Source organism: Pseudomonas sp. 86_A, from assembly GCF_017491705.1.
GTDB lineage: Bacteria > Pseudomonadota > Gammaproteobacteria > Pseudomonadales > Pseudomonadaceae > Aquipseudomonas > Aquipseudomonas koreensis.
Genome location: NZ_JAFGYS010000005.1, coordinates 1 through 56201 on the forward strand (window position 1 = coordinate 1; position 56201 = coordinate 56201).

Below are 56201 nucleotides of genomic sequence, written 5' to 3' on the forward strand. Positions count from 1 at the left end.
AAGTGAAACGATGCATCGCCGATGGTAGTGTGGGGTTTCCCCATGTGAGAGTAGGTCATCGTCAAGATTAAATTCCGAAACCCCAATTGCGAAAGCAGTTGGGGTTTTGTTTTGCCCGCAGGAAAGTGGGTTGCTTGATTTCTATGCAATCGCCCGGCTCATGGCTATTATTCGGGCCTCATTGTGAGGCGAGACCTGCATGCTGACGTTGTTGAATCTCTTGAAGGATGGTCGATTCCATTCTGGCCAGGCTCTGGGGCTTGCCCTGGGTATCAGTCGAAGCGCTGTATGGAAGCAGCTTCAGCATCTTGAGGCTGAGCTCGGGTTGTCCATTAATAAGGTCCGGGGCCGAGGCTATCAACTGGCCGCGCCCTTGACATTGCTCGATCCTCTCAGCATTGGCGCGATGGCCCCGGTTTGGCCGATGACGGTCTTTGATTCCATTGACTCCACTAATGCAGAGGCGTTGCGCGCGATCAATCAAGGTCGAGCGGCGCCGTTCCTGGTATTGGCAGAGCGACAAATTTCCGGTCGAGGGCGCAGGGGGCGCAAGTGGGTAAGCCCCTTTGCAGAAAATCTCTACTACAGCCTGGTTCTGCGTATTGATGGTGGCATGCGCCAGCTTGAGGGGCTGAGTCTTGTGGTTGGTCTGGCGGTCATGCATGCCCTGCGAAAGCTGGGAGTATCAGGCGCTGGATTGAAGTGGCCCAACGACGTATTGGTCGGAAACAAGAAAATTGCCGGTATTCTTCTGGAGCTCGTAGGGGATCCTGCTGATGTTTGTCACGTGGTGCTGGGTATAGGCGTTAACGTGAACATGCAGGTTGCTGATGAGGTCGATCAGCAATGGACTTCCATTCGGCTCGAGACGGGTAAAGGCTGCGATCGCAACGTATTGGTAGCAGAACTAAGCGAGCAGTTGCGCAGCTACATCCAGCGCCATCAGGTCGATGGCTTTTCGGCGCTCCAGGAGGAGTGGGAAAAGGATCATATGTGGCAAGGTCGGCCGGTTTCGTTGATTGCCGGCGCTAATCATATAGAGGGCGTAGTGCTCGGTATCGATGGACAGGGTGCGCTGCGCTTGAAGGTGGATGGCGTGGAGAAAGTATTTAGTGGCGGTGAGCTGAGCCTGAGGTTGCGTGATGATTCTTGAGCTCGACTGCGGGAACAGCTTTATCAAATGGCGGGTTTTGAACACGGCAGCCGGAGGGCTTTTCGCGGAGGGGGTTGTCGACTCTGATCAGTCTCTGGTGGATAGCCTTCTTGCGTTTGATGGTCTTTCGCTACGAAATTGCCGCTTGGTCAGTGTCAGGACTGGTGAAGAAACTGCGGCATTGACGCAAATTCTCGAACAGACGTTCGGCGTATCGGTGGTGTGTGCCAAGCCAGCAAGTGAAATGTCTGGCGTGCGGAATGGCTATGACGACTATGAGCGTTTAGGTCTTGATCGTTGGCTGGCAATGTTGGGTGGTTTTCACTTGGCCGCGGGCGCATGCCTGATTCTGGATTTCGGCACTGCCGTAACGGCGGACTTTATCGATGCCAATGGGGAGCACCTGGGAGGGTTCATCTGTCCGGGGTTGCCATTGATGCGTAATCAATTGCGCACGCACACTCGCAATATCCGATACGGAGATTTGGCGGCCGAGCGGGCTCTGACGAGTTATGCCCCGGGGCGCAGTACTGTTGAGGCAGTGGAGCGTGGGTGTTCGTTGATGTTGAGAGGTTTTGTCCTGACCCAGATGGAATTGGCTCGTTCCTATTGGGGAGAGGGCTTTACCGTCTTCATTACAGGCGGCGATTCCGGGTTGGTTGCAGATGTCGTCCCTGGTGCCCGTATCGTCCCTGATCTGGTTTTTGTGGGGTTGGCCATGGCGTGTCCTTTATCTTGAGGTTTGTATGCGTTGGTTGTTCCTGCTGCTTGTTGTTCTCAATGTGTTCTATTACGTCTGGCATCAGCAGGAAGCGCCCTTGCGTGCAAAAGATGTCACGCCTCTCAGCATGTACCGTGGATCTCAGCAAGACATTCGCCTGCTGAGTGAGGCCAGTGGCGATCCTCGAGAAGGGCGGGGGGCTCAACGCCCGGGGCAGGATTGTCTGTTCTTGGGTGGTCTGACTCGAGAGGAGAGTGTTTCTGCGTTGCAGCAGCGGCTGTTGGCCATGAATGTGAAGGCTCACGCACAGCAAAAGGATCTTCCAGAGCCCGGTTACTGGTTGCGCATTTCGCCCGAAAGCCAGCGTTTATTGGGGGATGCGCAGTTGCAGAACCTTTCCAACGAATTCAATGAGTTAAAACATAAAATAATGCTGTGTGAAGGGGTTGCACCGTTGGAATAGTTTGCATAGAATGGCGCCCGCTCCACAGCGAACACCTAAACAGGTTGTCAAAGCGGAGCAGTGTCAACGCAGCTAACCTCAGGTTTTTAATGAGAAAATGCTTGACAGAAGGTCGGCATAGTATAGAATGCCGGCTCGCTTAGGAGGGGTTCCCGAGCGGCCAAAGGGATCAGACTGTAAATCTGACGTCTACGACTTCGAAGGTTCGAATCCTTCCCCCTCCACCATTTTAGCGTGAGCTGCAAGCTCCGCGGGTATAGTTTAGTGGTAGAACCTCAGCCTTCCAAGCTGATGATGCGGGTTCGATTCCCGCTACCCGCTCCAAGTTTGCAGGTTGTGCAAAGTTTTACGCTCTTGTAGCTCAGTTGGTAGAGCACACCCTTGGTAAGGGTGAGGTCAGCGGTTCAAATCCGCTCAAGAGCTCCATATAACAAGGCAGATATGAAAATATCTGCCTTTGTTTTAATGGTAGATATTGTTCGTCTAATTCTTCTGTTGAGGGTGTTATCGATGGCTAAGGAAAAATTTGATCGTTCCCTGCCCCACGTCAACGTAGGGACCATTGGTCACGTTGACCACGGTAAAACCACTCTGACCGCTGCTCTGACTCGCGTCTGCTCCGAAGTTTTCGGTTCGGCCGTAGTTGAATTCGACAAGATCGACAGTGCTCCAGAAGAAAAAGCTCGCGGTATCACCATCAACACCGCTCACGTTGAGTACAACTCGCTGATCCGTCACTACGCTCACGTTGACTGCCCAGGTCACGCTGACTATGTGAAGAACATGATCACCGGTGCTGCTCAGATGGACGGCGCTATCCTGGTTTGCTCGGCCGCTGATGGTCCGATGCCACAAACCCGTGAGCACATCCTGCTGTCCCGTCAGGTAGGCGTTCCGTACATCGTGGTTTTCCTGAACAAGGCTGACCTGGTGGACGACGCAGAGCTGCTGGAACTGGTTGAGATGGAAGTTCGCGACCTGCTGTCCACCTATGACTTCCCAGGCGACGACACTCCGATCATCATCGGTTCGGCTCGTATGGCGCTGGAAGGCAAAGACGACAACGAGATGGGCACTACTGCCGTCAAGAAGCTGGTTGAAACTCTGGACAGCTACATCCCAGAACCAGTTCGTATGATCGACAAGCCATTCCTGATGCCAATCGAAGACGTATTCTCGATCTCGGGTCGCGGTACTGTTGTGACTGGTCGTATCGAGCGCGGTATCGTTCGCGTTCAAGATCCGCTGGAAATCGTTGGTCTGCGTGACACTACTGTCACCACCTGCACCGGTGTTGAAATGTTCCGCAAACTGCTCGACGAAGGTCGTGCTGGCGAGAACTGCGGCGTTCTGCTGCGTGGTACCAAGCGTGACGACGTTGAGCGTGGTCAGGTTCTGGTTAAGCCGGGTTCGGTTAAGCCGCACACCAAGTTTACCGCAGAAGTTTACGTTCTGAGCAAGGAAGAAGGCGGTCGTCACACTCCGTTCTTCAAAGGCTACCGTCCACAGTTCTACTTCCGTACAACTGACGTGACTGGTAACTGCGAGCTGCCAGAAGGCGTTGAAATGGTAATGCCAGGTGACAACATTCAGATGACTGTTACCCTGATCAAAACCATCGCGATGGAAGATGGTCTGCGTTTCGCTATTCGTGAAGGCGGTCGTACCGTCGGCGCTGGCGTCGTAGCTAAAATCATCGAATAATCGGTTGTAATGTATTTTTCAGGCCGGCATAATGGTCGGCCTGATTTTGTTTTAGGTCAGTAGCTCAATTGGCAGAGCGACGGTCTCCAAAACCGTAGGTTGGGGGTTCGATTCCCTCCTGACCTGCCAGATTCACTCGGTGTGTCTGGCTTTCTTTTCACAGGATCTTCATAGATGACTCCTAAAGCTGAAGCTCAAGGCTCTCGCTTCGATCTGCTCAAGTGGCTTGTAGTAGTCGCTTTGGTGGTTGTTGGCGTTGTTGGCAATCAGTATTACGCTGCTTCGCCGATCCTGTACCGCGTACTCGCTTTGCTTGTTATTGCTGCTGTAGCTGCCTTTGTAGGCCTGCAAACAGCGAAGGGCAAGTCTTTCTTTGTACTGGTTAAGGAAGCTCGCACCGAGATTCGTAAAGTCGTATGGCCAACTCGCCAAGAAACCACGCAGACCACGTTGATTGTTGTGGCTGTTGTTCTGGTTATGGCGTTGCTGTTGTGGGGTCTTGATTCCCTGCTCGGCTGGCTTGTTTCCTTGATTGTCGGCTAAGGGTGTCCCGTGGCTAAGCGTTGGTACGTTGTGCATGCTTACTCGGGTTACGAGAAGCATGTCATGCGCTCGCTGATTGAGCGCGTAAAGCTGGCTGGCATGGAAGATGGCTTCGGCGAAATTCTGGTTCCCACTGAAGAAGTGGTTGAAATGCGTAATGGCCAGAAACGCAAAAGCGAGCGCAAGTTCTTCCCAGGTTATGTGCTGGTACAGATGGATATGAACGAGGGTACTTGGCACTTGGTCAAGGATACTCCTCGGGTGATGGGCTTCATTGGCGGTACCGCCGACAAGCCTGCGCCAATTACCGATAAAGAGGCGGAAGCTATTCTGCGTCGTGTTGCTGATGGCAGCGACAAGCCGAAGCCGAAGACTCTGTTTGAGCCGGGTGAGATGGTTCGTGTTAATGACGGTCCATTCGCTGACTTTACCGGCACTGTCGAAGAAGTTAATTACGAAAAGAGTCGTGTCCAGGTGGCAGTTCTCATTTTCGGTCGCTCTACTCCGGTGGAGCTGGAGTTCAGTCAGGTCGAGAAGGTCTAACTGAGCAAGCATCCCAACCCCGCAGCCCTAGGCTGTGGGGTTTTGTCGTCACTGGGATAAACGCGCAAGTAACCGGGGAGCCTTTCGAGGCGTTAGAACCCGTAATTGGAGTGCCTCATGGCCAAGAAGATTACCGCTTACATCAAGCTGCAAGTGAAGGCCGCTCAGGCTAACCCAAGCCCACCTGTTGGTCCTGCTCTGGGTCAGCACGGCGTGAACATCATGGAATTCTGCAAGGCCTTCAACGCCCGTACTCAGGGTCTTGAAGCAGGTCTGCCGACTCCAGTGATCATCACTGTCTACAGCGACCGTAGCTTCACTTTCGAAACCAAATCCACCCCTGCTTCGGTTCTGCTGAAGAAGGCGGCCGGTCTGACCAGCGGTTCCGCTCGTCCGAACACCGTTAAGGTTGGCACTGTTACCCGTGCTCAGCTGGAAGAAATCGCGAAAACCAAAAACGCGGATCTGACTGCAGCTGATATGGATGCAGCCGTGCGTACTATCGCCGGTTCTGCTCGTAGCATGGGCCTTAACGTGGAGGGTGTGTAATGGCTAAGCTGACCAAGCGTCAAAAGGCTATCGCCGGCAAAATCGAAGCAGGCAAGGCCTACAACATTGTAGACGCCGCTGCTTTGCTGGCCGAGCTGTCGACTGTCAAGTTCAGCGAGTCGTTTGACGTTGCTGTAAACCTGGGCGTAGACCCGCGTAAATCCGACCAAGTCGTTCGTAGCGCTACTGTGCTGCCACACGGCACTGGCAAGACCGTTCGCGTTGCTGTCTTCACCCAGGGTCCAGCTGCTGAAGCCGCTCTGGCTGCCGGCGCTGACCGTGTAGGTATGGACGACCTGGCTGCCGAAATGAAAGGCGGCGACCTGAACTATGACGTAGTCATCGCATCCCCGGATGCCATGCGCGTTGTAGGTCAGTTGGGTCAGATCCTCGGTCCACGTGGCCTGATGCCTAACCCGAAAGTCGGCACCGTTACTCCAGACGTAGCCACCGCGGTTAAAAACGCCAAGGCTGGTCAGGTTCGTTATCGCACCGACAAAAACGGCATCATCCACACTTCCGTTGGCAAGATCGGCTTCGATGCCGTCAAGCTGAAGGAAAACGTTGAAGCCCTGATCGCTGATCTGAAGCGTATCAAGCCAGCTTCCTCGAAAGGTATCTACGTCAAGCGCGTTACCCTGAGCACCACTATGGGCCCAGGTCTGGTTATCGACCAGAGCTCGCTGGACGCGTAAGACAAGGTTGGCGCGATTATTCGCGCCAATTGAAAGATTGGGGTCCCTGCCTGGCGGGGGCTATCCAAGACCGTAGGCGGCGCAAGCCTTAAACCACAAGCCTACGCAGATGGTGCTCCCGGTTCCTTACCGAATCAGACACCAAAACGACATTCGGTTTCGACCGAGTGAAACGGTAACAAGCAGGAGTTAAACCCGTGGCAATTAATCTCGAAGACAAGAAGGCCATCGTCGCTGAAGTCAACGAGGCTGCCAAAGTCGCTCTGTCCGCTGTCGTGGTTGATGCCCGTGGCGTAACAGTAGGCGCAATGACCGGACTCCGTAAAGAGGCTCGTGAAGCTGGCGTTTACGTACGTGTTGTACGTAACACCCTGCTCAAGCGCGCTGTTGCTGACACTGAATACAGTGTTCTCAACGACGTGTTCACCGGCCCGACCCTGATTGCATTCTCGAACGAACATCCGGGCGCTGCTGCCCGTATCTTCAAAGAGTTTGCCAAGGGTCAGGATAAGTTCGAGATCAAGGCAGCTGCGTTCGAGGGCAAGTTCCTCGCAGCTAATCAGATCGACGTACTGGCAACTCTGCCGACCCGTGACGAAGCAATTTCTCAGCTGATGAGCGTGATTCAAGGCGCTACCAGCAAATTGGCTCGTACTCTGGCGGCAATTCGCGACCAGAAAGAAGCTGCTGCAGCCTAAGGCTCGTCAACTTCTCGCGTTTTTTGTTTATTTCGATGGTCGCGTAGGCCGTCCCCCAATTCAGGAATTGAGTCATGTCTCTGACTAACGAACAAATCATCGAAGCAATCGGCCAGAAATCCGTAGTGGAAATCGTTGAGCTGATCAAAGCGATGGAAGAAACCTTCGGTGTTACCGCTGCTGCCGCTTCGGCTGGTCCAGCTGCTGCTGCCGCTGTTGTTGAAGAGCAAACCGAGTTCAACGTTGTTCTGCTGGAAGCTGGCGAGAAGAAGGTTAACGTGATCAAGGCAGTTCGTGAACTGACCGGTCTGGGCCTGAAAGAAGCCAAAGAGAAAGTAGACGGCGCTCCTCAGGTTGTAGCTGAAGGCGTTTCGAAAGAAGCTGCTGAAGACGCTAAGAAGAAGCTGGAAGAAGCAGGCGCTAAAGTCGAACTGAAATAAGTATCGACTTTGCTCCTCCAGCCCGAGCGTCAAGCGACAGGCTGATGGCTGGTGGCTCTTGCCACCGGCCTTTTTCCGTTATTGGCAGCCGACTGGGTCGGTGCTGATAAAGGCGCTGTAACCACCCGATGCGGTGGCGCAAACCATGGGGTTTGCACGATTTTCTGGCTGCTCCCGTCGGGAGGGGCCAAACAAGCAGGTGACCAAGCTGGGGAACGCTGATGGCTTACTCATATACTGAGAAAAAACGTATCCGCAAGGACTTTAGCAAGTTGCCGGACGTCATGGATGTGCCGTACCTCCTGGCCATCCAGCTGGATTCGTATCGTGAATTCTTGCAAGCGGGAGCGACTAAAGATCAGTTCCGCGACGTGGGCCTGCATGCGGCCTTCAAATCCGTTTTCCCAATCATCAGCTACTCCGGCAATGCTGCGCTGGAGTACGTCGGTTATCGCCTGGGCGAACCGGCATTTGATGTCAAAGAATGCGTATTGCGCGGTGTAACTTTCGCCGTACCTTTGCGGGTAAAAGTGCGCCTGATCATTTTCGACAAAGAATCGTCGAACAAAGCGATCAAGGACATCAAAGAGCAAGAAGTCTACATGGGCGAAATCCCATTGATGACTGAGAACGGTACCTTCGTAATCAACGGTACCGAGCGTGTAATCGTTTCCCAGCTGCACCGTTCCCCGGGCGTGTTCTTCGACCACGACCGCGGCAAGACGCATAGCTCCGGCAAACTGCTGTACTCCGCGCGCATCATTCCTTACCGCGGTTCGTGGCTGGACTTCGAGTTCGACCCGAAAGACTGCGTATTCGTGCGTATCGACCGTCGTCGCAAGCTGCCGGCCTCGGTACTGCTGCGCGCGCTCGGTTACACCACTGAAGAAGTGCTGGACGCGTTCTACACCACAAACGTTTTCCACCTGAGCGGCGAAACCCTCAGCCTGGAACTGGTGCCTTCGCGCCTGCGTGGTGAAATTGCAGTTCTGGATATTCAGGACGAGAAGGGCAAGGTCATCGTTGAAGCTGGTCGCCGTATTACCGCGCGCCACATCAACCAGATCGAAAAAGCCGGTATCAAGACCCTGGAAGTGCCGCTGGACTACGTCCTGGGTCGCACCACCGCCAAGGTCATCGTGCATCCGGCCACCGGCGAAATCCTGGCAGAGTGCAACACCGAGCTGTCGACCGAAGTCCTGGCGAAAATCGCCAAGGCTGGCGTTGTTCGCATCGAAACCCTGTACACCAACGATATCGACTGCGGTCCGTTCGTCTCCGATACGCTGAAGATCGACTCCACCAGCAACCAATTGGAAGCGCTGGTCGAGATCTATCGCATGATGCGTCCAGGCGAGCCGCCAACCAAAGACGCTGCCGAAACCCTGTTCAACAACCTGTTCTTCAGCCCTGAGCGCTATGACCTGTCTGCGGTCGGCCGGATGAAGTTCAACCGTCGTATCGGTCGTACCGAGATCGAAGGTTCGGGCGTGCTGTGCAAGGAAGACATCGTCGCGGTACTGAAGACTCTGGTCGACATCCGTAACGGTAAAGGCATCGTCGATGACATCGACCACCTGGGTAACCGTCGTGTTCGCTGCGTAGGCGAGATGGCCGAGAACCAGTTCCGCGTTGGTCTGGTGCGTGTTGAGCGTGCGGTCAAAGAGCGTCTGTCGATGGCTGAAAGCGAAGGCCTGATGCCGCAAGACCTGATCAACGCCAAGCCAGTGGCTGCGGCGGTGAAAGAGTTCTTCGGTTCCAGCCAGCTCTCGCAGTTCATGGACCAGAACAACCCGCTGTCTGAGATTACCCACAAGCGTCGTGTGTCTGCACTCGGCCCTGGTGGTCTGACTCGTGAGCGCGCAGGCTTTGAAGTCCGTGACGTACACCCGACTCACTACGGTCGTGTATGCCCGATTGAAACGCCGGAAGGTCCGAACATCGGTCTGATCAACTCCCTGGCTGCTTACGCTCGCACCAACCAGTACGGCTTCCTGGAAAGCCCGTACCGTGTTGTGAAAGAGGGTGTGGTCACCGACGAGATCGTGTTCCTGTCCGCCATTGAAGAAGCCGATCACGTGATCGCGCAGGCTTCGGCGACCATGAACGACCAGAAAGTCCTGATCGACGAACTGGTAGCCGTACGTCACCTGAACGAATTCACCGTCAAGGCGCCTGAAGAAGTCACCTTGATGGACGTTTCGCCGAAGCAGGTAGTTTCGGTTGCAGCGTCGCTGATTCCGTTCCTCGAGCACGACGACGCCAACCGTGCGTTGATGGGTTCGAACATGCAGCGTCAAGCTGTACCAACCCTGCGCGCTGACAAGCCGCTGGTAGGTACCGGCATGGAGCGTAACGTGGCTCGCGACTCCGGCGTTTGCGTCGTGGCTCGTCGTGGCGGCGTGATCGACTCCGTTGATGCCAGCCGTATCGTGGTTCGTGTTGCTGATGACGAAGTTGAACCCGGCGAAGCGGGTGTCGACATCTACAACCTGACCAAGTACACCCGCTCGAACCAGAACACCTGCATCAACCAGCGTCCGCTGGTGAGCAAGGGTGATCGCGTTCAGCGTAGCGACATCATGGCCGACGGCCCGTCCACCGACATGGGTGAACTGGCGCTGGGTCAGAACATGCGCATCGCGTTCATGGCATGGAACGGCTTCAACTTCGAAGACTCCATCTGCCTGTCCGAGCGTGTGGTTCAGGAAGATCGTTTCACCACGATCCACATTCAGGAACTGACCTGTGTGGCCCGTGACACCAAGCTTGGCCCAGAGGAAATCACTGCGGACATCCCTAACGTGGGTGAAGCTGCACTGAACAAGCTGGACGAAGCCGGTATCGTTTACGTAGGTGCTGAAGTAGGCGCAGGCGACATCCTGGTGGGTAAGGTCACTCCGAAAGGCGAGACCCAACTGACTCCGGAAGAAAAACTGCTGCGTGCGATCTTCGGTGAAAAAGCCAGCGACGTTAAAGACACCTCCCTGCGCGTGCCAACCGGCACCAAAGGTACTGTCATCGACGTACAGGTCTTCACCCGCGACGGCGTTGAGCGTGACGCTCGTGCTCTGTCGATCGAGAAGTCCCAGCTGGACGAGATCCGCAAGGATCTGAACGAAGAGTTCCGTATCGTTGAAGGCGCGACCTTCGAACGTCTGCGCTCCGCTCTGGTAGGCCACAAGGCTGAAGGCGGTGCCGGTCTGAAGAAAGGTCAGGACATCACCGACGAAGTTCTCGACGGTCTTGAGCATGGTCAGTGGTTCAAACTGCGCATGGCTGAAGATGCGCTGAACGAGCAGCTCGAGAAGGCTCAGGCTTACATCGTTGATCGTCGCCGTCTGCTGGACGACAAGTTCGAAGACAAGAAGCGCAAACTGCAGCAGGGCGATGACCTGGCTCCAGGCGTGCTGAAAATCGTCAAGGTTTACCTGGCAATCCGTCGTCGCATCCAGCCGGGCGACAAGATGGCCGGTCGTCACGGTAACAAAGGTGTGGTCTCCGTGATCATGCCGGTTGAAGACATGCCGCACGATGCCAATGGCACCCCGGTCGATGTTGTCCTCAACCCGCTGGGCGTACCTTCGCGTATGAACGTTGGTCAGATCCTTGAGACCCACCTGGGCCTCGCGGCCAAAGGTCTGGGCGAGAAGATCAACCGGATGGTCGAAGAGCAGCGTAAAGTCGCTGAACTGCGCACCTTCCTGGACGAGATCTACAACCAGATCGGCGGTCGTAACGAAGATCTGGACAGCTTCTCCGATCAGGAAATCCTGGATCTGGCGAAGAACCTGCGTGGCGGTGTTCCAATGGCCACCCCAGTGTTCGACGGTGCCAAGGAAAGCGAAATCAAGGCCATGCTGAAACTGGCAGACCTGCCGGAAAGCGGCCAGATGCAGCTGACTGATGGCCGTACCGGCAACAAGTTCGAGCGTCCAGTTACCGTTGGCTACATGTACATGCTGAAGCTGAACCACTTGGTAGACGACAAGATGCACGCCCGTTCTACCGGTTCGTACAGCCTGGTTACCCAGCAGCCGCTGGGTGGTAAGGCGCAGTTCGGTGGTCAGCGTTTCGGGGAGATGGAGGTCTGGGCACTGGAAGCATACGGTGCTGCTTACACTCTGCAAGAAATGCTCACAGTGAAGTCGGACGATGTGAACGGCCGTACCAAGATGTACAAAAACATCGTGGATGGCGATCACCGTATGGAGCCGGGCATGCCCGAGTCTTTCAACGTGTTGATCAAGGAAATTCGTTCCCTCGGCATCGATATCGATCTGGAAACCGAATAACACGTGACGCGATCGAGAGCGGGGCAGGATTGCCCGCTCTCTGCTCCGCCAGGAGGAAAGGCCTTGAAAGACCTACTGAATTTGCTGAAAAACCAGGGTCAAGTCGAAGAGTTCGACGCCATCCGTATCGGATTGGCCTCGCCTGAGATGATCCGCTCGTGGTCGTTCGGTGAAGTTAAAAAGCCGGAAACCATCAACTACCGTACGTTCAAACCTGAGCGTGACGGTCTGTTCTGCGCCAAGATCTTTGGCCCGGTAAAGGATTACGAGTGCCTGTGCGGTAAGTACAAGCGCTTGAAGCACCGTGGTGTGATCTGCGAGAAGTGCGGCGTTGAAGTTGCACTGGCCAAGGTTCGTCGTGAGCGCATGGCGCACATCGAACTGGCTTCGCCGGTTGCCCACATCTGGTTCCTGAAATCGCTGCCGTCCCGTATCGGCCTGCTGATGGACATGACCCTGCGTGATATCGAGCGCGTTCTCTACTTCGAGAGCTATGTCGTTATCGATCCAGGCATGACTACCCTTGAAAAAGGTCAGCTGCTGAACGACGAGCAGTACTTCGAAGCACTGGAAGAGTTCGGTGACGACTTCGACGCCCGCATGGGTGCTGAAGCTGTCCGTGAACTGCTGCACGCTATCGACCTGGAGCACGAGATTGGCCGTCTGCGCGAAGAAATTCCGCAAACCAACTCCGAAACCAAGATCAAGAAGCTGTCCAAGCGTCTGAAGTTGATGGAAGCCTTCCAGGGCTCCGGCAACCTGCCAGAGTGGATGGTGCTGACCGTTCTGCCGGTTCTGCCGCCAGATCTGCGTCCACTGGTCCCGCTGGACGGCGGTCGTTTCGCGACTTCCGACCTCAACGATCTGTATCGTCGAGTGATCAACCGTAACAACCGTTTGAAGCGCCTGCTGGATCTGTCCGCTCCGGACATCATCGTGCGCAACGAAAAGCGTATGTTGCAGGAAGCGGTCGATGCACTGCTCGACAACGGTCGTCGTGGCCGCGCTATCACTGGTTCGAACAAGCGTCCTCTGAAATCCCTGGCTGACATGATCAAGGGTAAGCAGGGTCGTTTCCGTCAGAACTTGCTCGGTAAGCGTGTTGACTACTCCGGTCGTTCGGTAATTACCGTAGGCCCGACCCTGCGTCTGCACCAGTGCGGTCTGCCGAAGAAGATGGCTCTCGAGCTGTTCAAACCGTTCATTTTCGGCAAGCTGGAAATGCGTGGTCTGGCGACCACCATCAAAGCGGCCAAGAAAATGGTCGAGCGCGAACTGCCAGAGGTTTGGGATGTTCTCGCTGAAGTGATTCGCGAACACCCGGTTCTTCTCAACCGTGCACCGACCCTTCACCGTCTGGGTATCCAGGCGTTTGAACCGGTACTGATCGAAGGTAAGGCTATTCAGCTGCACCCGCTGGTCTGCGCCGCGTACAACGCCGACTTCGACGGCGACCAAATGGCCGTGCACGTACCGCTGACGCTGGAAGCCCAGCTCGAAGCGCGAGCGTTGATGATGTCGACCAACAACATTCTGTCGCCAGCCAACGGTGAGCCGATCATCGTTCCGTCGCAGGACGTTGTATTGGGTCTGTACTACATGACCCGTGAAGCGATCAACGCCAAAGGCGAAGGTCGTGTATTCGCGGATCTGCAGGAAGTTGACCGTGTGTTCCGTGCCGGCGAAGCCGCACTGCACGCCAAGGTTAAAGTACGTATCAACGAAACCGTCAACGACCGTGACGGCAACAGCGTGAGCGGTACCCGTATCGTCGACACCACCGTCGGCCGTGCGCTGCTGTTCCAGGTTGTGCCAAAAGGTCTGTCGTACGACGTCGTCAACCTGCCGATGAAGAAAAAGGCGATCTCCAAGCTGATCAACCAGTGCTACCGCGTGGTTGGTCTGAAAGAGACCGTGATCTTCGCTGACCAGTTGATGTACACCGGTTTCGCTTACTCGACCATCTCCGGCGTTTCCATCGGTGTTAACGACTTCGTTATCCCGGACGAAAAAGCCCGCATCATCGGTGCAGCCACCGACGAAGTGAAAGAGATCGAGAGCCAGTACGCCTCCGGCCTGGTAACCCAGGGCGAGAAGTACAACAAAGTGATCGACCTTTGGTCGAAAGCGAACGACGAAGTTTCCAAGGCGATGATGGCCAACCTCTCGAAAGAGAAAGTCATCGACCGTCACGGCAACGAAGTCGACCAAGAGTCTTTCAACTCGATGTACATGATGGCCGACTCGGGTGCGCGGGGTTCCGCAGCACAGATTCGTCAGCTGGCCGGTATGCGTGGTCTGATGGCCAAGCCGGACGGTTCCATCATTGAAACGCCGATTACTGCGAACTTCCGTGAAGGTCTGAGCGTACTCCAGTACTTCATCTCGACTCACGGTGCTCGTAAAGGTCTGGCGGATACCGCGTTGAAAACTGCGAACTCCGGTTACCTGACTCGTCGTCTGGTAGACGTGGCGCAGGATCTGGTTGTAACCGAGATCGATTGCGGCACCGAACACGGTCTGTTGATGACTCCGCACATTGAAGGCGGTGACGTTGTAGAACCGTTGGGTGAGCGCGTATTGGGTCGTGTTATTGCCCGTGACGTATTCAAGCCAGGCACCGAGGACGTCATCGTTCCTGCCGGTACTCTGGTAGACGAGAAGTGGGTCGAGTTCATCGAGCTGAACAGCATCGACGAAGTGATCGTGCGTTCGCCGATCAGCTGCGAAACCCGCTACGGCATTTGCGCCAAGTGCTACGGCCGTGACCTGGCTCGTGGTCACCAGGTGAACATCGGTGAAGCGGTCGGCGTTATCGCTGCCCAGTCCATCGGTGAGCCGGGTACCCAGCTGACGATGCGTACGTTCCACATCGGTGGTGCGGCAAGCCGTACGTCCGCAGCCGACAGCGTTCAGGTGAAGAATGGCGGTACCGTCCGTCTGCACAACCTGAAGCACGTTGAGCGTGTGGATGGCCACCTGGTTGCTGTTTCCCGTTCCGGTGAGCTGGCAATCGCTGATGACTTCGGTCGTGAGCGTGAGCGTTACAAGCTGCCGTACGGTGCCGTGATTTCGGTTAAAGAAGGTGACAAGGTCGACGCTGGCGCAATCGTGGCCAAGTGGGATCCGCACACTCACCCGATCGTTACTGAAATGAAAGGTACCGTGACCTACGTGGGCATGGAAGAAGGCATCACGATCAAGCGTCAGACTGACGAATTGACCGGTATGACCAACATTGAAGTACTCGACGCGAAAGATCGTCCAGCTGCCGGCAAGGAAATTCGTCCTGCAGTGAAGATGGTCGACGACAACGGCAAGGATCTGTTGCTGCCAGGCACTGACGTTATCGCTCAGTACTTCCTGCCAGCCAACGCCCTGGTCGGTGTTGCGGACGGTGCGAAGATTGCGATCGGTGATGTTATCGCTCGTATCCCGCAAGAAACTTCGAAGACTCGTGACATCACCGGTGGTCTGCCGCGTGTTGCTGACTTGTTCGAAGCTCGTCGTCCGAAAGAAGCGTCGATTCTGGCTGAAGTCAGCGGCACCATCGCGTTCGGTAAAGAGACCAAAGGCAAGCGCCGTCTGGTTATCACCCCGAACGACGGTAGCGATCCGTACGAAGAGCTGATTCCGAAGTGGCGTCACCTGAACGTGTTCGAAGGCGAACAGGTAAACCGCGGCGAAGTTATCTCCGACGGTCCAAGCGATCCGCACGACATCCTGCGTCTGCTGGGTGTGAGCGCGCTGGCCAAGTACATCGTGAACGAGATCCAGGACGTTTATCGTCTGCAAGGCGTGAAGATCAACGACAAGCACATCGAGACCATCCTGCGTCAGATGCTGCGTAAAGTTGAGATCTCCGAGTCCGGCGATTCCAGCTTCATCAAGGGCGACCAGATGGAACTGACTCACGTACTGGTAGAGAACGAGCGTCTGAGCGCGGAAGACAAGTTTGTCTCCAAGTTCACTCGCGTTCTGCTGGGTATCACCAAGGCGTCGTTGTCCACCGAATCGTTCATCTCGGCGGCTTCCTTCCAGGAAACCACCCGCGTACTGACCGAAGCGGCAGTCACCGGCAAGCGCGATTACCTGCGCGGCCTGAAAGAAAACGTGGTCGTGGGTCGTCTGATCCCGGCCGGTACCGGTCTGGCTTATCACAGCGAGCGCAAGCGTCGCCGTGATGCTGACAAACCGTTGCGCGTAAGCGCCAGTGAAGTGGAAGCTGCACTGACCGAAGCGCTGAACTCGAGCGGTAACTGAGTTCTGCGGTAAATGAGCTGAGGCCCTGATCGCTCCGTTCGTCGAATCGAGACAAATTGTCAAGGTTCGACGGGCGGGGAGGTCGGGGCCTTGCCTTGACTGGGGACAAGATCCTCTTTAGACTCTTGATCCCCTAAATTTGGCGGGAATCCGTTCCTGCCATTTTGCTTTTCTTGCAAGACAATAGCGTCGCAAGACAACAGTGGAGCTAGTAGATGGCAACTATCAACCAGCTGGTACGTCAGCCGCGTAAGCGTATCGTCGAGAAATCCGACGTGCCTGCGCTGCAGAACTGCCCGCAACGTCGTGGCGTGTGCACCCGTGTGTACACCACCACGCCGAAAAAACCTAACTCGGCACTGCGTAAAGTATGCCGTGTGCGTCTGACCAACGGTTTCGAGGTTTCCTCGTACATCGGTGGTGAAGGCCACAACCTGCAAGAGCACAGCGTGGTACTGATCCGCGGCGGTCGTGTAAAAGACTTGCCAGGTGTTCGTTACCACACCGTTCGCGGCTCCTTGGATACTTCCGGCGTTAAAGGCCGTAACCAGGGTCGTTCGAAGTACGGTACCAAGCGTCCGAAGTAATCGGCCGTTTTGCAGATTTTCATTTTATTGAGTCGATAAGAGTAAGGTCGGGCACGCATCCACTGGATCTGTCCCGAGCTAACCTGAAGACCGCTTGAGGGCTTATCATGCCAAGACGTCGCGTAGCAGCAAAGCGTGAGATTCTGGACGATCCGAAATACGGAAGCCAGATCCTCGCCAAATTCATGAACCACGTTATGGAAAGCGGCAAGAAAGCCGTTGCCGAGCGTATCGTTTATGGTGCCCTGGAAACCGTGAAGGCTCGTAAGGCCGGCACCGATCCCCTGGAACTCTTCGAAAAAGCACTCGACGCCATCGCTCCGCTGGTCGAAGTGAAGTCGCGCCGCGTTGGTGGTGCTACTTACCAGGTTCCGGTCGAGGTTCGTCCTTCCCGCCGTAACGCTCTGGCAATGCGCTGGTTGGTAGACTTCGCCCGTAAGCGTGGCGAGAAGTCTATGGCTCTGCGCTTGGCTGGCGAGCTGCTGGATGCTGCTGAAGGTAAAGGTGCTGCTGTTAAGAAGCGTGAAGACGTGCACCGTATGGCCGAAGCTAACAAAGCTTTCTCGCACTACCGCTTCTAATTTTAGCTTCACTAATTTTGCGAGGGCTTTATGGCTCGTACTACTCCGATTAGCCGCTACCGTAACATCGGTATCGTCGCTCACGTGGATGCTGGTAAAACCACCACCACCGAGCGCGTCCTTTTTTACACCGGCAAAAGTCACAAAATGGGCGAGGTGCATGACGGCGCCGCGACCACAGACTGGATGGTGCAGGAGCAGGAGCGTGGTATTACCATTACTTCTGCTGCTATTACCGCCTTCTGGAAAGGTTCCGAGAAGCAGTACCCGCACGAACACCGCTTCAACGTCATCGATACCCCGGGCCACGTAGACTTCACCATTGAAGTTGAACGTTCCCTGCGCGTACTCGACGGCGCTGTCGTTGTGTTCTGTGGTACTTCGGGCGTTGAGCCGCAGTCGGAAACCGTATGGCGTCAAGCCAACAAATACGGCGTTCCACGTCTTGTTTACGTAAACAAGATGGACCGTGCTGGTGCCAACTTCCTGCGCGTGATCGGTCAGATCAAACAGCGTCTGGGTCACACTCCGGTGCCGATCCAGCTGGCTATCGGTTCGGAAGATAACTTCCAGGGCCAGATCGACCTGATCAACATGCAGGCGGTTTACTGGAACGACTCTGACAAAGGTATGGTCCCTGTTCGCAAGGACATTCCTGCTGAGCTCCAAGAGCTGGCCGAAGAGTGGCGCAACAACATGGTTGAAGCTGCTGCTGAAGCCAACGAAGAGCTGATGAACAAGTACCTGGAAGGCGAAGAGCTGTCGATCGAAGAGATCAAAGCTGCTTTGCGTCAGCGTACTATCGCCGGCGAAATCGTTCTGGCTGTTTGCGGCTCTTCGTTCAAGAACAAGGGCGTTCCCCTGGTTCTCGACGCCGTTATCGACTTCCTGCCTGCTCCTACCGATATTCCTGCGATCAAGGGTTCCAACCCTGATAACGAGGAAGAGGAAATGGAGCGTCACGCAAGTGATGACGAGCCGTTTGCTGCTCTGGCGTTCAAAATCGCTACCGACCCATTCGTGGGCACCTTGACCTTCGTCCGTGTTTACTCGGGCGTGTTGAACTCCGGCGACGGCGTGATCAACTCGGTTAAAGGCAAGAAAGAGCGCGTGGGTCGTATGGTGCAAATGCACGCAAACGCCCGCGAAGAGATCAAGGAAGTACGCGCTGGCGACATCGCGGCCCTGATCGGCATGAAGGACGTCACCACTGGTGAAACCCTCTGCAACGCTGACAAGCCAATCATCCTGGTTCGTATGGACTTCCCGGAGCCGGTTATTTCGGTTGCCGTTGAGCCTAAGACCAAAGATGACCAGGAAAAAATGGGTATCGCTCTGGGCAAGCTGGCTCAGGAAGACCCGTCTTTCCGCGTTAAAACTGATGAAGAGACTGGTCAAACGATCATCTCCGGCATGGGCGAGCTGCACCTGGACATCCTGGTTGACCGGATGCGCCGTGAGTTCAACGTCGAAGCCAACATCGGTAAGCCTCAGGTTTCCTATCGTGAGCGCATCACGAAGAACTGCGAAATCGAAGGCAAGTTCGTTCGCCAGTCCGGCGGTCGTGGCCAGTTCGGTCACTGCTGGATTCGTTTTGCTCCTGCTGACGAAGGTCAGGAAGGTCTGCAATTCGTGAACGAAGTCGTAGGTGGTGTGGTTCCTAAGGAATACATCCCGGCTATCCAGAAGGGTATCGAAGAGCAGATGAAGAACGGCGTTGTTGCCGGCTATCCGCTGATCGGCCTGAAGGCTACCGTGTTCGATGGTTCTTACCACGACGTCGACTCCAACGAGATGGCGTTCAAGGTGGCTGCTTCCATGGCGACCAAGCAACTGGCCCAAAAGGGCGGTGGTGAGTTGCTCGAGCCGATCATGGCGGTAGAGGTTGTTACGCCTGAAGACTATATGGGTGATGTAATGGGCGACCTTAACCGTCGTCGCGGCATGATCCAGGGTATGGAAGACACAGTGTCCGGCAAGGTTATCCGTGCCGAAGTTCCACTGGGTGAGATGTTCGGTTATGCGACCGACGTTCGTTCCATGTCTCAGGGTCGCGCAAGCTACTCTATGGAATTCAAAAAATACGATACGGCTCCGTCGCACATCGTCGAATCCGTAACCAAAAAACAAGGCTGATTCAGCCCCTTTAGGCTAGGAGTTAATTGTCGTGGCTAAAGAAAAATTTGATCGTTCCCTACCGCACGTCAACGTTGGCACCATCGGTCACGTTGACCATGGTAAAACCACTCTGACCGCTGCTCTGACTCGCGTCTGCTCCGAAGTTTTCGGTTCGGCCGTAGTTGAATTCGACAAGATCGACAGCGCTCCAGAAGAAAAAGCTCGCGGTATCACCATCAACACCGCTCACGTTGAGTACAACTCGCTGATCCGTCACTACGCTCACGTTGACTGCCCAGGTCACGCTGACTATGTGAAGAACATGATCACCGGTGCTGCTCAGATGGACGGCGCTATCCTGGTTTGCTCGGCCGCTGATGGTCCGATGCCACAAACCCGTGAGCACATCCTGCTGTCCCGTCAGGTAGGCGTTCCGTACATCGTGGTTTTCCTGAACAAGGCTGACCTGGTAGACGACGCAGAGCTGCTGGAACTGGTTGAGATGGAAGTTCGCGACCTGCTGTCCACCTATGACTTCCCAGGCGACGACACTCCGATCATCATCGGTTCGGCTCGTATGGCGCTGGAAGGCAAAGACGACAACGAGATGGGCACTACTGCCGTCAAGAAACTGGTTGAAACTCTGGACAGCTACATCCCAGAACCAGTTCGTATGATCGACAAGCCATTCCTGATGCCAATCGAAGACGTATTCTCGATCTCGGGTCGCGGTACTGTTGTGACTGGTCGTATCGAGCGCGGTATCGTTCGCGTTCAAGATCCGCTGGAAATCGTTGGTCTGCGTGACACTACTGTCACCACCTGCACCGGTGTTGAAATGTTCCGCAAACTGCTCGACGAAGGTCGTGCTGGCGAGAACTGCGGCGTTCTGCTGCGTGGTACCAAGCGTGACGACGTTGAGCGTGGTCAGGTTCTGGTTAAGCCGGGTTCGGTTAAGCCGCACACCAAGTTCACCGCAGAAGTTTACGTTCTGAGCAAGGAAGAAGGCGGTCGTCACACTCCGTTCTTCAAAGGCTACCGTCCACAGTTCTACTTCCGTACAACTGACGTGACTGGTAACTGCGAGCTGCCAGAAGGCGTTGAAATGGTAATGCCAGGTGACAACATTCAGATGACTGTTACCCTGATCAAAACCATCGCGATGGAAGATGGTCTGCGTTTCGCTATTCGTGAAGGCGGTCGTACCGTCGGCGCTGGCGTCGTAGCCAAAATCATCGAGTAAGTCTCTTTTATAGAGTCAGCTTGATGGATTGGAAAAGCCCCCGCTCAGCGGGGGCTTTTTTATTGGGTTGACACCTATCTGGGGCGTCTATAGAATTGCGCCTCCTTTTAACGGGCGTATTGCGCCCGGTGGGAATAGCAGCCGGAGTCTGAAATCCAATGCAAAATCAGCAAATCCGTATCAGGTTGAAGGCTTTTGACCATCGCCTGATCGACCAATCAACCCAGGAAATCGTGGAAACCGCGAAACGTACTGGTGCTCAAGTGCGTGGTCCAATTCCACTGCCTACCCGTAAAGAGCGGTTCACCGTTCTGGTTTCCCCGCACGTCAACAAAGACGCGCGTGACCAGTACGAAATCCGCACTCATAAGCGTGTTCTGGATATCGTCCAGCCAACGGATAAAACCGTTGATGCGCTTATGAAGCTTGATCTTGCGGCCGGTGTGGAAGTGCAGATCAGCCTCGGCTAAGACTCGGTCTTAGTCGTGTAACGCTCTGAAATGGGCGGCCATAGCGGGTGAAAGCCCCGTACACTCATGAGGTTTACAACATGACTATTGGTGTAGTCGGTCGTAAATGCGGTATGACCCGTATTTTCACCGAAGAAGGTGTCTCCATTCCGGTCACGGTCATTGAGATCGAGCCGAATCGCGTCACCCAGTTCAAAACTGAAGAGACCGATGGCTATCGTGCAGTGCAAGTCACTGTCGGCGAGCGTCGTGCTTCGCGTGTAACAGCAGCTCAAGCTGGCCACTTCGCTAAAGCGAACGTTGCCGCTGGTCGCACCACCATGGAATTCCGTCTTGAAGAAGGCGAGTACCAGGCTGGCGATCTGATCAACGCTGAAATCTTCGCCGCTGGTCAACTGGTTGATGTAACCGGTCAGTCCAAGGGTAAAGGCTTCCAGGGTACGATCAAGCGTTGGAATTTCCGCGGGCAAGATAACACCCACGGTAACTCCGTATCCCACCGCGTCCCAGGCTCTATCGGCCAGTGCCAGACTCCTGGTCGTGTATTCAAGGGCAAAAAAATGTCCGGTCATATGGGCGCTGAGCGCGTGACCGTGCAGTCCCTGGAAGTAGTGCGCGTGGACGCTGAACGCAATCTGTTGTTGGTCAAGGGTGCTGTTCCTGGCGCTACTGGCGGCAACCTGGTTGTACGTCCAGCAGCCAAGGCTCGCGGTTAAGGGGAAGCTGACATGCAATTAAATGTAAATGACGCTCAAGCGATCGAAGTTTCCGAACTGACATTTGGCGGCGAGTTCAACGAGACGCTGGTTCACCAAGCAGTCGTGGCCTACATGGCCGGCGGCCGTCAAGGTAGCAAGCAGCAAAAGACCCGTTCCGACGTTCGTGGTGGCGGTAAGCGCCCATGGCGTCAGAAAGGTACTGGCCGTGCTCGTGCCGGTACTATCCGTAGCCCAATCTGGCGTGGCGGCGGTACCACTTTCGCAGCTCGTCCACAGGATCACTCCCAAAAGCTGAACAAGAAGATGTATCGCGCAGCAATGCGTTCCATCCTTGCTGAGCTGGTGCGTACTGATCGTCTGGTCGTGGTTCAGGATTTCGCTGTTGAAACTCCGAAAACCAAAGATCTGCTGGGCAAACTGAACAACATGAGCCTGACCGACGTTTTGATCGTGTCGGACGCTGTTGATCAGAACCTGTACCTGGCTGCTCGTAACCTGCCACACGTAGATGTACGTGACGTGCAAGGTTCCGATCCAGTTAGTCTGATCGCATACGACAAGGTGTTGATCACCGTGTCGGCCGTGAAGAAATTCGAGGAGCTGCTGGGATGAACCAGGAACGCGTATTTAAAGTTCTGCTTGGCCCGCACGTTTCCGAGAAGGCTACGGTTCTGGCAGACAAGAAAGGCCAGTTCGTTTTCAAGGTTGCTACTGATGCAACCAAGCTGGAAATCAAGAAGGCCGTCGAAAGCCTGTTCAGCGTGAAAGTAGAGCGCGTCACTACCCTGAACGTTCTGGGTAAGAGCAAGCGCACTGCTCGCGGTCTGGGCAAGCGTAATGACTGGAAGAAGGCAGTTATCTCCCTTCAGCCAGGCCAAGATCTCGATTTCAGCAGCAGTGCTGAGTAAGGAAGGGGTGCATCATGGCAATCGTTAAATGCAAACCGACTTCCCCTGGCCGCCGTTTTGTGGTCAAGGTGGTCAACCAGGAGCTGCATAAAGGCGCTCCTCACGCACCGCTGCTCGAGAAAAAATCGAAGACTGGTGGTCGTAACAACAATGGCCGTATTACCACTCGTCACATCGGTGGTGGTCATAAGCAGCATTATCGTATGGTCGATTTCCGTCGCAACGACAAAGATGGCATCGTCGCCACTGTCGAGCGTATTGAATACGATCCAAACCGTACTGCTCACATCGCACTGCTCTGCTACGCAGACGGCGAGCGCCGCTACATCATCGCCCCTAAAGGCGTGAGTGCTGGCGACCAGCTGATCGCAGGCGCTCTGGCTCCAATCAAGCCAGGCAACGCTCTGCAACTGCGCAACATTCCAGTCGGTTCTACCGTACACGGCATCGAACTGAAGCCAGGTAAAGGCGCACAGATCGCTCGTTCCGCTGGTGCTTCGGCTCAGCTGATCGCTCGTGAAGGCGTGTACGTTACCCTGCGTCTGCGTTCCGGTGAAATGCGTAAAGTCCTGGCTGAATGCCGTGCGACCCTGGGCGAAGTCTCGAACTCCGAGCACAGCCTGCGTTCGCTGGGTAAAGCTGGTGCCAAGCGCTGGCGTGGCGTTCGCCCAACCGTTCGTGGTGTTGCCATGAACCCGGTTGACCACCCACATGGTGGTGGTGAAGGTCGTACCTCTGGTGGTCGTCATCCGGTATCGCCATGGGGCTTCCCGACTAAGGGCGCGAAGACTCGTGGTAATAAGCGTACCGACAAAATGATCGTCCGTCGTCGCAAGTAAATAGAGGGATACGACAGTGCCACGTTCTCTGAAAAAAGGTCCTTTTATTGATCTTCACCTACTGAAGAAGATCGAAGTGGCGGCGGAAAAGAACGATCGCAAACCAATTAAGACTTGGTCGCGTCGTTCGATGATCCTGCCACAAATGGTCGGTCTGACCATCGCAGTACACAACGGCCGTCAGCACGTCCCAGTTCTCGTGAACGAAGACATGGTTGGCCATAAACTGGGCGAGTTCGCCGGTACCCGCACTTATCGTGGGCACGTGGCTGACAAGAAAGCCAAGCGTTAAGGGGTAAGGAAATGGAAGTAGCCGCTAAGTTGTCGGGCGCTCGAATCTCCGCCCAGAAAGCCCGCTTGGTCGCCGACCAGATCCGCGGGAAGAAGGTGGGCGAAGCGCTCAACCTGTTGGCTTTCAGCAGTAAGAAAGCCGCCGAGATCATGAAGAAAGTGCTGGAGTCGGCCGTAGCCAACGCCGAGCATAACGAAGGCGCGGACGTTGATGACCTGAAGGTCAGCACCGTTTTCGTCAACGAAGGGCGTTCGCTGAAGCGCATCATGCCACGTGCCAAAGGCCGTGCTGATCGCATCGTCAAGCGGTCTTGCCATATCACTGTCAAGGTTGCTGACAAGTAACGGAGTCGAAGAGATGGGTCAGAAAGTACATCCCATTGGCATTCGCCTGGGAATCGTCAAGGAGCACACCTCCGTCTGGTACGCAGACGGTCGGACTTATGCGGACTACTTGTTCGCAGATCTGAAAGTGCGTGAGTATCTCCAAGACAAACTAAAAAGCGCGTCCGTAAGCCGTATCGATATCCATCGTCCGGCCCAAACTGCACGCATCACCATCCACACCGCTCGTCCAGGTATCGTTATCGGGAAGAAAGGTGAAGATGTTGAGAAACTGCGTCAGGACCTGACCAAGCAAATGGGTGTGCCTGTGCACATCAATATCGAAGAGATCCGCAAGCCGGAGCTCGACGGTATGCTGGTTGCGCAGAGCGTAGCTCAGCAGCTGGAGCGTCGCGTAATGTTCCGTCGCGCTATGAAGCGCGCAGTACAGAACGCCATGCGCATTGGTGCCAAAGGCATCAAAATCCAAGTGAGCGGTCGTCTCGGCGGTGCTGAAATCGCACGTACTGAATGGTATCGCGAAGGTCGTGTGCCACTGCACACCCTGCGTGCCGACATCGACTATGCCAACTACGAAGCTCACACCACCTACGGTGTGATCGGTGTAAAGGTTTGGATCTTCAAAGGCGAAGTAATTGGTGGTCGCCAAGAAGAGCTGAAACCACAAGCACCAGCGCCTCGTAAAAAAGCTGCTAAGTAAGGGGTACGCCAAATGTTGCAACCAAAGCGTACGAAGTTCCGCAAGCAGATGACCGGCCACAACCGTGGTCTGGCACTGCGCGGTAGCAAAGTCAGCTTCGGCGAGTTCGCGCTGAAGTCTGTTGCTCGTGGTCGTCTCACCGCTCGTCAGATCGAGTCAGCGCGTCGTGCTCTGACCCGTCACGTAAAACGTGGCGGCAAGATCTGGATCCGTGTATTCCCGGACAAGCCGATCTCCAAGAAACCTCTCGAGGTTCGTATGGGTAAAGGTAAGGGTAACGTGGAGTACTGGGTTGCCCAGATTCAGCCAGGCAAAGTCCTGTATGAAATCGAGGGTGTTTCTGAAGAGCTGGCGCGTGAGGCTTTCGCCCTGGCTGCTGCAAAGCTGCCGCTCGCCACCTCCTTTGTTAAACGGACGGTGATGTGATGAAAGCGAATGAACTTCGTGAAAAATCCGCACAGCAGCTGAACGAGCAACTGCTCGGCTTGCTGCGCGACCAGTTCAATCTGCGCATGCAGAAAGCAACTGGCCAGTTGGGGCAGTCTCATCTGCTCTCGCAAGTTAAGCGTGACATCGCTCGCGTGAAGACTGTGCTCAACCAGCAGGCAGGTAAGTGATCATGGCTGAAGCCGAAAAAACTGTCCGTACGCTGACTGGCCGTGTTGTCAGCGACAAGATGGACAAAACCATCACCGTTCTGATCGAGCGTCGCGTTAAGCACCCGATCTACGGTAAATACGTTAAGCGTTCGACTAAGCTGCACGCGCACGACGAAACCAATCAGTGCCACATCGGCGACAAAGTCACTATTCGTGAAACTCGTCCGATGGCCAAGACCAAGTCTTGGGCGCTGGTTGATGTTCTCGAACGCGCTGTGGAAGTCTAAGGGCTAGGGGTCGGAGAAATTATATGATTCAGACTCAATCCATGCTCGATGTGGCCGATAACAGCGGCGCTCGCCGCGTTATGTGCATCAAGGTGCTGGGTGGCTCCCATCGTCGTTACGCTGGTATCGGTGACATCATCAAAGTTACCGTGAAGGAAGCAATTCCTCGCGGTAAAGTGAAAAAAGGCCAAGTGATGACTGCTGTTGTAGTCCGCACTCGTCACGGCGTACGTCGTGCTGATGGCTCCATTATCCGCTTTGATGGCAACGCTGCTGTTCTTCTGAACAACAAGCAAGAGCCGATCGGCACCCGTATCTTTGGGCCAGTGACCCGTGAACTTCGTACTGAGAAGTTCATGAAGATCGTCTCGCTCGCCCCAGAAGTGCTGTAAGGAGATCCGACATGCAAAAGATTCGTCGTGACGACGAGATCATCGTGATCGCCGGCAAAGACAAAGGTAAGCGCGGTAAGGTGCTGAAGGTTCTTGCTGACAACCGTCTGGTTGTTGGTGGTCTGAACCTGGTCAAGCGTCATACCAAGCCTAACCCGATGTCGGGCGTACAGGGCGGTATCGTCGAGAAAGAAGCGCCACTGCACGCTTCCAACGTCGCCATCTTCAACGGCGAAACCAACAAGGCTGACCGCGTTGGTTTCAAAGTAGAAGACGGTAAGAAAATTCGTGTCTTCAAGTCGACCCAAAAAGCGGTTGATGCTTGAACACTGCTAGGTAGAAGACCATGGCACGACTAAAAGAGATTTACCGGAAGGAAATCGCTCCGAAACTTAAGGAAGAACTTAAGCTTTCGAACGTGATGGAAGTTCCGCGCGTTACCAAAATCACCCTGAACATGGGTCTGGGCGAAGCGATCGGCGACAAAAAAGTCATCGAGCACGCTGTTGCTGACCTGGAAAAGATCACCGGCCAAAAAGTCGTTGTGACCTACGCTCGTAAATCCATCGCTGGCTTTAAAGTCCGTGAAGGATGGCCGATCGGCGTCAAAGTGACTCTGCGCCGTGAGCGTATGTACGAGTTCCTGGATCGTCTGCTGTCGATCTCCCTGCCTCGGGTTCGCGACTTCCGCGGCCTGAATGCCAAGTCCTTCGATGGTCGTGGCAACTACAGCATGGGCGTGAAAGAGCAGATCATTTTCCCGGAAATCGACTACGACAAGATCGATGCTCTCCGCGGTCTGGACATTACCCTGACCACCACTGCCAAGAACGATGATGAAGGCCGCGCTCTGCTGCGTGCTTTCAAATTCCCGTTCCGCAACTGATTGGAGTAGGAAAATGGCCAAGAAGAGCATGAAAAACCGTGAGCTGAAGCGTCAGCTCACTGTTGCCAAGTACGCCACCAAGCGTGCAGCGCTGAAAGCTATCATCGTTGATCTGAACGCAAGTCCAGAAGCGCGTTGGGAAGCTACCGTAGCTCTGCAGAAGCAACCACGTGACGCAAGCGCTTCGCGCATGCGTAACCGTTGCCGCCTGACTGGTCGTCCGCATGGCGTTTACCGCAAGTTCGGCCTCGGCCGTAACAAACTGCGTGAAGCGGCAATGCGTGGTGACGTTCCAGGTCTGGTTAAAGCCAGCTGGTAATCGCTGTCAAAGCCTCGATGATCGGGTTTGCAAGAACCTGACCATCGGTGGCCTTGAATCTGAATCAAGCCCCTTTTGGGGCTTGATTCATTTCTGGGGTGTGTCTAGAATGACCGGCTCGCCTGAGCCCGTGTTTTTCACGCCCGGAATTTCTCGGCGACAAGTAGTAGCCGCAAGGCTAATTTTTCTGTATTAGGAGCGTCTAGCCCATGAGTATGCAGGACCCGTTAGCGGACATGCTAACTCGAATCCGTAATGCCCAGATGGCTGAAAAGTCTGTCGTAAGCATGCCGTCTTCCACGTTGAAGGTGGCTGTAGCAAAAGTCCTGAAGGACGAAGGTTACATCGCGGATTTTCAGATCACCACCGACGCTAAGCCGTCGTTGTCCATCTCGCTGAAGTACTTCGAAGGCCGTCCGGTCATCGAGGAAGTGAAGCGCGTTAGTCGTCCAGGCCTGCGTCAGTACAAGTCCGTTGAAGATCTGCCAAAAGTTCGTGGCGGTCTCGGCGTGTCTATCGTCTCCACCAACAAAGGTGTGATGACGGATCGTGCTGCGCGCGCTGCCGGTGTCGGCGGCGAAGTTCTTTGCACTGTGTTCTAAGGGGGGATAAGCATGTCTCGCGTCGCTAAGAACCCCGTTAAGCTGCCAGCCGGTGTCGAAGTCAAATTCGCAGGCCAACAGCTTTCGGTGAAGGGTGCCAAGGGTACTCTTGAACTGAACATCCATTCGTCCGTTGAGATCGTTGAAGAAGCTGGTGAGCTGCGTTTCGCTGCTCGCAATGGCGATCAACAAACTCGCGCAATGGCCGGTACCACGCGTGCGTTGGTAAACAACATGGTCCAAGGCGTAAGCCAAGGCTTCGAGCGCAAGCTCCAGCTGGTCGGTGTTGGTTACAAGGCGCAAGCAAAAGGTCAGGTGCTGAACCTGGCTCTTGGCTTCTCGCACCCAGTGGATTACGAACTGCCGCAAGGCATCACCGCTGAGACTCCTAGCCAGACCGATATCCTGATCAAGGGCATCGACAAGCAGCTGGTAGGTCAAGTGGCCGCTGAGATCCGCGACTTCCGTCCACCAGAGCCGTACAAAGGCAAAGGTGTGCGCTACGCGGACGAAGTCGTCCGTCGTAAAGAAGCCAAGAAGAAGTAGGGCATAGCAAATGACCGACAAAAAAGTTACTCGACTGCGTCGCGCTCGCAAAGCACGCCTGAAAATGCACGAACTCGAAGTCGTGCGTCTCTGCGTGTTCCGCTCGTCGCAGCACATCTACGCCCAGGTCATCTCGGCCGACGGCAACAAAGTCCTGGCAAGCGCCTCGACTTTGGATAAAGAACTGCGTGATGGCGCCACTGGCAACATCGACGCGGCCACAAAGGTTGGCCAGCTGGTCGCTACGCGTGCTAAGGCCGCTGGCGTCTCGCAAGTGGCTTTCGACCGCTCTGGCTTCAAGTACCATGGCCGCGTTAAAGCGCTGGCTGATGCTGCTCGTGAAGCTGGGCTGGAGTTCTAAGTTATGTCAAATAACGACCAAAAGCGCGACGAAGGCTACATTGAGAAGCTGGTTCAAGTTAACCGCGTAGCCAAAACCGTTAAAGGCGGCCGTATCTTCACTTTCACCGCGTTGACCGTGGTTGGTGATGGTAAAGGGCGTGTTGGCTTCGGCCGTGGCAAGTCGCGTGAAGTGCCTGCTGCGATCCAGAAGGCAATGGAAGCTGCTCGCCGCAACATGATTCAAGTTGACCTGAACGGCACCACCCTGCAGTACGCTATGAAGTCCGCTCACGGCGCTTCGAAGGTGTACATGCAGCCTGCTTCTGAAGGTACCGGTATCATCGCTGGCGGCGCTATGCGTGCTGTCCTCGAAGTTGCTGGCGTTCAGAACGTTCTGGCCAAGTGCTACGGCTCGACTAACCCGGTAAACGTGGTTCACGCCACTTTCAAGGGTCTGAAAGCCATGCAATCTCCTGAGTCCATTGCTGCCAAGCGTGGCTTGACTGTCAAGGAGATCTTCTGATCATGGCTACCGTTAAAGTTACGCTGATCAAAAGCATGACCGGCCGCATCCCTAACCACAAACTGTGCGTTAAGGGTCTGGGTCTGCGTCGCATCGGTCACACTGTAGAAGTCCAGGATACTCCCGAGAATCGCGGGATGATCAACAAGGCTTACTACATGCTGCGTGTCGAGGGTTAATCGATGAAACTCAATGATCTGAGTCCAGCGCCGGGTTCCCGTCGCGAAAAGCATCGTCCGGGCCGTGGTATCGGTAGCGGTTTGGGTAAGACTGGTGGCCGTGGCCACAAAGGTCAAACCTCCCGCTCCGGTGGCACCATTGCTCCAGGCTTTGAAGGCGGTCAACAGCCGCTGCATCGTCGCCTGCCGAAGTTCGGTTTCGTTTCCCTGAAAGCCATGGACCGCGCAGAAGTGCGTCTGTCCGAACTGGCTAAAGTGGAAGGCGACATCGTCACCGTGCAGTCCCTGAAAGATGCCAACGTGATCAACGTCAACGTACAGCGTGTGAAAATCATGCTGTCCGGTGAAGTGACTCGCGCTGTCACTATCGGCAAGGGAATCGGCGCCACCAAAGGTGCGCGTGCGGCTATCGAAGCAGCTGGCGGCAAGTTCGAGGAATAAATGGCTAAGCAAGGTGCTCTCTCTGCGCTCGGCAAAGGCGGTATGTCTGAACTCTGGGCTCGTCTGCGTTTTCTGTTCCTGGCGATTATCGTCTACCGAATAGGCGCACACATCCCGGTTCCAGGTATCAACCCGGACCGACTCGCAGACCTGTTTCGACAGAATGAGGGGACCATTCTTAGCTTGTTCAACATGTTCTCCGGCGGCGCGCTGGAACGGATGAGCATCTTTGCACTGGGGATCATGCCGTACATTTCGGCATCGATCATCATGCAACTGATGACCGCCGTCAGCCCGCAGCTGGAGCAGTTGAAGAAGGAAGGTGAAGCTGGCCGTCGCAAGATCAGCCAGTACACCCGCTACGGCACCGTCGTCCTCGCTCTCGTTCAGGCTATTGGCATGTCCATTGGTCTGGCGGGGCAGGGCGTTGCGTTCACTGGTGACTTTGGCTTCCATTTCGTCGCGGTATCCACTTTTGTGGCCGGTGCGATGTTTATGATGTGGCTGGGTGAGCAGATTACTGAGCGTGGTGTAGGCAACGGTATCTCGATGTTGATTTTTTCGGGTATCGTCGCCGGTCTTCCGAGAGCGATCGGGCAGTCTTTCGAGTCTGCGCGTCAGGGTGATATCAATATCTTCGCCTTGGTTGCCATCGGTTTGCTGGCAGTAGCGATTATCGGTTTCGTGGTGTTCATTGAGCGTGGTCAGCGTCGTATTGCTGTTCACTACGCCAAGCGTCAGCAGGGCCGCAAGGTTTTTGCTGCGCAGACAAGCCACTTGCCGCTGAAGGTGAACATGGCCGGTGTTATTCCGGCTATTTTCGCGAGCAGCATTTTGCTGTTCCCGGCTTCGTTGGGTGCCTGGTTTGGTCAGTCTGAAGGTATGGGCTGGTTGCAGGACATCTCGCAGTCGATCGCTCCTGGTCAGCCGTTGAATATTCTGCTGTTTAGTGCAGGGATTATTTTCTTCTGCTTCTTCTATACGGCGTTGATGTTCAATCCGAAAGACGTAGCGGAAAACCTGAAGAAGTCCGGTGCCTTTATTCCGGGCATCCGTCCAGGTGAGCAGTCTGCGCGCTATATTGATGGCGTTCTGACTCGCTTGACCATGTTCGGTGCTCTTTACATGACGGCCGTGTGCCTGTTGCCCCAGTTTCTGGTGGTTGCAGCAAACGTTCCGTTCTACCTTGGCGGGACCTCGTTGCTGATCGTGGTCGTGGTTGTGATGGACTTCATGTCCCAAGTACAATCGCACCTCGTTTCGCACCAGTACGAATCCCTGATGAAGAAAGCCAACCTGAAGGGTTACGGCAGCGGCATGTTGCGCTGAGTACCCATAAGGTTCGAGGAGTTGGTGATGAAAGTTCGTGCATCGGTGAAAAAGCTGTGCCGTAACTGCAAGATTATTCGCCGCGAAGGTGTTGTTCGAGTAATTTGCAGCGCGGAACCGCGTCACAAACAGCGCCAAGGCTGAGTGTGATTGTGCTTCAAGCCCGGCAGCTAGTGCGCTGCCGGGTTGATTATTTGTTATTACAGCGATATTATCTCGCGCCCTATTTCTTGGCTTCCGGGGCGTAGGTAGCTGTCAATTGGAGTCCCACTGAATGGCCCGTATTGCAGGCGTTAACATTCCAGATAACAAGCATACTGTTATCTCGCTGACCTACATCTATGGTGTCGGTCGCACTACTGCACAGAAAATCTGTGCAGATACTGGGGTAAACCCAGCAGCAAAGATCAAAGATCTGAGCGACGAGCAAATTGAACAGCTGCGTGGCGAAGTGGCGAAGTTCACCACTGAAGGTGACCTGCGTCGCGAAATCAACATGAAAATCAAGCGCTTGATGGACCTCGGTTGCTATCGCGGTCTGCGTCATCGTCGCGGTCTTCCAGTGCGCGGTCAGCGTACCAAGACCAACGCGCGTACCCGTAAAGGTCCGCGTAAGCCGATCCGCAAGTAATCGCCCCAGCGAATCGACAGGAATTTAATCATGGCAAAACCTGCTGCTCGTCCTCGTAAAAAAGTTAAAAAGACAGTGGTTGATGGCATCGCCCACATCCATGCTTCTTTTAACAACACCATCGTGACCATTACCGACCGTCAAGGTAACGCTCTTTCCTGGGCTACCTCCGGTGGTTCGGGTTTCCGCGGTTCCCGCAAGTCCACCCCGTTCGCTGCTCAAGTAGCTGCTGAGCGTGCTGGTCAAGCTGCGCTGGAATACGGCCTGAAAAACCTCGACGTTAACGTCAAGGGTCCAGGTCCAGGTCGTGAATCCGCAGTCCGCGCTTTGAACGGCTGTGGCTACAAGATCGCCAGCATCACCGACGTGACGCCAATCCCGCACAACGGGTGCCGTCCGCCGAAGAAGCGCCGCGTGTAATCCAGGAGATTGTAAAGAATGGCTCGTTACATTGGTCCAAAATGCAAACTCGCTCGTCGCGAAGGCACCGATCTCTTCCTGAAGAGCGGCGTGCGCGCGATCGAATCGAAGTGCAACATTGAAGCAGCACCTGGTATCCACGGCCAACGCCGCGGTCGCCAGTCCGACTACGGCACCCAACTGCGTGAAAAGCAGAAGGTCCGTCGTATTTATGGCGTTCTCGAGCGTCAGTTCAGCGGCTACTACAAAGAAGCTGCTGGCAAGAAAGGTGCAACCGGTGAAAACCTGCTGCAACTGCTCGAATGCCGTCTGGACAACGTTGTATACCGTATGGGCTTTGGTTCGACTCGTGCCGAATCCCGTCAGCTGGTATCGCACAAGTCGATCAGCGTTAACGGTCAGACCGTAAACGTTCCGTCGTATCAGGTTCGTGCTGGTGACGTGGTCGCAGTTCGCGAGAAAGCAAAAAACCAACTTCGCATTGTCCAAGCTCTCGATCTGTGTGCCCAACGTGGCCGCGTAGAATGGGTAGAAGTAGACACTGAGAAGAAGTCGGGCGTTTTCAAGAACGTTCCTGCTCGCAGTGATCTGTCCGCCGACATCAACGAAAGCCTGATTGTCGAGCTCTACTCCAAGTAAGGGCTAGAAAATAGGTGCATCCATGCAGATTTCGGTAAATGAGTTCCTGACACCCCGCCATATTGATGTGCAGGTTGTCAGTCCAACCCGCGCCAAGATCACTCTCGAGCCTCTCGAGCGTGGTTTTGGCCACACCCTGGGCAACGCGCTGCGCCGCATCCTGTTGTCCTCAATGCCCGGCTGCGCAGTAGTCGAGGCCGAGATTGACGGTGTGCTCCACGAGTACAGCGCCATCGAAGGTGTACAGGAAGACGTAATTGAAATCCTGTTGAACCTTAAAGGTCTGGCCATCAAGCTGCACGGTCGTGACGAAGTTACGCTGACCTTGTCGAAGAAGGGTTCGGGGGTGGTTACCGCTGCCGATATTCAGCTGGATCATGATGTCGAGATCGTTAATCCCGATCACGTAATCGCTAACCTGGCGTCTAACGGCGCCCTGAACATGAAGCTCACCGTAGCTCGTGGTCGTGGTTATGAACCAGCCGACTCGCGTCAGAGCGATGAAGACGAAAGCCGCAGCATCGGTCGCTTGCAGCTAGACTCTTCGTTCAGCCCGGTTCGCCGTATCGCATACGTGGTGGAAAACGCCCGTGTCGAGCAGCGTACCAACCTGGACAAGCTGGTTATTGATCTGGAAACCAACGGTACTCTGGATCCTGAAGAGGCTATCCGCCGCGCTGCAACCATCCTGCAACAGCAGTTGGCTGCGTTCGTCGACCTCAAAGGTGACAGTGAGCCAGTGGTTGTCGAGCAGGAAGACGAGATCGATCCGATCCTGCTTCGCCCGGTTGACGATCTGGAACTGACTGTACGTTCGGCTAACTGCCTTAAGGCGGAAAACATCTACTACATCGGCGACCTGATTCAGCGCACCGAAGTAGAGCTGTTGAAGACTCCGAACCTGGGCAAGAAATCCTTGACTGAAATCAAGGACGTTCTGGCCTCCCGCGGTCTGTCCCTCGGCATGCGCCTCGACAACTGGCCGCCTGCAAGTCTTAAGAAGGACGACAAGGCGACTGCCTGATCGTCGTAATCACCGAACGTAGTGTTTGGTAAGGAATGAACCATGCGTCATCGTAAAAGTGGGCGTCACCTGAGCCGCACCAGCTCGCACCGCAAGGCCATGTTCCAGAACATGGCGGTGTCGCTGTTCGAGCACGAGCTGATCAAAACTACTCTGCCAAAAGCCAAAGAACTGCGCCGCGTTGCCGAGCCGCTGATCACTCTGGCCAAGACAGACAGCCTGGCTAACCGCCGTCTGGCTTTCGACCGTACTCGTTCGAAAGCTATCGTTGGTAAGCTCTTCAACGACCTGGGCAAGCGTTACGCTACCCGTGAGGGTGGCTACCTGCGCATCCTCAAGTGCGGTTTCCGCGCTGGCGACAACGCGCCTATGGCGTACGTCGAGTTGGTTGATCGTGCTACTGCTGGCGAAGCTGTATCCGCCGAGTAAGACGTCAGTCTGAAACGAAAAACCGGGCCTAGTGCCCGGTTTTTTGTGCCCGCAAGAAAACGCGCTGTTCGTACAAGCTTCTGACATTGTTCTGTTGTCACTATGTGCCGGGAAACATAATTAGTAATTATCTATCGATGACTACAAGGTAATGAATTTGTAGGTGTCACATCGATGATCAATACTTCCCAGCAAGCCGATTAGCCGGCAGTTTCAAAGACTGACAGAGGAAGAAGACCGTATGAGCCAGATCAAAACGCTTACGACCGCCAGTGGCGCACCTGTCGCTGATAACCAGAATTCTCGCTCCGCCGGCCCTCGTGGCCCGCTGCTGCTCGACGATTTTCATCTGATCGAGAAGCTCGCCCACTTCAACCGTGAAAACATTCCTGAGCGCCGCGTGCACGCCAAGGGCTCGGGTGCTTACGGTACGTTCACCGTGACTCGTGACATCACCGAGTACACCAGCGCCAAGTTGTTTGAGTCTGTCGGCAAGCAAACCCCGACCTTCCTGCGCTTCTCCACCGTAGGGGGTGAGCGTGGTTCGGCAGACACCGAGCGTGATCCGCGCGGTTTCGCCCTGAAGTTCTACACCGAGGAAGGCAACTGGGACATCGTTGGCAACAACACCCCTGTGTTCTTCATTCGTGATCCGCTGAAGTTTCCCGACTTTATCCACACCCAGAAGCGCCTGCCGCAGAGCAACCTGAAAAGTGCCCAGATGATGTGGGACTTCTGGTCGCATTCGCCTGAAGCGTTGCACCAGGTGACCATTCTGTTTTCGGATCGCGGCATTCCCGATGGCTACCGTCACATGCACGGCTTCGGCAGCCACACCTACAGCCTGATCAATGCCAAGGGTGAGCGTCACTGGGTGAAATGGCACTACAAGACCCAGCAAGGGATCAAGAACCTGGCGCCGGCCGAAGCCGCGCGCTTGGCGGGCACCGATCCGGATTACGCCCAGCGCGATCTGTTCGAGGCGATCGAGCGTGGCGACTTCCCGAAATGGCGCGTATGCATCCAGATCATGACCGAGGCGCAAGCCGCAGCGCATTACGAGAACCCGTTCGACGTGACCAAGACCTGGTCGCAAAAGGAGTTTCCGCTGATCGAGGTCGGTGAGCTGGAGCTGAACCGTAACCCGCTCAACTATTTCGCCGAAGTCGAGCAAGCGGCATTCGGCCCGAGCAACATGGTGCCGGGTGTTGGTCTGTCGCCGGATCGCATGCTGCAAGGCCGCGTCTTCGCCTATGCGGATGCGCACCGCTACCGTGTCGGTACCAACCACCAGCAATTGCCGGTGAACGCCCCACGCAGCCCGGTGAACACTTACCAGCGCGATGGCTCGATGGCCTTCGGCAACAACGGTGGCGCTGCGCCGAACTACGAGCCAAACAGCTACATCGAGTCGCCGAAGCAGGCGCCGCACTACGCCGAGCCTGCATTGGCCTTGAGCGGTGCTGCTGACCGTTACGATCATCGCGAAGACACCGACTACTACAGCCACGCCGGTGCGCTGTTCCGCTTGATGAGCGACGAGCAGAAGGCGTTGCTGGTCAGCAATATTGCCGGCGCCATGGGCGGTGTTTCGCCGGATGTGGTTGACCGTCAGTTGCAGCATTTCTACAAAGCCGATCCGGCGTATGGAGAAGCAATCGCGAAGCTGCTTAGCGTACAGCTTAACGAAGTCTAAACGAGAAGCAGAACCGCCCTCATTGAGGGCGGTTTTTGCGTTATTTAGCCTGCTTTTCTCAGAATTTCTTCGCTTTTATTGCGCGCAAAGAGTGACCTTCCGGTCGGCTTGGTTCAAACTACAGACTTTCAAGCAGGGAGATGTAGGGCGATGCAAGGCCACCCAGACGTTATCGATTACCTCAACACGTTGCTGACCGGCGAACTGGCCGCGCGTGACCAATATTTTGTTCACTCGCGGATGTATGAGGACTGGGGTTTCACCAAGCTCTACGAACGAATCAACCACGAGATGGAAGAAGAGGCCGGTCACGCCGATGCTTTGATGCGCCGGATTCTGATGCTTGAAGGCACGCCGCGCATGCGCCCGGATGATCTTGATGTAGGCACTACCGTGCCGGAGATGCTCGAAGCCGATCTGCGTCTCGAGTACAAAGTCCGCGCCGCACTGTGCAAAGGTATTGAGCTGTGCGAGCAGCACAAGGACTACGTCAGCCGCGAGATCCTGCGTGTTCAGCTCAACGACACCGAAGAAGATCACACCTACTGGCTGGAAAAGCAGTTGGGCCTGATCAAGCTCATCGGTCTCGAGAATTACCTGCAATCCCATACCTGATTGCCAGATACAAAAAAGCCCCTGTCACTGGAGAAGTGACAGGGGCTTTTTCATGCCCGGCGATCAGGCCCGGTCGCGAATCAACAACGGCTTGAGGTAGTGCCCGGTGTGAGATTGTTTCATCTCGGCCACTTCCTCCGGCGTGCCGGTGGCGATGATCTGGCCACCCTTGGAGCCGCCTTCCGGCCCCAGATCCACCAGCCAGTCGGCAGTCTTGATCACGTCCAGGTTGTGTTCGATCACCACTACCGTGTTGCCGTGGTCGCGCAAGCGATGCAACACGTCGAGCAATTGCTGGATATCCGCGAAGTGCAGGCCGGTGGTCGGCTCATCGAGGATGTACAGGGTCTTGCCAGTGTCACGCTTGGACAGCTCCCGCGACAGCTTAACCCGCTGCGCCTCACCGCCAGACAGCGTGGTCGCCGACTGGCCGAGCTTGATGTACGACAGGCCCACATCCATCAGCGTCTGCAGCTTGCGCGCCAGCGCCGGCACCGCGTCGAAGAACTCCCGGGCTTCCTCGATGGTCATCTCGAGGGTTTCGTGGATGCTCTTGCCCTTGTATTTGATCTCAAGGGTTTCGCGGTTGTAGCGCTTGCTCTTGCACACGTCGCACGGCACGTAGATGTCTGGCAGGAAGTGCATTTCGACTTTGATCAGGCCGTCGCCCTGACACGCCTCGCAGCGGCCGCCCTTGACGTTGAACGAGAAACGCCCCGGGCCGTAACCCCGGGAGCGCGACTCGGGCACGCCGGCAAACAGTTCGCGGATCGGCGTGAACAGCCCGGTGTAAGTTGCCGGGTTGGAACGCGGCGTACGGCCGATCGGGCTCTGGTCGATATCGACAACTTTGTCGAGATGCTCCAGGCCCTTGATGCTGTCGTGCGCGGCGGCTTCCAGCGTGGTCGCGCCATTGAGGGCAGTAGCGCTCAGCGGAAACAGCGTGTTGTTGATCAGCGTCGATTTGCCCGAGCCGGAAACCCCGGTCACGCAAGTCAGCAGGCCGATCGGAATCTCCAGATCGACATTGCGCAGGTTGTTGCCACGCGCGCCCTTGAGCGACAGCGTCAGCTTTTTATTGCGCGGTGTACGTTTGGCCGGCACTTCGATCTTCACCCGGCCCGACAGGTATTTGCCGGTCAGGGAGTCCGGGTGCGCCATGACTTCGGCCGGTGTGCCTTCGGCAACGATCTGACCGCCATGCACGCCAGCCCCTGGACCGATATCCACCACGTAGTCAGCCAGACGAATGGCGTCTTCGTCGTGCTCGACCACGATCACGGTATTGCCGATATCGCGCAGGTGCTTGAGGGTGCCAAGCAGCCGGTCGTTATCGCGCTGGTGCAGGCCGATGGACGGTTCGTCGAGGATGTACAGCACCCCGACCAGGCCGGCGCCGATCTGGCTGGCCAGGCGAATCCGCTGTGCCTCGCCGCCGGACAGGGTGTCAGCGCTGCGATCGAGGGACAAATAGTCCAGGCCGACGTTGACCAGAAATTGCAGGCGCTCGCGGATTTCCTTGAGGATCTTGTCGGCGATCTCGCCACGCCGGCCGGTCATCTTCAGTTCGCCGAAGTATTCGCAGGCATCGCCGATCGGCAGGTTGGTCACTGCCGGCAGGGTTTTCTCGCCCACCCACACGTGCCGCGCTTCACGACGCAGGCGAGTGCCGCGGCAATCCGGGCAAGCCTGGGTACTGAGGAACTTGGCCAGTTCTTCACGCACGCTGGCGGATTCGGTCTCGCGGTAGCGGCGCTCAAGGTTCGGCACGATGCCTTCGAACGGGTGCGAGCGTTTGACGATATCGCCACGGTCGTTCAGGTACTTGAAGTCGACGTTGTGCGAGCCGCTGCCATGCAGAATGTACTTCTGCTGGTCGGCGGGCAGTTCGTTGAACGGCTTCTCGAGGCTGAAACCGTAATGCGCGGCCAGTGAACCGAGCATCTGGAAGTAGTAGACGTTGCGCCTGTCCCAGCCGCGAATCGCGCCTTCGGCCAGGGTCAGCTCACCGTTGACCAGGCGCTTGATGTCGAAGAACTGCTTCACGCCCAGGCCATCGCAGGTCGGACAGGCGCCGGCCGGGTTGTTGAAGGAGAACAGCTTCGGTTCCAGTTCGCTGATCGCGTGGCCGCAGATCGGGCAGGCGAAGCGCGCAGAGAAAATCATCTCTTCGCCCGGCTCGTCGTCCATCGGTGCCACCAGAGCGATGCCGTCCGCCAGTTTCAGCGCGGTTTCGAACGACTCGGCCAGACGCTGTTGCAGATCGGCGCGGACCTTGAAGCGGTCGACGATCACATCGATCGAGTGCTTCTTCTGTTTATCCAGTTTCGGCAGTTCATCGAGCTCGCAGATGCGCCCGTTGACCCGCGCGCGGACGAAGCCCTGGGCGCGCAGTTCTTCGAACACCGACAAGTGTTCGCCCTTGCGCTCGCGGATCACCGGCGCCAGCAGCATCAGTTTGCTGCCCTCCGGCTGAGCCAGCACCAGGTCGACCATTTGGCTGACGGTCTGCGCTTCCAGCGGAATGTCGTGATCCGGGCAGCGCGGCGTACCCACGCGCGCATAAAGCAGACGCAGATAATCGTAGATTTCAGTGATGGTGCCGACCGTGGAGCGCGGGTTATGCGAGGTCGACTTTTGTTCGATGGAGATCGCCGGCGACAAGCCTTCGATGGTGTCGACGTCGGGTTTTTCCATCATCGACAGGAACTGTCGGGCGTAGGCCGACAGGGATTCGACATAGCGGCGCTGACCTTCGGCGTATAACGTGTCGAAGGCCAGGGACGACTTGCCGGATCCGGACAGGCCGGTGATGACGATCAGTTTGTCCCGTGGCAGGGTCAGGTCGATGTTCTTCAGGTTGTGGGTACGGGCCCCACGTATCAGGATCTTGTCCAAAGTGGCCTCGCTCGGCGGGCGTCGAAAACATAGGAGTATACGGGCAAATACTGGATGGATGCACACTATCAAGCGAAGGGTTTTGACCTTACATGAAGAGAGTTTCATCTATACGCGTCATAGCGTCGCGATATACCCCGTCTTTCGATGGGACTGGTAGAATCGCCGCCGGTTCACACGAGGTTTTTCCATGCACGATCCCCACAGCGAACGCATGAGTGGCAGCGAGACCCGCGCGGCGAGCGGTCTGGCCCTGGTGTTCGCCTTCCGTATGCTTGGCATGTTCATGGTGTTGCCGGTATTGGCGACCTATGGCATGGATCTGGCGGGAGCGACTCCGGCCCTGATCGGCCTGGCCATCGGTGCCTACGGCCTGACCCAGGCGATTTTCCAGATTCCGTTCGGGATCATTTCCGACCGCATCGGCCGACGTCCGGTGATCTATCTCGGCCTGATCGTGTTCGCCCTCGGCAGTGTCCTGGCCGCACAGGCCGATTCGATTTGGGGCGTGATCGCCGGCCGCATCCTGCAGGGCGCCGGGGCAATTTCCGCCGCAGTCATGGCATTGCTTTCCGACCTGACCCGCGAACAGCATCGCACCAAGGCCATGGCAATGATCGGCATGACCATCGGTCTGTCGTTCGCCGTGGCGATGGTGGTCGGTCCGCTGTTGACCCGTGCCTTCGGTTTGTCCGGGCTGTTTCTCGCCACCGGCGGCATGGCGCTGGTTGGCATCCTGATCATCCTGTTCATGGTGCCGAAGTCCACCGGGCCGTTGCAGCACCGCGAGTCCGGCGTGGCGCGTCAGGCCTTGCTGCCAACGCTCAAACATCCGGATCTGTTGCGCCTGGACCTGGGCATCTTCGTCTTGCATGCCATGTTGATGTCGAGCTTCGTCGCCTTGCCGCTGGCGCTGGTGGAAAAGGCCGGGCTGCCCAAAGAACAACACTGGTGGGTCTACCTGACCGCGCTGCTGATCTCCTTCTTCGCCATGATCCCGTTCATCATCTACGGCGAGAAGAAACGCAAAATGAAACGAATTTTGCTCGGCGCCGTCCTGACGTTGATGCTCACTGAGCTATTCTTCTGGCAGTTCGGTGACAGCTTGCGGGCGCTGGTGATCGGCACGGTGGTGTTCTTCACCGCGTTCAATCTGCTGGAAGCTTCGCTGCCGTCGCTGATCAGCAAGGTGTCACCGGCAGGCGGGAAGGGCACGGCGATGGGCGTGTATTCCACCAGCCAGTTCCTCGGTTCGGCACTCGGCGGGATCCTCGGCGGCTGGCTGTTTCAGCATGGCGGTCTGTCGGTTGTGTTCCTTGGATGTGCCGGTCTGGCTGCCATCTGGCTGGCCTTTGCTGTTACCATGCGCGAACCTCCCTACGTGACGAGCCTGCGCTTGCCGTTGTCGCCCGAGGCGATCCGCGAAGCGGGTCTGGTCGAGCGCCTCAAGGCCCTCGTAGGGGTAACAGATGCAGTGATAGTTGCTGATGAAGCGGCTGTTTACATCAAACTGGACAAAGAATTAGTGGATCGCGACACCCTCGAACGCCTGGTGAACAACCCGGCCGAGGCTGCTTGCGAAGCCTAGGAGAACGTTATGGCCCGTGGGGTTAACAAAGTCATATTGGTCGGCACTTGCGGCCAGGATCCCGAAGTTCGCTACCTGCCTAACGGTAACGCCGTGACCAACCTGAGTCTGGCAACCAGCGAACAGTGGACCGACAAGCAAACCGGTCAGAAGGTCGAGAAGACCGAATGGCACCGTGTTTCGATGTTCGGCAAGGTTGCGGAAATCGCCGGCGAATACCTGCGTAAAGGTTCGCAGGTGTACATCGAAGGCAAGCTGCAAACCCGCGAGTGGGAAAAAGACGGTATCAAGCGTTACACCACCGAAATCGTGGTCGACATGCAAGGCACCATGCAACTGCTCGGCGGTCGTCCACAACAGGGTGACCAGCAAGGCGGTGGCAACAACTACCAGCAGCAGGCACCACGCCAGCAGGCTCCACGCCCGCAGCAGTCGGCTCCGCAACAGCGCCCGGCACCCGCTCCACAGCAAGCCGCGCCGCAACCGGCTCCGGATTTCGACAGCTTCGATGACGATATTCCGTTCTAGACAACACCTTAGATATTTTTGTAAAGTTTTCCCAGAAAACCCCCGCCATGCGGGGGTTTTCTCGTTTTATGGGTGTAAAAAAATTGTTGACGCTTTTTCGCTAAGCTCATACCTTGAATTTATGTCAAGAATTCGAGGTTTTCATGCAGCTATCGGTGAGAAGGTTTCAGGCAGAGTCAGGTGAGAGGTTTTCGATCCTCGTTGATGACACTGGCATGCCTCTTTACTACCCAACGCTCTACGTTACTGCTGAGTTGCGCGGAGGCGGCCTGGCGGTGAACACAATCAATCAGGCTCTATCTGCCATCAAAGTGCTTTGTGCATGGGCGGACTACTACAGCATTGATTTTGAATCGCGCTTTAAGCGAAGCGAGCTGCTTTTTTCTCAAAATATCCACTCTCTTCGTGATTTCGCTCAGAAACGGCTGGCAGATACGAAGCCAAATTTAGGCAAGGTCGCGTCTATCAAGCGTCGCCAATATCCAGTATCCAAGGAAAACCAGTTTAATCGGATGTCTGTGATTGCCGAGTACCTGGGGTTCGTAGCTGGGCGACTTCATCCCATGACAGCGACTAGCGCCAAAGACATCGAGGCTATGGTGGAGATGATCAAAGCCAACCGACCTCGGATAAGTAGCAGCACCGAGAAAGATAGGTCGGAAGTCCACTTGGACGACGCTCTCTTAGATGCTCTTGAAGAAGTCATCAAGCCAGGCAGCGAAGCCAACCCAGTGACTGATTTCGGCATCCAGTTTCGGAATGCACTGATGTTCACCATTCTTCGCCTGACGGGTTTGCGCCGAGGAGAATTGCTCAATCTCAAGATTGATGATTTTGATTTCGCTAAGGGCATCTTATGCGTGGTTCGTCGACCAGACTCAGCTGGAGATCCCAGAACCTATCAGCCATTGGCGAAGACGAGGGAACGTAGCTTCCCGTTGTCGCCGGAGTTGATGAATCGAATACACGATTACATCTCCAAGTACCGGGGCAAAATTCCAGGTGCTAGAAAACATGGTTTTCTCTTCATTACCCACCGTCCTGGGCCGAGTCAGGGCTGGCCAATTTCTAATTCTGGTTTTGGAAAGTTTATTTTTGGTCTCAAGAAAATAGCCGCTGAATTTGAGGGCTTTCATACTCATGCGCTTCGTCATCACTGGAACTACATTTTTTCACAGCAGTCTAGCGAGCGAGGTTTAAAGCCTGAACGGGAAGAAAAACTTCGATCTTATTTGATGGGTTGGAGTGAGACTTCTGGAACGGCGGCGACTTATAACAAGCGTCACATCAGGGAAGAGGCCGGAAAGGCCGTGATTCAATTGCAAAACAAACGCTTGGGAAGGTCGTCTGATGAAAGCTGCTAATACACCTGATAATGATTTTTCTGCTTCTGTCCCGTACAAGCGCGAAGAGTTCTTTTCCAAAGATGGTTATGAGATCTCCATTGCATCGGAAATCTGGAGGCTGAACAAAGACGTCTCATTTGACCTTGATTGGCTTTCTGAGTGGTTAAGGAGTGATCTAATAGAGTCTTTTAAACAAGTTTTGGCTGTTTACGCACAAACCTGTTCTGCAAAGCATACCGAAAATGTGCATCAACGGTTTAAGAGATATTTTAAATCTACAGCGGGGTTAGAGGTTTTTAGCCCGGAATCGATGATCTCTTTTCGTTCACAGCTGATTGGTGATGAGTGGCAACTTAGCCCAGTGCGCGCCTTCATTCGTACATGGATATCTATTGGTTACGAAGGTATCCCATCAGAAACCTTGTCCATGATGGAAAAATGGAGAATCAAAGGAAACGAAAAAGGTTTTGCTGTTCAATCTATGTGCCCAGAAAGTGGGCCTCTGACTGACATCGAAATGGAGGGCATAGTTTCTGGTGTGCTTGAGTGTTATACGGATGGCCGCCTCGACCTACGCAGTACTTGCTATGCAATGATTCTCGCAATGACCGGCAGAAGGCCTATCCAGATTTCGGCCCTAAAGATTAAAGACCTTGTAGCTTTTGAAGGTAAGCATTTCATTAATTTTCCGCGTGGAAAGCAAAGGTATGCGGGCTGGCGAAGTTCATTCAAGAAATTTCCTATAGTGGAAGATTTGTGGCTTTTACTCCAGTCGCAAGCTGAGCGGGTTATGGCTTCTTTTAAAGCCAGCGCTGTTGGAGGGATACCAGTTAATCTACTTGTTGAGTTGCCACTTTTTCCAGATATGAACAAGTACGACGCCTCGGAAAATCTCAAGGATCAATTGTCTGGCGATTTTTTGCATGCTCGTTCGGCAGAGGTTGGTGAAGCAATGGTAGTTGTGAAGGCCGAGATAGCTGTCATTAGCGAGCGGACTGGTTCAATCACTCATATGAATCCCAATCGCTTTCGCTACACCTTGGGAACCAACCTCGCAAGGGAAGGCAGGGGCGAATACGTCATCGCCGAGGCTCTCGACCACTCAGATATCCAAAACGCTGGTGTGTACGTGAGGAACATTCCGGAGATTGTCGAGCGTATCGACAAGGCTGTAGCTCTGCAGCTCGCTCCTCTCGCGCAAGCTTTTCAGGGCGTTCTAGTTCTGAACGAAACCAAGGCGCGTCGTGGCAATGATCGTTCCAGCAGGATCTGTAGTGCCGGTGGCAACGTGGGTAGCTGCGGTAGTTTTGGATTCTGTGGCGCGCTTGCCCCTGTCGCTTGTTATACCTGCTCTCACTTTCAGCCATGGTTGGATGGGCCACATGAGCTTGTACTTGATGGACTCATTAGTGAGCGCGACAGCGTTTATGAAGGCACGGGCGACCTGAAGATCGCATCCGTCAACGACAGACTCATTCTTGCAGTCAGTGATGTAGTAACCCGTTGCAACGCAATGAAGAGCGATCTCGCCAATGTCTAATGTTTTCCTGTTTGTCCCCAAAGCCCAGCTCTCCAGTCGGCAGCACCTAGACGAGTTCATCCTCATGTGCCGGGACAGGCTGACAGTTTTTGGCGCCGATCTCGACTGGTTCAGTAATGCGTGGCCAGGTGTGGGTAACTTCACAAAGAAGGGGGCACCATCCCGAGGGTATACCGAGGAGCAGCTCCTCAACGCTGACATCATTCCTTTCGCCAAAGCCTACGTTCGTTACCAGCAGGGGCATAACCCGAACAAGCTCAAAAACGAGTTCAAGGCGATCCGTTGCATTGAAGCTGCTTTGCTTGAAATCAAAGGCTCCGCTGACATAACGCTAACCGACATTAGTGTCTTGGATGAGGCCGCGAAAGTAGCGCGCACTTATGATGCCTCGTCGTATCAGGCTGGTATCAGCCTAGTGAAGCTAGTCGAATTTTTGAATGAAAGCCGAATCATTCCAACGCCAATCGCTTGGAAAAATCCCATCAAGAAGCCAAAAGAGATTCATCGTACGGATGATGTTACCAAGCTACGGCGCGAGGAAAAAATGCCTCACGACTACATGCTTGAAGCCATGGCTGAAATGTTCAACAACGACCTGCTAGGCGCACGTGATCGCTTCACTACGTCGATCTTTGCGCTGTGCATGTGCGCACCGTCCAGGATCACAGAAGTTCAGGATCTTCCAGTGAACTGCTTGTATCGGGAGACCGACGCAAAGGGCATCGAGCGCACGGGGCTGAGGTTCTACGCCGGCAAGGGATATGAATCCGACATCAAGTGGATACCCACCCCGATGGTACAAATCGCCGAGGAAGCAGTTCGTCGTCTCACTGAAATGTCTGAGCCAGGCCGCAAGCTAGCGAAGTGGCTTGAAAGTCATCCAGAGAAGTTTTACCGCCATGAAGATTGCCCGAACGTAGGGGAGAATCAGCAGTTAACGAATGAGCAAGCCTGCCAAGCTTTAGGTGTCTCGGCGAGTGGAAATGCTAGAGCCGCCCTCAACTCCGCGTTGCGGGGGTACGAGCCATACGGCGAAATCTATGCCCGTAAAGGGTTTGTGACGCTGTCATTTCTCAATGACTTCATGCACAGCAAGCTGCCAAAGGGTTGGCCATGGCTTAATAAAGAACGGCACATCAAATATTCCGAAGCCCTTTGCTGTTTTCGTCAGAATGAACTGCGTTTGGATATGCCGCCTCGACCTATTATTGTCTGGGCTCCAGGGAAGAGTACGTTCACCACTGACATCAATTACATCGATGGCCAAGAGCGCAGCATTTGGGAGCGGAATGGCTACAAGAATCCTGACGGTACTCCCATCTCCATGACATCTCACCAAGTTCGCCACTACCTGAATACGCTGGCTCAACGCGGCAGCCTGGGCCAGTTGGACATCGCCAAATGGTCAGGGCGAGCCAACATCCACCAGAACGCTACCTATAACCACATGACAACTGATGAGCATGTCGAGATGGCCAGGGAGGCGGGAGTTGGCGTCGCTCTGACGAAGATCAGAGAGAACACACCAGTAACATTGGCTGACCTAGATGCCTTGGGTGAGGGGATTGCTCACATCACAATCTTCGGCTTCTGCGTGCATGACTATTCGATGCTGCCGTGCCAGAAGCACCGTGACTGTCTGAATTGCACTGAGCAGGTCTGCGTGAAAGGGGATGACGGCAAACTTGAACGACTCAAGAGCCACCGTGACGGAATTCGTGTTCAGCTTGCAAAGGCGCAGGCTGCCAACGAGGACGGTATCTACGGTGCAGATCGCTGGAGTCGGCATCAGATCAAAACCCTCGAACGAGCTGATCAACTGATCGAAATTCTGGAGTCGAAGGATACTCCCGACGGCACGATCATTCGTTTGATCAATGACCAGGAGTTCAGTCCGCTGAAGCGTGCTATTGCTGCCCGATCAACTGCCCCGAGCCTGCCTGCACCCGAAAACGACGAGCCGGACATGGACGAGCTCCGTGCACTGATGGGGATGTAAGGCATGGCAAAGCACTTGAGTCCAAAAGACCTGGACATGATTGTCGGCTTGATTGACGGTTGGGAAGGAAAGCTCGCCTGGGAGGCGCTTTGCGATGCCATTGAGCCGTTGATAGGATCACGGCCTACTCGGCAAACTCTGAATTCACACGAGAAGATTAAGAGCGCGTTCACCCACCAAAAAGCCAGGCTGAAGTCCGGTTTTGTTTCAACCAAGCGACCTGCAAGCCTCAGCATCGCTGAGCAGAGAATTCGTCGGCTGGAGGCTGAAAATCACCGACTAGAGCGTGAGAACGAACGGTTGTTGGAGCGGTTCATGCGTTGGCAGTACAACGCCCATAAATTCAACGTGTCGGCAGACAAGCTTGATGCTCCGCTGCCGTTTGTTGACCGTGACTCCTCAGAGGCGAAATCCTGATGGCTAACGGGCAGCAGATTGCTGAACAAAACCACGCTGCATTTCTTGCCTGGGCAACCTCGAAGTCTGAAGGTGACTTCAGAGAGTACGTTCACCGGGGCAAGCTGAAGCGTTCCGAAATCGCAACTGAGTGCGGGTTCGGGAAGAGTGCTCTCGTGCAGAATCCGGCCATCCGTTCGGCGCTGGAGAGCCTTGAGGCTGAACTCAGGGTGGCAGGGGTATTGCCTCCCTTGGTGGCTTCTCTGCCATCGGGACAGAAAGTGGAGCCTGCGCTGAGAGACACTGATGCGAAACAGCGGCGGCAGGACGGTCAGCGTCTGAATTCGCTGGAGCAAGAGAACGCCGCGTTGCGCGCTGAGCTCCAAGCCGCCAAGCAAATGCTAGATCGCCACACGCTCATGAGCGAGTTTCTCGAAGAAACCGGAAGGATGCCCAGATGAATGCCATTGCCCCTATGCTGATCAACATCAGTGTAACTACCTTGAGCGGCATCTTGCGGAGTACGCTGAGCTGGGAAACAACGCGCTATCACCTGACCAGTTGACACCAGCCCCATTTTTTAGCGTACCGTAATGGCCATCCACTACTACTCGGTATCTCGGCGCTAGGGTGACTATGGGGCCGGCTCCCGGGCTTTCTTTTAGGATGACCATCACTCATGGATGATCTCGGTTTCGACTTCGGTAATGCTGTTCAGTGGTTCCCGCAGGAGCAGGAGCAACCGTACGTGCTGGTCAGGATGACACCCCAGCAGGTGGCCCTTTTAGAGGCCGCGATGGCCGAGCCATTGCGTCGTTGCTACATCACCGATGAGGTGCTTCACGCTGCGGCGGATCGCCATGGACTTACGCTTTCAGACGTGCTGGCGAGCAAGCTTCCGGATGCCGGTGCGACCATGGCGGGAGACTTCGGCGAGGTGCTCGGTTACTTCTATCAGTCCGCCATGGAGTATCCGGGTACCGCCATTGGCCCCAAGAAATGGCGGCTCAAGCAGGACAGAACCAAACCAGCGCCCAAGTCGGATGTCATTCACTTCATCATGCCCCAACGTCCAGCCGCCAGTGCTGAAGATCAGGTGCTCTGCGCTGAGGTGAAGGTCAAATCTACTGCCGCCTCATCAGACCCAATCGGCTCAGCTATCACAGACTGCGCAAAGGATCGTACCAGCCGGCTCGCGAGTACGCTGGTTTGGTTGCGTGAGCGCGCGATGACTGAGGATCTCGGTGACGTCGACATTCCGCTTCTCACCCGGTTTATCAACGCGGTTGATCATCCGCCCGTTGCCCTACGGTACAGGGCCGTCGCCGTCATCTGTGAGAATTTTGTGACTGCTGAACTCAGCAATGCACCCGCCACGGCCAGCGACGAGTACACGCTCGTGGTAATCTCAGTACCGAATCTGCACACCACCTACAACGCAGCTTTTGAAGCTGCCAGGGCGTCGGTGCTTTGACATGAGGGCCTCTCTCCAGACTTGGATCAATGACGCAGACATGGCCCGGCATCTGGGTCAGTTTTCCGTAGCCGCATTACCCATTGAACTTGCTCGGATCGGGAGTCGTCTTGCCGACTACTACATCTCGCTCGTAGGGGAGCTGTTCGACAGGGTCAACTCCGCGAACACCCCCAGTGAAGACTGGGCACAGCTGGGTAACGCCTTCCTTCAGTTTTCGAAAGAGATCCCTGCTGAGCAGGTAGAAGCGCTTGGTATCTCGAAAGACGAAGCAGCGCTGTTCGCCGCTGCATCGTTTTACTTTGGCGATTTTCCAGCGTCGGCCTGCCTCGCCATGCGGCAGTCGGCTCGGCCCGCTGATCCTGAAAGCCCATGGGCGGCGTGCTACGACTTTCTGGCCCGCCCGAGCAACCTGGGATCTCAGACTGCCATCGAGGTGCGGGAGCAACTGCGCAGCGGCGACCTGCTCGGGCTTGGCCGCAACGTTGAGGCGAGTGCCACCGAGGCACAAAGCGCGTTGGCGGATGGGCCGGACACGTGGGTGGCGGCGGCCTTGCTTAGTCGGCTGTTGGCTCGTTTCGAAGCATCGAACATCCGGGCTGTCCTGCCAGAGGGCGGTAATGCGTTCTGGACGCCTCTAATCAATTCCTTCATTGATCGCAAACCATCGACCTGGGAATTTTTCCCCTCCCAGATACAGGCTATCGGTAGGGGACTGCTCGGCAACGCCGAGAGCTATTCCTTGCAGATGCCAACGGGAGCTGGCAAAACCACGCTCTGCGAAACGTTGCTGTACTGGCACCTGAAGCGCAATCCCACTCAGGTCGCGATCATGATCGTGCCTTACCGGTCGCTGGCCTCGGAGCTCCGCCACTCTCTGGTGCGTCAGCTCAACGGCTTGGGTATCGCGGCACGCTGCGCATATGGCGGGACAATTCCGTCGGGAGACGAGGTACATGGTCTTGATCACATCAACGCGCTTATCGCGACCCCTGAGTCGCTGTCCGGAATCCTCAGTGCTGACCCAGCGTTCGCCCAACGGATATCACTGGTCATTTGCGATGAAGGGCATTTGCTCGACAGCTCCGGCAGGGGTATTGGTCTGGAGCTGTTACTCGCGCGGATGAAGGCCCGCCAGGTCAATCCGATCCGCTTCGTGTTCATGTCTGCCATCATCCCGAACATTGAGGAAGTCAATGCGTGGCTTGGCGGCAGCGAGGACACCGTCATCCGTAGCAGTTACCGACCGGCGATCGCCGAATTTTCCGTCCTTCGATCCGCTGGTAGCGGAGTGGGTAGGTCTGTTCGCCTGGACATGCATCCCCATGCTCAGCAACGGCAATACTCGATCCATGGCTTCCTGGATCGAAACACTTTCCAGTACGTGAACCCCGGTACAGGGCGCACGAAGACTTATGGCTTTTCGTCAACCAAGACCCTGGCAGTTGCTGCTGCCCGGAAGGTTTTGCCGATGGGAACCACGGCGATATTCGCCGCAAACAAGCGTGGCGATCAGGGTGCGATCGGTTTGGCGGAAGAGCTCATCAAGCAGTTGGAGTGCCCATTACCGTTACCCAAGCCCATTGATCATGCGGATCTTGAAGCGCTGCGTACGCGCGTCGACTACCTCGAAGCTGAATTTGGTGCCGGTTGGATAGGAGCGAGGTCGCTGAGCAATGGGGCTGTGCTGCACCACGGTGACATCCCCCAGGAGACACGAGAGGTTTTGGAGGGGCTCCTGCGCGATCGGCGAGTCCAGCTGGTCATCTGTACCAGCACGCTCGCAGAAGGAGTGAACCTGCCGATCCGCTCGCTTGTGCTGTATTCGGTGCAGCGCCGTGTTGGTAGCGGGCGACCTGAGAACATGCTCGCCCGCGACATCAAGAACCTCGTCGGTCGAGCCGGTCGTGCCGGCGCCAATACCAAGGGGCTGGTGATCTGTGCGAATCCCGATCAGTGGTGGTTGGTGCTTCCCGTCGCTACTGCCGGGGCTGGGGAGCCTGTCAGGGGCTCGCTGCGTACCCTGATTGGAGAGCTTGAGGTGTTCCTGAGCACCCACCGTATCGCGCTCGACAATCAGTTCCTGGAGAGCCAGCCTTACAGCCATCCGCTTATTGATGGAGTGGATGCAACGCTCATTGAGCTGATCGCGGAAGAGATCGGGGACGCTGAGTTTCTAAGGGTGGCTATCGACCTGTCCGACCATACGTTTGCTGCCCACCAGCTGCCTGCCGGCTCTGCCGTTACGCTGCGGAGGGTCTTTGAGTTGCGCGCTCAGCGTCTGATTTCGCTCAGGGCCCAAGGCAAGATCGCTTGGCTTCAGGATACTGGAGCCAAGGTGCGTCTTCTGGAGTTCGTTGAACAGGTTCTATTGGCGAGCAGGGCGGACTGGGCGAGCCCTGTCGATCCTGCATCGGACGACCTTCTTTCAGCGATTCTGGGCTGGGCCTGGCAGGATACAGAGCTCCAATCAGACGTGCGCGTGGCATTCAGGCTGGACAATGGTCAGGATCTTGAAACCGTCAGACCCACGTTCTTCGGGATTATCCGGCAGTGGATACGTGGTGCGACGTTCGCCGAGATCGCCCAATCCGCGCGGATGGAAGTCGACGAGATCCTGGGTATTCACGCGCGTGCCGTCACGTATTCATTGCAAACACTGGCCGAGCAGGGTGTCTCCCTTCTTGCTCGACTTTTGCTCGAACGTGGCATTGCGGTGAACGAGGGTGTGCTGGCATTCGTCGAGCATCTCAAGTTTGGTGCGCCCTCGCGTTTCGGGGTTCTGTTGGCTAATGGTGGGGTACGGCATCGGAAAGCGTATGTCGCGCTGGGTAATGCGATACAAGCCCTACCCCCTCTTGGCCAACCTGTGAATGCCAAGGCAGTGGCGCTGCGGACACTCGAAAATTATCCAGATGTTTGGCGTGACGCGCTGGGCGAGTTCGTCTACTCCAACACCCTGAAGGATGTCGGTAGTGTGGGGTAACGTTGATTGTTGCTATCGCTCATTCGGGCCCGCAAGGCCCGGCTCGACGACATCCATTCTGGAGTTGGAAGATCCATGTTGAGGCGCTAGGTACAGCTCTCTTACAAAACCTTCCTCAGCTGGAGAGGAAGGCCTTTTGTCAAAGCATTTGCATTCTCGCCCACAACGTTGGCAAGGCGGGCGAGTGTTAGGCCCTTCAGCTAGTCATTCGTCGCCATATTAAGTAGATCAAAAACAACTTTCGCAAATTTACTGGCTTTAGCTGGGTCGGATAACAATTGCATCATCTGATTTTGGTGAGCATCTCCACTTTCCATAATTGCGTCATCTACTGCGCTGGCAAAATTGCCTAGCAGTGCTTGCTCTGGGGTATTGTTGATCAGCTGTTGCATGACCAATTTGTTTTCACTGATTTTGTCGCGGATCGTATAGGCGTAATTAACCATGTCTTTGTCGGTAAGTTGATCTGCTGCAAATATTTCGTTGAGCCGCTCCAAGATCTGTGAAAGCAGTTCTTCCTTTTTGTCCTTAGCTTTTGCTGAGCCAAGCCCCTCACCAGGCACTAGCTTATGATCAGGTGAGTCTTCTATTAGCTTCAGATCCTGCTGGCGTATTTTTGAAACCCGGTAATGGCTGAGCACGATACCTTCCAGATCAATATCGTCCTCATTTACAGCGGTTTCACGCAGCATTGGGCTTAAGTTGCGTGCGTACAGGCTAAGCTTTTCGAGCTGTTTGTCATCATAGTCGACGATCTGCGACATGAATTCATAGAAGCGTACATAGGTGCCCAGATCCTTTTTGAAGATATCCAAGGCGTCCTTGGCTTGCTTGCATTCCTTCAGGTCGTTTTCAGCGTTGGCGATCAGTACTGCATCTTTAGTTTTTTTGATCCGCTCAAATATTTCTTTCGAGTGAGTATAAGCGTCAACCGCCAATTTGTAGCGCTTCGTCCAGCGTTCGACTGCCGGTTTGCAAATGTTCGCAATCGCCGCGTTGCTTTTATTTTTTACGAAAAAGGCCACGCAGAACTGCTCAACCTCACTTGATTTGTAAATACCCGCAGCGTTGAGTTTCTCAAACAGATCGAAGATTAAATCTGGGTTGGAAACGTCTGCCAGCTCTGCCGTCTGAAAGTACGGTTGGAATGAATCGAGGATATCCTGTGGCTCGTTGAAGAAGTCCAAGATGAAGGTGCCGACGTCAGCCTTGCCAGCATAAGTACGATTCAAACGCGACAGGGTCTGTACGCACTCGACGCCGCCGAGCTTTTTGTCCACGTACATGGCGCAGAGCTTGGGCTGGTCGAAACCGGTCTGAAACTTGTTGGCAACGATCATTACCTGGTAGTCATCGCTATCAAAGGCTTTGCGCATGTCGCGGCCTTTGAGATTGGGGTTCATGTTGCCCTCGGTATACTTGGTACCGAGTAGCGCGACGGCGTTCGGGTCTTTCTCGGTAAATTCCACCTCACCCGAGAATGCCACCATGGCATGGATTTTTTGATAACCCTTCTCGACTATGTATTTGTCAAAGCACAGCTTGTAGCGCACAGCTTCTTTGCGCGAGCTGGTGACTACCATGGCTTTGGCTTGCCCTCCCAGCAGTCCCATGACGTTGCTGCGAAAGTGCTCAACGATCACCTGCACCTTTTGCGCGATATTGTACTCGTGCAGGCGCACCCACTGGTTGAGCTTGACCTTGGCTTTTTTGCTCTCAACTTCTTGATCGGCCTTATCGATTTTTTGCGCCAGGTTATAGGCCACTTTGTAGTTGGTGTAGTTCTTCAGCACATCGAGAATAAAGCCCTCTTCAATGGCCTGACGCATGCTGTACACATGGTAGGCCTCGGGCTTATTGGTTTTTGAGGGTTGCTCAGCGGGCTTGGGCAAACGGCCAAACAGCTCCAGCGTCTTGGTTTTTGGCGTCGCGGTGAAGGCAAAGTAACTCAGGTTTTTTGACGCCCGGCGTGACGCCACGGCGGCATCGAGGATGTCCTCAGAGTTAAGTTCGTCCTCACCATCAGACTTGGCCTCAATCATCAGCACTTCTTTCAGCTGCCGCGCTGTAGAGCCGGTTTGTGAGGAGTGGGCTTCGTCGGCAATGATCGCGTAGCTGCGTTCTTTCAGGCTGACGCTATTCTCGATGGCGCGCAGCACGTAGGGGAAAGTCTGGATTGTGACGATAATAATCGGCTGCGAGTTTTCCAGCGCGGCTGCCAGTTTTTCTGATTTCGAGCCGTCGCCTTCTTGATTATTGATGCGTCCAACCGCGCCATCGACGTGCTCAAATTGATTGATGGTGTCTTGTAGCTGATCGTCCAGCACGGTGCGATCCGTCACCACAATCACTGAGTTGAACTGTTTGCAGCCTTCCGCGTCGTAGAGCGCCGATAGCTGATGCGCGATCCAGGCAATCGAGTTGGACTTGCCGGAGCCGGCGCTGTGCTGGATCAGGTACTTATGGCCGGGGCCCTCGGTGCGGGCCGCCTTAACCAGCTTATTCACCACATCCCACTGGTGGTAACGTGGGAAAATTAGACTCTCTTTTTTGTATTTACGGCCTTCCCAGTCTTCTTTCTCTTCAATTTGCAGATGCACAAAGCGCCCGAGAATCGCCAGCACGTTCTTGGGTAATAAGACTTCATTCCACAGATAATCCGTGGCGTACTGGTTAATGTCTTCTGGCACTTCATTACCGGCGCCGCCCGCCTTAGTACCCTTGTTGAATGGCAAGAAAAAGGTATTCGCGCCTTCCAGTCGTGTGGTCATATAGACCTCGTACTGGCTCACGGCAAAATGCACCAGCGCGCCACGCTTGAAGGTCAACAGCGGTTCGGGCTTTTTTGTGACAGGGTCGATGGCAAAGCGAGTGGACTTATATTGCTTAATGGCCTGTTGTACAGCCTGCTTGAATTCTGATTTCAGCTCCAGCGTGACGACTGGTAAACCATTCACAAACAGCACCAAATCAATTCGCCAGGCTTTAGCCTTGCTGCCGGACTGTTCGAGATGTTCTTTGCTTGCCCAAGGAGAGTAAACCACCTCTGGTACGACACGGCAGCGGTTCTTGGCATAGCGAGCTAGGGTGTCCGGGTTTAGCTCGTGTTCAGGCTTGAACTGGCACAAGCTGAAGCGCGTGCCACGATGGCGCAGTTCATGGCGCAACACACCCAGCGTGCCGAAGGTACGCATTTCTTTGGTGGCGGCATTGGGATCAGTTTTATTCAGTTGGGTGGCGACACGTTCAAGAAAGTGGTGCTCTGGGGTGCTTGGGTAGAGCGCACAGAATTTTTGCCACTGTTCATCTTGGGTTTCTTTGATAAAACCCAGCAGATCTTCGGGGTACAAGGCCAATTCACGGTTGTAGTTTTCCGTTTTGCCTAGCAGCCAGCCCTTGGCAACGAGATGCTTGAGCATATCGTTCTGAAAGGTTAGTTCGTTGGCCTTACTACCACCCAATGCACTCATACGGCTACTTCCTTGTTGGTTTGACTGACTTTGGGCGCGACCCAGTCTCTTACGTCGATTTTTCCGGTTACGGCAGCGGAGATTAGGGCGGTGCGGCGTTCTTGCATTAGCTGAATAGCACCAGCAGCTTTCCGCTCAATTTCAGTGTATCTATCAAGGAGACTGTCCAAGAACGCAACAATTTCAAGTTGTTCGTCTAACGGAGGGAATGCTGCCTTTATGGTTCCAACTCGATCAATATTTAAGTTTGCTTGTGTGCTTTGTGTTGAAGTTTGCTCTAAGGCAGGCAAGGCCGCCAGAAAGCTATATCGTAAAAATTCTAAGTTTATATCAGGGTTTGGTCTAAACCCAACCACGCTATCTGGAGCGTAGGCCTCAAAGTCTAGAATTGCGGTGTCGCCGATATTTGCAGCTATGGCCATTACCAGTGTGCCGGACGGGAATCTCTGACTGACACTAATACCTTTTTCGTTTAAGGTCTGATTATATGTTGTTATTTTTTTTCCGGCTCTGGCTATATCTCCGGTCTGAATAAATGGATAATCGCCATCGTAATATGCAGGGTCATTTCGGGGGCGATGCCCAAATTTCCCACGATATATTTTAGTGGCGTATCGGTAGTTTTTTATAATCCAGTGCGTCGGTACGTTACCCAACCATTCAATACCCGACTCGAGCATTCTGGCATTAGGGTTAAACCCTTTGGTAACAGCATGGCTAATCGCTGCTTGACGTTTTTCTTTTAGCAGATGAATAAGGTTTTTTTGCTTTTCGATCATGCTGTCAATTTTTGCGGTTTCGTGATCGAGAAAATTGGCGATGAATCTCTGCTCTCGTTCGGCAGGAATTAATATGTCAAATTTCCGCAGATCTGCTTGAAACAAATGTGGAACACCCATGCCGCCGCGCATTCTGCTAATTAGGTTTTGTGTGTGTTCAGACACGAAAAAATAGTACAAGTATTCACTTAATACGTTTCCTTTGCTGCGCAAAACTGCAATTGAGCTGTTAACAGTTGCCGGTTCTGGAAGCGCTCTTATGATATTTGTTGTTCCAGTCGTAGAGCCATCTTTGGTGACAAGTACATCACCTTTTTCTAACATTATCTCTGGAGATTCAAAGTAGCGCTCTCTAGTAATTCTGTTAACATTGCTAAAATCAATTTCATTATCTTTAATATTTGGAGTTGCTAAAAAAACAACCCCGTCA

At 55.0% G+C, this 56201-nt stretch carries 58 protein-coding genes and 4 tRNA genes (1 of these 62 running past the window's edge); 59 read left to right on the forward strand and 3 right to left on the reverse strand.

Annotation, left to right across the window (positions count from 1 at the left end):
* Positions 1 to 199 precede the first annotated feature (199 nt).
* The 50 genes from birA (at position 200) to bfr (ending at position 36767) form a co-directional block, all read left to right on the forward strand.
* Positions 200 to 1153: a bifunctional biotin--[acetyl-CoA-carboxylase] ligase/biotin operon repressor BirA gene (birA, locus tag J5M57_RS08875; RefSeq protein ID WP_169843215.1), complete on the forward strand. Its 954-nt coding sequence runs from the start codon at positions 200 to 202 to the stop codon at positions 1151 to 1153.
* Positions 1143 to 1892: a pantothenate kinase gene (locus J5M57_RS08880; protein ID WP_064589467.1), complete on the forward strand. Its 750-nt coding sequence runs from the start codon at positions 1143 to 1145 to the stop codon at positions 1890 to 1892. The genes birA and J5M57_RS08880 overlap by 11 nt, the downstream gene beginning before the upstream one ends.
* Before the next feature lie 7 nt (positions 1893 to 1899).
* Positions 1900 to 2337 carry a hypothetical protein gene (locus tag J5M57_RS08885; protein WP_169843217.1) on the forward strand — a complete coding sequence of 146 codons (438 nt, stop codon included), beginning with the start codon at positions 1900 to 1902 and terminating at the stop codon, positions 2335 to 2337.
* Positions 2338 to 2479: 142 nt separating this feature from the next.
* Positions 2480 to 2564 (forward strand) — tRNA-Tyr (locus tag J5M57_RS08890).
* Between the two features lie 23 nt (positions 2565 to 2587).
* A tRNA-Gly gene (locus tag J5M57_RS08895) sits at positions 2588 to 2661 on the forward strand.
* Positions 2662 to 2687: 26 nt separating this feature from the next.
* Positions 2688 to 2763, forward strand: a tRNA-Thr gene (locus J5M57_RS08900).
* Positions 2764 to 2847: 84 nt separating this feature from the next.
* Positions 2848 to 4041 carry an elongation factor Tu gene (tuf, locus tag J5M57_RS08905; RefSeq protein ID WP_095122212.1) on the forward strand — a complete coding sequence of 398 codons (1194 nt, stop codon included), beginning with the start codon at positions 2848 to 2850 and terminating at the stop codon, positions 4039 to 4041.
* A 53-nt stretch (positions 4042 to 4094) separates the two neighbouring features.
* Positions 4095 to 4170 (forward strand) — tRNA-Trp (locus tag J5M57_RS08910).
* 45 nt (positions 4171 to 4215) lie between these two features.
* Positions 4216 to 4584: a preprotein translocase subunit SecE gene (secE, locus tag J5M57_RS08915; RefSeq protein WP_064589465.1), complete on the forward strand. Its 369-nt coding sequence runs from the start codon at positions 4216 to 4218 to the stop codon at positions 4582 to 4584.
* Between the two features lie 9 nt (positions 4585 to 4593).
* Positions 4594 to 5127 (forward strand): transcription termination/antitermination protein NusG, encoded by a 534-nt coding sequence (gene nusG / locus J5M57_RS08920; RefSeq protein ID WP_064589464.1) that lies wholly within the window; start codon positions 4594 to 4596, stop codon positions 5125 to 5127.
* A gap of 117 nt (positions 5128 to 5244) precedes the next feature.
* Entirely contained in the window at positions 5245 to 5676 is a 432-nt protein-coding gene (rplK, locus tag J5M57_RS08925) for a 50S ribosomal protein L11 (protein ID WP_003228756.1), read from the forward strand.
* Positions 5676 to 6371, forward strand: a complete 696-nt coding sequence (rplA, locus tag J5M57_RS08930; protein ID WP_003228754.1) for a 50S ribosomal protein L1 — start codon at positions 5676 to 5678, stop codon at positions 6369 to 6371. Before rplK ends, rplA begins: the two co-directional genes overlap by 1 nt.
* A 197-nt stretch (positions 6372 to 6568) precedes the next feature.
* Positions 6569 to 7069: a 50S ribosomal protein L10 gene (gene rplJ, locus J5M57_RS08935; protein WP_003228752.1), complete on the forward strand. Its 501-nt coding sequence runs from the start codon at positions 6569 to 6571 to the stop codon at positions 7067 to 7069.
* A gap of 74 nt (positions 7070 to 7143) precedes the next feature.
* On the forward strand, positions 7144 to 7509 hold the full coding sequence (rplL, locus tag J5M57_RS08940) for a 50S ribosomal protein L7/L12 (protein WP_003228750.1): 366 nt from the start codon (positions 7144 to 7146) through the stop codon (positions 7507 to 7509).
* A 221-nt stretch (positions 7510 to 7730) separates the two neighbouring features.
* The gene (rpoB, locus tag J5M57_RS08945; protein ID WP_169843218.1) at positions 7731 to 11804 is read left to right on the forward strand and encodes a DNA-directed RNA polymerase subunit beta; all 4074 of its coding nucleotides are present in this window, start codon (positions 7731 to 7733) and stop codon (positions 11802 to 11804) included.
* A 63-nt stretch (positions 11805 to 11867) separates the two neighbouring features.
* Entirely contained in the window at positions 11868 to 16067 is a 4200-nt protein-coding gene (gene rpoC / locus J5M57_RS08950; RefSeq protein WP_003228747.1) for a DNA-directed RNA polymerase subunit beta', read from the forward strand.
* A 215-nt stretch (positions 16068 to 16282) separates the two neighbouring features.
* The gene (gene rpsL / locus J5M57_RS08955) at positions 16283 to 16654 is read left to right on the forward strand and encodes a 30S ribosomal protein S12 (RefSeq protein WP_003186084.1); all 372 of its coding nucleotides are present in this window, start codon (positions 16283 to 16285) and stop codon (positions 16652 to 16654) included.
* Between the two features lie 107 nt (positions 16655 to 16761).
* A complete protein-coding gene (gene rpsG / locus J5M57_RS08960) occupies positions 16762 to 17235 on the forward strand; it encodes a 30S ribosomal protein S7 (protein ID WP_003228745.1) in 474 nt (157 codons plus the stop codon).
* Between the two features lie 30 nt (positions 17236 to 17265).
* Entirely contained in the window at positions 17266 to 19371 is a 2106-nt protein-coding gene (gene fusA / locus J5M57_RS08965; RefSeq protein WP_064589462.1) for an elongation factor G, read from the forward strand.
* 31 nt (positions 19372 to 19402) lie between these two features.
* Positions 19403 to 20596, forward strand: coding sequence for an elongation factor Tu (tuf, locus tag J5M57_RS08970; protein WP_095122212.1), 1194 nt, complete (start codon positions 19403 to 19405; stop codon positions 20594 to 20596).
* Positions 20597 to 20754: 158 nt separating this feature from the next.
* On the forward strand, positions 20755 to 21066 hold the full coding sequence (gene rpsJ, locus J5M57_RS08975) for a 30S ribosomal protein S10 (RefSeq protein ID WP_003186070.1): 312 nt from the start codon (positions 20755 to 20757) through the stop codon (positions 21064 to 21066).
* 80 nt (positions 21067 to 21146) lie between these two features.
* Positions 21147 to 21782 carry a 50S ribosomal protein L3 gene (gene rplC, locus J5M57_RS08980; RefSeq protein WP_003228738.1) on the forward strand — a complete coding sequence of 212 codons (636 nt, stop codon included), beginning with the start codon at positions 21147 to 21149 and terminating at the stop codon, positions 21780 to 21782.
* 12 nt (positions 21783 to 21794) lie between these two features.
* The gene (rplD, locus tag J5M57_RS08985) at positions 21795 to 22397 is read left to right on the forward strand and encodes a 50S ribosomal protein L4 (RefSeq protein ID WP_003228735.1); all 603 of its coding nucleotides are present in this window, start codon (positions 21795 to 21797) and stop codon (positions 22395 to 22397) included.
* A complete protein-coding gene (gene rplW / locus J5M57_RS08990) occupies positions 22394 to 22693 on the forward strand; it encodes a 50S ribosomal protein L23 (protein ID WP_002555488.1) in 300 nt (99 codons plus the stop codon). The genes rplD and rplW overlap by 4 nt, the downstream gene beginning before the upstream one ends.
* Before the next feature lie 14 nt (positions 22694 to 22707).
* The gene (gene rplB / locus J5M57_RS08995) at positions 22708 to 23532 is read left to right on the forward strand and encodes a 50S ribosomal protein L2 (protein ID WP_003228734.1); all 825 of its coding nucleotides are present in this window, start codon (positions 22708 to 22710) and stop codon (positions 23530 to 23532) included.
* Positions 23533 to 23548: 16 nt separating this feature from the next.
* Positions 23549 to 23824, forward strand: a complete 276-nt coding sequence (gene rpsS / locus J5M57_RS09000; protein ID WP_003228731.1) for a 30S ribosomal protein S19 — start codon at positions 23549 to 23551, stop codon at positions 23822 to 23824.
* 11 nt (positions 23825 to 23835) lie between these two features.
* Entirely contained in the window at positions 23836 to 24168 is a 333-nt protein-coding gene (rplV, locus tag J5M57_RS09005) for a 50S ribosomal protein L22 (protein WP_003103908.1), read from the forward strand.
* Between the two features lie 13 nt (positions 24169 to 24181).
* Positions 24182 to 24868, forward strand: coding sequence for a 30S ribosomal protein S3 (rpsC, locus tag J5M57_RS09010; RefSeq protein WP_003176422.1), 687 nt, complete (start codon positions 24182 to 24184; stop codon positions 24866 to 24868).
* Between the two features lie 12 nt (positions 24869 to 24880).
* Entirely contained in the window at positions 24881 to 25294 is a 414-nt protein-coding gene (gene rplP, locus J5M57_RS09015) for a 50S ribosomal protein L16 (RefSeq protein ID WP_003228729.1), read from the forward strand.
* Complete coding sequence (gene rpmC, locus J5M57_RS09020; RefSeq protein ID WP_002555481.1) at positions 25294 to 25485, forward strand: 50S ribosomal protein L29; 192 nt, start codon at positions 25294 to 25296, stop codon at positions 25483 to 25485. Before rplP ends, rpmC begins: the two co-directional genes overlap by 1 nt.
* Positions 25486 to 25487: 2 nt before the next feature.
* Entirely contained in the window at positions 25488 to 25754 is a 267-nt protein-coding gene (gene rpsQ / locus J5M57_RS09025) for a 30S ribosomal protein S17 (RefSeq protein WP_003194644.1), read from the forward strand.
* Between the two features lie 23 nt (positions 25755 to 25777).
* Positions 25778 to 26146 (forward strand): 50S ribosomal protein L14, encoded by a 369-nt coding sequence (gene rplN, locus J5M57_RS09030; protein WP_002555479.1) that lies wholly within the window; start codon positions 25778 to 25780, stop codon positions 26144 to 26146.
* Positions 26147 to 26157: 11 nt separating this feature from the next.
* Positions 26158 to 26472 (forward strand): 50S ribosomal protein L24, encoded by a 315-nt coding sequence (rplX, locus tag J5M57_RS09035; RefSeq protein ID WP_003186046.1) that lies wholly within the window; start codon positions 26158 to 26160, stop codon positions 26470 to 26472.
* A 20-nt stretch (positions 26473 to 26492) separates the two neighbouring features.
* Positions 26493 to 27032: a 50S ribosomal protein L5 gene (rplE, locus tag J5M57_RS09040; RefSeq protein WP_003210069.1), complete on the forward strand. Its 540-nt coding sequence runs from the start codon at positions 26493 to 26495 to the stop codon at positions 27030 to 27032.
* Between the two features lie 13 nt (positions 27033 to 27045).
* Complete coding sequence (gene rpsN, locus J5M57_RS09045) at positions 27046 to 27351, forward strand: 30S ribosomal protein S14 (protein ID WP_003228726.1); 306 nt, start codon at positions 27046 to 27048, stop codon at positions 27349 to 27351.
* Positions 27352 to 27560: 209 nt separating this feature from the next.
* The gene (gene rpsH, locus J5M57_RS09050; RefSeq protein WP_007966178.1) at positions 27561 to 27953 is read left to right on the forward strand and encodes a 30S ribosomal protein S8; all 393 of its coding nucleotides are present in this window, start codon (positions 27561 to 27563) and stop codon (positions 27951 to 27953) included.
* Between the two features lie 12 nt (positions 27954 to 27965).
* Positions 27966 to 28499 (forward strand): 50S ribosomal protein L6, encoded by a 534-nt coding sequence (rplF, locus tag J5M57_RS09055; protein WP_007966176.1) that lies wholly within the window; start codon positions 27966 to 27968, stop codon positions 28497 to 28499.
* A gap of 10 nt (positions 28500 to 28509) precedes the next feature.
* Complete coding sequence (gene rplR, locus J5M57_RS09060; RefSeq protein WP_003186037.1) at positions 28510 to 28860, forward strand: 50S ribosomal protein L18; 351 nt, start codon at positions 28510 to 28512, stop codon at positions 28858 to 28860.
* Between the two features lie 3 nt (positions 28861 to 28863).
* Positions 28864 to 29364, forward strand: coding sequence for a 30S ribosomal protein S5 (gene rpsE / locus J5M57_RS09065; RefSeq protein WP_003176409.1), 501 nt, complete (start codon positions 28864 to 28866; stop codon positions 29362 to 29364).
* A 2-nt stretch (positions 29365 to 29366) separates the two neighbouring features.
* Entirely contained in the window at positions 29367 to 29543 is a 177-nt protein-coding gene (gene rpmD, locus J5M57_RS09070; protein WP_003176408.1) for a 50S ribosomal protein L30, read from the forward strand.
* Positions 29544 to 29546: 3 nt separating this feature from the next.
* Entirely contained in the window at positions 29547 to 29984 is a 438-nt protein-coding gene (rplO, locus tag J5M57_RS09075) for a 50S ribosomal protein L15 (protein WP_003228720.1), read from the forward strand.
* Positions 29985 to 31313, forward strand: coding sequence for a preprotein translocase subunit SecY (gene secY / locus J5M57_RS09080; RefSeq protein WP_003228718.1), 1329 nt, complete (start codon positions 29985 to 29987; stop codon positions 31311 to 31313).
* A gap of 27 nt (positions 31314 to 31340) precedes the next feature.
* On the forward strand, positions 31341 to 31457 hold the full coding sequence (rpmJ, locus tag J5M57_RS09085) for a 50S ribosomal protein L36 (protein ID WP_002555468.1): 117 nt from the start codon (positions 31341 to 31343) through the stop codon (positions 31455 to 31457).
* A gap of 130 nt (positions 31458 to 31587) precedes the next feature.
* Positions 31588 to 31944, forward strand: a complete 357-nt coding sequence (rpsM, locus tag J5M57_RS09090; RefSeq protein WP_008374135.1) for a 30S ribosomal protein S13 — start codon at positions 31588 to 31590, stop codon at positions 31942 to 31944.
* Between the two features lie 30 nt (positions 31945 to 31974).
* The gene (gene rpsK, locus J5M57_RS09095) at positions 31975 to 32364 is read left to right on the forward strand and encodes a 30S ribosomal protein S11 (RefSeq protein ID WP_002555466.1); all 390 of its coding nucleotides are present in this window, start codon (positions 31975 to 31977) and stop codon (positions 32362 to 32364) included.
* A gap of 18 nt (positions 32365 to 32382) precedes the next feature.
* Positions 32383 to 33003 (forward strand): 30S ribosomal protein S4, encoded by a 621-nt coding sequence (gene rpsD / locus J5M57_RS09100; protein WP_003176404.1) that lies wholly within the window; start codon positions 32383 to 32385, stop codon positions 33001 to 33003.
* Between the two features lie 22 nt (positions 33004 to 33025).
* The gene (rpoA, locus tag J5M57_RS09105) at positions 33026 to 34027 is read left to right on the forward strand and encodes a DNA-directed RNA polymerase subunit alpha (RefSeq protein WP_003186012.1); all 1002 of its coding nucleotides are present in this window, start codon (positions 33026 to 33028) and stop codon (positions 34025 to 34027) included.
* Positions 34028 to 34069: 42 nt separating this feature from the next.
* Positions 34070 to 34456: a 50S ribosomal protein L17 gene (rplQ, locus tag J5M57_RS09110; protein ID WP_003176402.1), complete on the forward strand. Its 387-nt coding sequence runs from the start codon at positions 34070 to 34072 to the stop codon at positions 34454 to 34456.
* 241 nt (positions 34457 to 34697) lie between these two features.
* Positions 34698 to 36152: a catalase gene (locus J5M57_RS09115; protein WP_207848953.1), complete on the forward strand. Its 1455-nt coding sequence runs from the start codon at positions 34698 to 34700 to the stop codon at positions 36150 to 36152.
* 150 nt (positions 36153 to 36302) lie between these two features.
* Complete coding sequence (gene bfr, locus J5M57_RS09120) at positions 36303 to 36767, forward strand: bacterioferritin (protein ID WP_003228714.1); 465 nt, start codon at positions 36303 to 36305, stop codon at positions 36765 to 36767.
* Between the two features lie 63 nt (positions 36768 to 36830).
* Here bfr and uvrA read toward each other — a convergent pair whose 3' ends face one another.
* Positions 36831 to 39665, reverse strand: coding sequence for an excinuclease ABC subunit UvrA (gene uvrA, locus J5M57_RS09125; RefSeq protein WP_064589460.1), 2835 nt, complete (start codon positions 39663 to 39665; stop codon positions 36831 to 36833).
* Between the two features lie 190 nt (positions 39666 to 39855).
* Between uvrA and J5M57_RS09130 the strand changes: the two genes are divergently transcribed.
* The 9 genes from J5M57_RS09130 to J5M57_RS09170 all read left to right on the forward strand — a co-directional run bounded on the left by J5M57_RS09130 (position 39856) and on the right by J5M57_RS09170 (position 51522).
* Positions 39856 to 41253, forward strand: a complete 1398-nt coding sequence (locus J5M57_RS09130; RefSeq protein ID WP_064589459.1) for an MFS transporter — start codon at positions 39856 to 39858, stop codon at positions 41251 to 41253.
* Positions 41254 to 41262: 9 nt separating this feature from the next.
* Positions 41263 to 41781, forward strand: coding sequence for a single-stranded DNA-binding protein (locus J5M57_RS09135; RefSeq protein ID WP_007966163.1), 519 nt, complete (start codon positions 41263 to 41265; stop codon positions 41779 to 41781).
* A 143-nt stretch (positions 41782 to 41924) separates the two neighbouring features.
* Positions 41925 to 43145, forward strand: a complete 1221-nt coding sequence (locus tag J5M57_RS09140) for a site-specific integrase (RefSeq protein WP_207848954.1) — start codon at positions 41925 to 41927, stop codon at positions 43143 to 43145.
* On the forward strand, positions 43132 to 44667 hold the full coding sequence (locus J5M57_RS09145; protein ID WP_207848955.1) for a site-specific integrase: 1536 nt from the start codon (positions 43132 to 43134) through the stop codon (positions 44665 to 44667). The genes J5M57_RS09140 and J5M57_RS09145 overlap by 14 nt, the downstream gene beginning before the upstream one ends.
* Entirely contained in the window at positions 44660 to 46666 is a 2007-nt protein-coding gene (locus J5M57_RS09150; protein WP_207848956.1) for an integrase, read from the forward strand. Before J5M57_RS09145 ends, J5M57_RS09150 begins: the two co-directional genes overlap by 8 nt.
* Positions 46667 to 46669: 3 nt before the next feature.
* A complete protein-coding gene (locus J5M57_RS09155; RefSeq protein WP_059763682.1) occupies positions 46670 to 47083 on the forward strand; it encodes a hypothetical protein in 414 nt (137 codons plus the stop codon).
* Complete coding sequence (locus tag J5M57_RS09160; protein ID WP_207848957.1) at positions 47083 to 47523, forward strand: VPA1267 family protein; 441 nt, start codon at positions 47083 to 47085, stop codon at positions 47521 to 47523. The genes J5M57_RS09155 and J5M57_RS09160 overlap by 1 nt, the downstream gene beginning before the upstream one ends.
* Positions 47524 to 47741: 218 nt before the next feature.
* On the forward strand, positions 47742 to 48536 hold the full coding sequence (locus J5M57_RS09165) for a Hachiman antiphage defense system protein HamA (protein WP_207848959.1): 795 nt from the start codon (positions 47742 to 47744) through the stop codon (positions 48534 to 48536).
* A gap of 40 nt (positions 48537 to 48576) precedes the next feature.
* Positions 48577 to 51522 carry a DEAD/DEAH box helicase gene (locus J5M57_RS09170; protein WP_243435208.1) on the forward strand — a complete coding sequence of 982 codons (2946 nt, stop codon included), beginning with the start codon at positions 48577 to 48579 and terminating at the stop codon, positions 51520 to 51522.
* A 200-nt stretch (positions 51523 to 51722) separates the two neighbouring features.
* On the opposite strand, the gene J5M57_RS09175 is transcribed toward J5M57_RS09170, so the two are convergent.
* Both J5M57_RS09175 and J5M57_RS09180 read right to left on the reverse strand, forming a co-directional pair.
* The gene (locus J5M57_RS09175; protein ID WP_207848962.1) at positions 51723 to 54992 is read right to left on the reverse strand and encodes a DEAD/DEAH box helicase family protein; all 3270 of its coding nucleotides are present in this window, start codon (positions 54990 to 54992) and stop codon (positions 51723 to 51725) included.
* Positions 54989 to 56201, reverse strand: partial view of a restriction endonuclease subunit S gene (locus tag J5M57_RS09180; RefSeq protein WP_207848963.1) — the 3' portion only. The gene runs 158 nt beyond the window's last position; only the last 1213 of its 1371 coding nucleotides appear in the window; its start codon lies beyond the right edge, outside the window — the gene reads right to left on this strand; its stop codon occupies positions 54989 to 54991. The genes J5M57_RS09175 and J5M57_RS09180 overlap by 4 nt, the downstream gene beginning before the upstream one ends.

What these genes read in the sequence shown, in the direction of transcription:
- birA (WP_169843215.1), top strand. Translation starts at nt 200, where the DNA reads ATGCTGACGTTGTTGAATCTCTTGAAGGATGGTCGATTCCATTCTGGC.
- J5M57_RS08880 (WP_064589467.1), top strand. Translation starts at nt 1,143, where the DNA reads ATGATTCTTGAGCTCGACTGCGGGAACAGCTTTATCAAATGGCGGGTT.
- J5M57_RS08885 (WP_169843217.1), top strand. Translation starts at nt 1,900, where the DNA reads ATGCGTTGGTTGTTCCTGCTGCTTGTTGTTCTCAATGTGTTCTATTAC.
- tuf (WP_095122212.1), top strand. Translation starts at nt 2,848, where the DNA reads ATGGCTAAGGAAAAATTTGATCGTTCCCTGCCCCACGTCAACGTAGGG.
- secE (WP_064589465.1), top strand. Translation starts at nt 4,216, where the DNA reads ATGACTCCTAAAGCTGAAGCTCAAGGCTCTCGCTTCGATCTGCTCAAG.
- rplK (WP_003228756.1), top strand. Translation starts at nt 5,245, where the DNA reads ATGGCCAAGAAGATTACCGCTTACATCAAGCTGCAAGTGAAGGCCGCT.
- rplA (WP_003228754.1), top strand. Translation starts at nt 5,676, where the DNA reads ATGGCTAAGCTGACCAAGCGTCAAAAGGCTATCGCCGGCAAAATCGAA.
- rplL (WP_003228750.1), top strand. Translation starts at nt 7,144, where the DNA reads ATGTCTCTGACTAACGAACAAATCATCGAAGCAATCGGCCAGAAATCC.
- rpoB (WP_169843218.1), top strand. Translation starts at nt 7,731, where the DNA reads ATGGCTTACTCATATACTGAGAAAAAACGTATCCGCAAGGACTTTAGC.
- rpsL (WP_003186084.1), top strand. Translation starts at nt 16,283, where the DNA reads ATGGCAACTATCAACCAGCTGGTACGTCAGCCGCGTAAGCGTATCGTC.
- rpsG (WP_003228745.1), top strand. Translation starts at nt 16,762, where the DNA reads ATGCCAAGACGTCGCGTAGCAGCAAAGCGTGAGATTCTGGACGATCCG.
- fusA (WP_064589462.1), top strand. Translation starts at nt 17,266, where the DNA reads ATGGCTCGTACTACTCCGATTAGCCGCTACCGTAACATCGGTATCGTC.
- rpsJ (WP_003186070.1), top strand. Translation starts at nt 20,755, where the DNA reads ATGCAAAATCAGCAAATCCGTATCAGGTTGAAGGCTTTTGACCATCGC.
- rplC (WP_003228738.1), top strand. Translation starts at nt 21,147, where the DNA reads ATGACTATTGGTGTAGTCGGTCGTAAATGCGGTATGACCCGTATTTTC.
- rplD (WP_003228735.1), top strand. Translation starts at nt 21,795, where the DNA reads ATGCAATTAAATGTAAATGACGCTCAAGCGATCGAAGTTTCCGAACTG.
- rplW (WP_002555488.1), top strand. Translation starts at nt 22,394, where the DNA reads ATGAACCAGGAACGCGTATTTAAAGTTCTGCTTGGCCCGCACGTTTCC.
- rplB (WP_003228734.1), top strand. Translation starts at nt 22,708, where the DNA reads ATGGCAATCGTTAAATGCAAACCGACTTCCCCTGGCCGCCGTTTTGTG.
- rplV (WP_003103908.1), top strand. Translation starts at nt 23,836, where the DNA reads ATGGAAGTAGCCGCTAAGTTGTCGGGCGCTCGAATCTCCGCCCAGAAA.
- rpsC (WP_003176422.1), top strand. Translation starts at nt 24,182, where the DNA reads ATGGGTCAGAAAGTACATCCCATTGGCATTCGCCTGGGAATCGTCAAG.
- rplP (WP_003228729.1), top strand. Translation starts at nt 24,881, where the DNA reads ATGTTGCAACCAAAGCGTACGAAGTTCCGCAAGCAGATGACCGGCCAC.
- rpmC (WP_002555481.1), top strand. Translation starts at nt 25,294, where the DNA reads ATGAAAGCGAATGAACTTCGTGAAAAATCCGCACAGCAGCTGAACGAG.
- rpsQ (WP_003194644.1), top strand. Translation starts at nt 25,488, where the DNA reads ATGGCTGAAGCCGAAAAAACTGTCCGTACGCTGACTGGCCGTGTTGTC.
- rplN (WP_002555479.1), top strand. Translation starts at nt 25,778, where the DNA reads ATGATTCAGACTCAATCCATGCTCGATGTGGCCGATAACAGCGGCGCT.
- rplX (WP_003186046.1), top strand. Translation starts at nt 26,158, where the DNA reads ATGCAAAAGATTCGTCGTGACGACGAGATCATCGTGATCGCCGGCAAA.
- rplE (WP_003210069.1), top strand. Translation starts at nt 26,493, where the DNA reads ATGGCACGACTAAAAGAGATTTACCGGAAGGAAATCGCTCCGAAACTT.
- rpsN (WP_003228726.1), top strand. Translation starts at nt 27,046, where the DNA reads ATGGCCAAGAAGAGCATGAAAAACCGTGAGCTGAAGCGTCAGCTCACT.
- rpsH (WP_007966178.1), top strand. Translation starts at nt 27,561, where the DNA reads ATGAGTATGCAGGACCCGTTAGCGGACATGCTAACTCGAATCCGTAAT.
- rplF (WP_007966176.1), top strand. Translation starts at nt 27,966, where the DNA reads ATGTCTCGCGTCGCTAAGAACCCCGTTAAGCTGCCAGCCGGTGTCGAA.
- rplR (WP_003186037.1), top strand. Translation starts at nt 28,510, where the DNA reads ATGACCGACAAAAAAGTTACTCGACTGCGTCGCGCTCGCAAAGCACGC.
- rpsE (WP_003176409.1), top strand. Translation starts at nt 28,864, where the DNA reads ATGTCAAATAACGACCAAAAGCGCGACGAAGGCTACATTGAGAAGCTG.
- rpmD (WP_003176408.1), top strand. Translation starts at nt 29,367, where the DNA reads ATGGCTACCGTTAAAGTTACGCTGATCAAAAGCATGACCGGCCGCATC.
- rplO (WP_003228720.1), top strand. Translation starts at nt 29,547, where the DNA reads ATGAAACTCAATGATCTGAGTCCAGCGCCGGGTTCCCGTCGCGAAAAG.
- secY (WP_003228718.1), top strand. Translation starts at nt 29,985, where the DNA reads ATGGCTAAGCAAGGTGCTCTCTCTGCGCTCGGCAAAGGCGGTATGTCT.
- rpmJ (WP_002555468.1), top strand. Translation starts at nt 31,341, where the DNA reads ATGAAAGTTCGTGCATCGGTGAAAAAGCTGTGCCGTAACTGCAAGATT.
- rpsM (WP_008374135.1), top strand. Translation starts at nt 31,588, where the DNA reads ATGGCCCGTATTGCAGGCGTTAACATTCCAGATAACAAGCATACTGTT.
- rpsK (WP_002555466.1), top strand. Translation starts at nt 31,975, where the DNA reads ATGGCAAAACCTGCTGCTCGTCCTCGTAAAAAAGTTAAAAAGACAGTG.
- rpsD (WP_003176404.1), top strand. Translation starts at nt 32,383, where the DNA reads ATGGCTCGTTACATTGGTCCAAAATGCAAACTCGCTCGTCGCGAAGGC.
- rpoA (WP_003186012.1), top strand. Translation starts at nt 33,026, where the DNA reads ATGCAGATTTCGGTAAATGAGTTCCTGACACCCCGCCATATTGATGTG.
- rplQ (WP_003176402.1), top strand. Translation starts at nt 34,070, where the DNA reads ATGCGTCATCGTAAAAGTGGGCGTCACCTGAGCCGCACCAGCTCGCAC.
- J5M57_RS09115 (WP_207848953.1), top strand. Translation starts at nt 34,698, where the DNA reads ATGAGCCAGATCAAAACGCTTACGACCGCCAGTGGCGCACCTGTCGCT.
- bfr (WP_003228714.1), top strand. Translation starts at nt 36,303, where the DNA reads ATGCAAGGCCACCCAGACGTTATCGATTACCTCAACACGTTGCTGACC.
- J5M57_RS09130 (WP_064589459.1), top strand. Translation starts at nt 39,856, where the DNA reads ATGCACGATCCCCACAGCGAACGCATGAGTGGCAGCGAGACCCGCGCG.
- J5M57_RS09135 (WP_007966163.1), top strand. Translation starts at nt 41,263, where the DNA reads ATGGCCCGTGGGGTTAACAAAGTCATATTGGTCGGCACTTGCGGCCAG.
- J5M57_RS09140 (WP_207848954.1), top strand. Translation starts at nt 41,925, where the DNA reads ATGCAGCTATCGGTGAGAAGGTTTCAGGCAGAGTCAGGTGAGAGGTTT.
- J5M57_RS09145 (WP_207848955.1), top strand. Translation starts at nt 43,132, where the DNA reads ATGAAAGCTGCTAATACACCTGATAATGATTTTTCTGCTTCTGTCCCG.
- J5M57_RS09150 (WP_207848956.1), top strand. Translation starts at nt 44,660, where the DNA reads ATGTCTAATGTTTTCCTGTTTGTCCCCAAAGCCCAGCTCTCCAGTCGG.
- J5M57_RS09155 (WP_059763682.1), top strand. Translation starts at nt 46,670, where the DNA reads ATGGCAAAGCACTTGAGTCCAAAAGACCTGGACATGATTGTCGGCTTG.
- J5M57_RS09160 (WP_207848957.1), top strand. Translation starts at nt 47,083, where the DNA reads ATGGCTAACGGGCAGCAGATTGCTGAACAAAACCACGCTGCATTTCTT.
- J5M57_RS09165 (WP_207848959.1), top strand. Translation starts at nt 47,742, where the DNA reads ATGGATGATCTCGGTTTCGACTTCGGTAATGCTGTTCAGTGGTTCCCG.
- J5M57_RS09170 (WP_243435208.1), top strand. Translation starts at nt 48,577, where the DNA reads ATGGCCCGGCATCTGGGTCAGTTTTCCGTAGCCGCATTACCCATTGAA.
- J5M57_RS09175 (WP_207848962.1), bottom strand. Translation starts at nt 54,992, where the DNA reads ATGAGTGCATTGGGTGGTAGTAAGGCCAACGAACTAACCTTTCAGAAC.